This is a genomic window from Salinibacterium sp. TMP30 (genome assembly GCF_038397785.1).
Lineage (GTDB): Bacteria > Actinomycetota > Actinomycetes > Actinomycetales > Microbacteriaceae > Rhodoglobus.
Window position 1 is genome coordinate 1146122 of sequence record NZ_CP151642.1, and the last position, 57671, is coordinate 1203792.

Genomic DNA, 57671 nt, shown 5'->3' on the forward strand with positions numbered 1-57671 from the left:
GGGGCCGGCATTGCTTCAAGCGGTGAAACAGCCGATCGGAGACAGGTTCCCGCCGCGCCGGAAAAAGATCTCGTGGTGTGGTTCGACGAGTGTCGAAACACGCTGCTGGTGGCGCTCAACGAAGCTGACCCGGAACGTCCCTGCTGGACCTTGGTGAACTCCGCGGGGACCACGGCGTTCTGGACGCGCAGGATGTTGTTTGAAACCACAAAGCATCTGATTGACATCCGGGCCTCGGGGCAAGCAACGCTTGCGCCAGCGAGTGAGCTCGACGCAGCTACATACGCGGACGGTATCGATGAGCTCTTGGAAGTGTTCCTGTCTCGATCCCGCAAGCACCTCGCCCCGCTACCCCGGCCTCTCGTGCTTTCAGCAATCGACGTGGACCGGCAGTGGACTCTCAGCGAGGACTGGCAGCTGTTGGACAGCGCACCAGCCCAGTCAACTCGAGTCAGCGCACATTGCGAAGACCTTGCTCTCTTTGTGTGGGAACGCGCTGATCCTGCCCGCGCCCCTGAACGATTCTTGATTGAGGGGCCAATAGATGCGGTGAACGCATTCGCCGCATCACCGGTGCACCCCTCAACCTAAGACGCTGCGCGTTTTCATTCTCAGACCGCCACATTTTGCAGAGTTAGCCGCATTCGATTTGCCGGTGCGCGCCAGCCGCGGCAGCGACCCAACAACTGTTCGCCACATCCGGAGTGCTATTCGGCTCGGTGAGGCGTATGGTCAAGCCACGCTCGACATCCACAAAAGAAAGTTGGTTCGTCATGGCAGGGAAATCACCGCGCGGCGGAAGCGACAAAAAAGAAGCCAAGTTGTCGATCAAAGACAAACGGACCCAGAAGCGCGCAAAGACCGAAGAGGCCGGATTTTTGAAGCCCCGCAAGGGCAGCGCAAAGTAGCGGCAGCGTCAGCAGGGTGCGCGATAACTTAGTTGCGCACCTTGCCGCGACCGAAGATCAGCCACAAAATCGATCCAATGATCGACAAGAAAAATGCCACCAAGATCCACACGAACTTGCCGAGTACGCCGTGGTTGGAGCTTTTGGCGATCGATACGACCGTGATGATGAAGATGATCAGGCCAACAATGCCAAAACTGAAGCTAATAGGTTCCATGGTCTAAATCCTAACGGCGTGGCACTATCAAGTTATGAGTTTGCTGGATGCCGCGTGGCAATCCCTCGGCGAAGATGCCGCAGCCCTCGCACTTGTGCGCGACCATGGCACCACGGTGCCGTTGACCGGCGTGCTTTCGTCGGGCCGTTTCGTTCACGACGCCATCGCCGCAGCTTCGTTTTCCGCCGCGCTACTTGCGGCACGCCGGGTCGGATGCGCGGTGCCTTCCGTTGAACTCGATCCCGCTAAGGTCGCCACCGCAGTGACGAGCGATAAGCACTTTCGCCTCGACGGCGAACCCGTCTCAGCGTGGGCAGAGCTCTCCGGGTTTTGGCCGTGCAGCGACGGCTGGGTGCGCACCCACGCCAACTACCCACACCACCGTCAGGCGCTGCTGAGCGCCCTCGGCTTGGCCGATGACACCAACGCTGACGAGTTCATGCGCGCCCTGCACCCCAGGATCGCCGCTGACGTCGAGAGCCAGATCCTCGCCGCTGGGGGAGTTGCGACCGTAGTTCGCACGCCCGAGCAGTGGGCTGAGCATCCACAAGCCCAGCTCTTGGCAGAATTGCCGGTAGTCGAGTTAACAGCACTCAGTGACACCCAACCCGCTCAGCTCCCTGAAACAACGGTCGATGCTCCCCTCGCCGGTGTGCGCGTGCTCGACCTCACACGCGTCATTGCTGGCCCGGTCGCAGGGCGAACGCTTGCACTCTGGGGTGCTGACGTACTGCGCATTGACAGCCCGCGGCATCCCGAAATCGGCTGGCAGCACCTCGATACCGGCGCTGGAAAACGCTCGGCGCTTCTCGACCTGGGTGACAACACCGATCGTGCCACCTTCGAAAACCTGCTTGAGACCGCGGATGTCGTACTCACCGCCTACCGCCCGGGCTCGTTAGATAAGTTCAGTCTTTCACCCGCGGCTCTCGCCGAGCGACGCCCGGGAGTTATCGTGGGCCGCCTCAGCGCATGGGGAACAGTCGGACCGTTGGCTGAACGTCGTGGCTTCGACAGTATCGTGCAGGCTGCTACCGGTATTGCGGTGGCAGAGGGCGATGGTTCGGGTCGGCCCGGCGCTTTGCCCGCTCAAGCACTCGACCATGCGGCAGGGTATTTGTTGGCTGCCGGCGTCACGACGGCGGTGCGGAGACGAGTCGATGCTGGCCATTCGTGGCTTGTGGAGGTGTCGCTTGCGCGCTTGGCGGCAGAGCTTTTGCAGCAGCGTCGACCGCGCCACCTACCGGCAGCGTCCGCAGGGTTTACGCCCACGGTTGCGACGCGCGACGGCGTGACGAGCGCGGTCTCGGCAGCTCACTACGATGGTGGACCTACTGCTTTTCTCGCCCCCGCCATTGCGTGGGGTTCGAGCGAAGCGAAATGGCTTTCCTGAAATAATCCCGTGTCGGCGGTGGTTGGCATCACCGACTTCAACAAGGATGGACTTATGACTGACACTGCCGCCCCTACGCTCACTCCCGAAGCTAAGCTCGCGCGTTTTCGCGAACGACGCGATCAGGCCGCTGTTCAACAAAACGGAAACCTTGCGCTGACTAACACCCAGTGGGTTGATGCAGAGCAGACCATTTGGGGTGTTCCCGGCACGTGGGCACCGCACGAGGATGGCCTGACCGTAACGGCCACCGCCGATGACTCAATCGTGGTTGATGGGGTGCTCGTTGAGGGCTCGGCCGTGGTGCGCAGTAAGAGCCATGAGGACCCTAGCGCAATCGTCTTCGGCGAGACCGTGACCGGGTTCGTGATTCAGGCGCCTGAAGGTAACCACGCTCTGCGGGTGTGGGACTCCAATTCTCCGGCCATCCAGGAATTTGGCACGATCGACGCCTACCCCTACAACGCTGATTGGGTCATCACCGCAACGTTTACCCCCAACCCGGAGGGCACCACCCTCGGCTTCGAACACATCAAAGACAACGGTCAAGAACGCGAACAGCCGATCCCGGGCGACATCTCCTTTGAGAAGGATGGCGTTGACTACAGTCTCGCCGCGTTCAAGTCTGGCCGCGCTCTGCAGCTCGTATTTGCGGATGCTACCAGTGGAGAAAACACCTACAGCGTTGGTCGGTTTCTCTTCGTCGCGCCCAACCCCGACGGCACCATCATTCTCGACTTCAACCTCGCGATCCTGCCGCCCTGCGCGTTCAGCTACAACTTCAACTGCCCCATGCCACCCAAGCAGAATCGTTTCTCGGTGGCGATCGAAGCCGGCGAGAAGAACGTGCTCAAGAAAGACGGCTCACTGCTTCACGACTAGCAGCGGTGCCGACGCGCCGCCGACGGATTGCGGGTCAGCGCAGAGAGTGCCCTAAGCGTTAGGCGAGTGCGCCTCCAAGAACTGGAACACCTCGGTGGAATCCACCCCCGGGTACATTCCCGTGGGCATGGCCGCGAGTAGAGAACTGTTGAGACGCGCGCTCGGGATCGAATGTTTCGCCCAGCGATCAGTGAGCTCCGTGGGGGCGCTGCGGCAGCATCCGTCGTCGGGGCACGTCGAGACCGCCCTGTTGGTGGTGTCGCGTCCGCGGAACCACTTCGCCGAGGCAAATGGTGTGCCGAGACTCACCGAGAAATCACCACGGTGATTCGACTGGATGCGCGACGTGCACCAATAGGTGCCTCCCGGCTTATCCGTGTACTGGTGGTACGGGCTGAAGCGGTCTTCGACGTCGAACACCTGGCGCGCACTCCACTTGCGGCAGACCGTCTGGCCCTCGATGGCTCCGAGAGCATCCGTCGGGAACGCGGCGCTGTCATTCTCGTACGCCTTAGAGATTGTGCCGCCCTCGTGCACCTTGAGGAAGTGCACGGGAATGCCCAGATGTTCGGTGGCGAGATTCGTGAAGCGGTGCGCTGCGGTCTCGTACGGCACAGCAAACGCATCCCGTAGGTCTTCGACAGAGAGTTCGTGCTGTGCTTTGGCTGCCGTCAAAAACTCGACCGCAGTCTTCTCAGGGACCATCAACGCGGCAGCCAGATAGTTCGTCTCCACGCGCTGCTGCAAGAACTCGGCATAGTCCGCCGGCTCACCGATGCCTAACACATGGCCCGCGAGAGCCTGCAGCAGCGTCGACCGCGGGTCGGTGCTCTCAGCCTGCGCCACCGGTAGATAAATGCGGCCATTGCGCAGATCCGTCACGCTGCGAGTGGATCCGGGCAGGTCGGGCACGTAGTGCAACGAAAACCCGAGATGCGAGGCGAGGTCGGAGGCCACCCGTTGGGAGAGTGGACCGCCAGCGTGGCCCACAGCATCCAATAGTTCTCGGGCAGTGGTTTCCAGTTCGGCAAAGTAGTTGTTGCGTTTGCGCATCATGCGGCGCAGTTCAGTATTCGCGCGTCGAGCTTCTTCAGGGGTGGCGGCGCGTTCTTTGTGCAGGCGTTGTAGCTCATCGTGCAGCCCGAGCACGGTTTCGATGGCTTCATCGCTCAGCGTCTTGCGTACGGGCAAATCGGGTAGTGCCAGTGCTGAATAGAGCGGGCCACGCTGCGCGCGCTCAAGGGCAATCTCTAAGGCGGCACGACGCGACGGCGGTTCGCGATTGAGTAAGTCGTCGACGCTCACATCAAAGATGCGCGCCAATTTTTGAAGTTCGCTGAGCTTCAGCTCACGCTTCCCGTTCTCTATCACCGATACCTGCGAGGCGGCGCGATTGAGCGCGGCACCGAGGTCATCGAGGGTAAGTCCGCGATCGTTGCGTAGTTGACGGATGCGGCGGCCAACAGTGAGGGAATCGAGCATGTCCTCATCGTCTGCCTGCGCGAGCGAGCGTGGGGTCATCGTTACGTCCTCCGTGACGGCCTTCTGCTGAAAAACAGAAGAATAACAATAATTCTGCCCGAAAAACAGGTTAAGAACCAGTCTAAAGCCCCCAGAGTCGAAGAAACGCAGCACTGATGCACTGATGCACTGATGCACTGATGCACTGATGCACTGACGAACCGACCGAGGAGAACACCATGACGAACAGCCGCCCAGGCGACCAGCTTCAGACCGCAGCCGAACTCGAAACCGAGTGGAAGACGGATGCCCGCTGGAACGGTATCGACCGCGACTTCAGCGCCGAAGACGTCATCGCCCTCCGCGGAAGCGTCCGAGAAGACCACACCCTCGCACGTCGCGGAGCCGAGAACCTCTGGAACCTCATCCAACGTGACGACACAGAATGGGTTGCCGCGCTCGGCGCACTCACGGGCAATCAGGCGGTGCAGCAGGTTCGGGCAGGACTCGAAGCGATCTACCTGAGTGGATGGCAGGTTGCCGCCGACGCCAACCTCTCCGGTCAGACCTACCCCGACCAAAGCCTTTACCCGGTAAACAGTGTTCCTGCGGTGGTTCGCCGCATCAACAACGCACTCCTGCGGGCCGACCAGATCGAAACCGCGGAGTTCGGTGCACCCGCCACTGATTGGATGGCACCGATCGTCGCGGATGCTGAGGCCGGTTTTGGTGGGCCGCTCAACGCTTACGAACTTATGTCATCGATGATCGAGGCCGGAGCTGCCGGAGTTCACTGGGAAGACCAGCTCGCCTCAGAAAAGAAGTGTGGCCACATGGGCGGCAAAGTGCTGATCCCTACCGCTCAGCACGTTCGCACTCTCAATGCGGCACGACTTGCTGCCGACGTTGCTGGGGTTTCAAGCATCATCATCGCTCGCACCGACTCGCTCGCTGCCGACCTCATCACCAACGATGTGGATGACCGAGACAAGCCATTCCTCACCGGCGAGCGAACAAGTGATGGTTTCTATCGCACGACCCCGGGCATTGAGACCGTTCTCAGTCGCGGCCACGCCTACGCGCCCTACGCAGATCTGCTGTGGGTGGAGAGCGCAAAGCCAGACCTAGAGTTGGCACGGACCTTTGCGGAGAGCATCCACCAGGAGTTCCCGGGCAAGAAACTTGCCTACAACTGCTCGCCATCGTTCAACTGGAAGCGTCACCTCGACGATGCCCAGATCGCGACGTTCCAGCGCGAGCTTGCCGCAATGGGTTATGCCTTCCAGTTCATCACCCTCGCCGGATTCCACGCCCTTAACCACTCGATGTACACCCTTGCCAAGGGCTACAGCGAGCGTCACATGAGTGCCTATGTGGAACTGCAAGAGGCAGAGTTCGCGTCAGAAAAAGACGGCTACACGGCAACGCGCCACCAGCGCGAGGTCGGAACGGGGTACTTCGATCGCATCGCGACCGCTCTCAACCCCACGAGCGAAACGCTCGCACTGGTCGGAAGCACCGAAACCGCTCAGTTTCACTAAACCAGCCGAACCCATCCTCACGTCGCTTAACACACCAACAATTTTCTAAGGACATCTAATGACTACTCGCAGAATGGAACCGATCGCTGAATCGCAGGACCGATTTAGTGAGATCCTCACACCGGAAGCGCTGCACTTTCTTACTCGACTGCACGACCAGTTCGCCGGGCGTCGGCACGACCGCCTTGCAGCACGCATGGAGTCGCGCAAGCACATAACCAATGGCCGCAACCTGCGCTTTTTGCCCGAGACGGCAGCCATTCGTGAAGACCCCAGCTGGCGTGTTGCCGGTGCGGGCCCCGGCTTGCATGATCGTCGCGTTGAGATCACGGGTCCAACGGACCGCAAGATGACGATTAACGCCATGAACTCGGGTGCCAAGGTGTGGCTCGCCGATCAAGAGGACGCCACGAGCCCGACGTGGCAGAACGTAATCGGTGGGCAGGTCAACCTCCACGATGCGATCCGCCGACAGATCGACTTCACGACTCCCGAGGGCAAAAGCTACGCGCTGGGGGAGGAAACTCCGACGATCGTGATGCGCCCACGAGGATGGCACCTGGTAGAAAAGCACCTGCGGTACACCGACCGTGCTGGGCTGCGCACACCGGCTTCCGGTTCGCTCGTTGATTTCGGGCTCTACATATTCCATAACGCGCACGAACTGATCGAGCGCGGCAGTGGTCCGTACTTCTACATCGCCAAAATTGAGAATCATCTTGAAGCGCGACTGTGGGATGACGTGTTCACGTTCGCAGAGAACGCCCTCAACATTCAGCACGGTACCATCCGCGCGACAGTGCTGATCGAGACTATTCCTGCTGCGTTCGAGATGGATGAGATCTTGTACGAGCTGCGGGAACACTGCGCTGGGCTCAATGCCGGCCGCTGGGATTACATCTTCTCGATCATTAAGAACTTCCGCGGGCGTGGAGCGAATTTCGTTCTTCCTGATCGTGCTGCCATTACCATGACAGTGCCGTTCATGCGGGCGTACACCGAGCTGCTGGTGGCAACCTGCCACAAGCGGGGAGCGCATGCCATTGGAGGCATGAGTGCGTTCATTCCGAACCGTCGGGACCCCGAGGTGACCGCTCGAGCGTTGGATGCGGTAACCCGGGACAAGCGCCGAGAAGCCACCGACGGCTTCGATGGCACCTGGGTTGCGCATCCCGATCTCATCGACACAGCTCGTGCAGAGTTCGACGCAGTGTTAGGGGAGCGACCCAATCAGGTTGACCGTTTACGTGATGACGTGCACGTGACTGCGGAAGATCTGCTCAACTTGCGCATTGACGGTTCAGTGACGGATGCTGGAGTGCGGTCGAACGTCTCCATTGCCGTGCGCTACATCGAAAGCTGGTTGCGCGGTGTCGGAGCCGCAGCAATCGACAACCTCATGGAAGATGCGGCAACTGCCGAGATCAGCCGAAGCCAGCTGTGGCAGTGGATGCACCAGTGCGTTGTCACTGCTGAGGGTACGGCCATCACGCACCGTCGTATCGAGGCCGAGCTCGACGAGGTACTCGCCGGGGTTGTGCGCACTGACGGCGATCGTTTCGACGATGCTGCCGCAGTGTTCCGCGAAGTGACGCTCGAGGAGGAATTCCCCACATTCCTCACCCTGAGTGCTTACAGCAGCTATCTCGTTGAGCAACAGCAAGAAAACGCCGCCTGACGACACTGCGGGCTAACCGGTCATAATGTTGGCGCTTGATCAGCGTCGATCAGGTGCCAGCGGTTAGCTCGCAGCGTTATGCCACGGACCAGGACGCTGCGAACTACGACGCCACGAACCAATCCAGTGCGGCAGCGTCGGCGGTGCAGGGCAGACTAGTGACGTGTTCATAGTCCTCTCTCGCGTTGGCGCCCAAGTGATGGCAACGCGTGTGACCTCTGAGGGCGTCCATGTCTCGGAACACGCCGTGAACGGTCTGCCGCGGTTTGTCGCCGAACACGAGCCAGAGCATCCACGCTGGGTGTGGCACGATACCGCTGAGTGGTATCCCGAACTGCTGAGATCGCGGGTTCGAATTCAGCGCTGTTTTGACCTACGACTGTGCCACACGATTTTGCGCAACTCCGCGCTGAGTCAGTCTTCTGAGTTAGCCCAGTCCGAAGCTGGGGCGTGGGATGCGCTCGGATCGGGATTACTTTCGCCACTCGAGGGGCGGCCCACCCCTGCCCACTCCACACTGTTCGATTTTGAGCAACCACACGTTCGCCCTGCGGTCGACCCTTTAGAGGTACTGGCCGAGTTTGAGCGTCAGCGGGTTGCACTGGCACAGTCTGCCGATTCCTCTCGCCTTGCGCGACTGCTCGCAGCGGAATCGGTTGGTGCCCTCATCGCTGCAGAGATGCGTTTCGCCGGTTTGCCGTGGAGCGTCACCGCACACGACGTGATCCTCACGGAGATGCTCGGTTCGCGACCGACGGTCGAGGGCGATCGACCGAGCAAACTCCAGTACCTGGCTGAGCAAATCCGCTCTCTCCTTGACGCCCCACAGCTCAACCCCGATTCGCCGAACGACCTACTCCGGGCCCTTAATGTGGCCGGAATTCAGACCAGCTCAACGCGTGCCTGGGAGCTAAAGCAACTGAAACATCCGGCAATCGAGCCACTGTTGGAATTCAAGAAACTGTCCCGCTTGCTTGCCGCTAACGGCTGGAACTGGCTCGACGCATGGGTGCATGATGGCCGGTTTCGCCCCGATTACGTTCCGGGTGGAGTGGTCACCGGGCGGTGGGCAACCAGCGGGGGAGGCGCACTTCAGCTACCTCATCTGATTCGTGGTGCTGTGATTCCCGATTCAGGCTGGAAGTTAGTTGTAGCTGATGCGTCACAACTTGAGCCGCGCATTCTCGCCGCCATGTCTGCAGACCGAGGCATGGTTGAGGCTGGAGCATCTGGAGACCTCTACGAAGGAATCGTTGCCAGTGGCGCCGTTGAAACGCGTGCTCAAGCCAAGCTCGCAATGCTGGGTGCGATGTATGGGGCAACAACCGGCGAGAGTGGCAGGCTCATGCCGAAGCTTGCTCGCGCCTACCCGCGGGCGATCCGGATGGTGGAGGATGCTGCGAGAGCGGGGGAGCGCGGAGAAGTTGTCTCCACCCAGCTTGGTCGAAGCTCACCACGAGGCGCCGACATAGGCACGTACGACGAGTCACTGACTCCGGCGCAGCGGTCCGCGGCGCGGGAGCGGGGCCGCTCGTGGGGCCGGTTCACCCGCAACTTCATTGTGCAGGGCACGGCGGCAGAGTGGGCATTGTGTTGGATGGCAAGCATCCGGATTCGATTGGATGCATTCGCCGATGGCACGTGGTTCACCGACTCGGCACACCTCGTTTTCTTCCTGCACGATGAAGTGGTTATTCATGCCCCGGTGGAATCCGCCGACGCCGTGGCTGCGCTCGTGGCTGAGGCTGCTCAAGAAGCTGGGCGCCTGTTGTTTGGTGCGCTGCCGGTAACGTTCCCGCTTACCCTCGCGGTGGTCGATCGCTACGACGCAGCCAAATAGTGCCTTCTCGTGATGCCCAGTGTGCGATATTGCATCTTTGCTGGGTTCGCTTCGCATTTTAGGCTCCCATTTTCAATGCACAGAGTCGGCATGTCAGTCCCGAGACAGGAGGGCAGAGATCACTTCAGCTCCAGCGACATCCACTATTCGACGTGACGCCAGTTCGCTACGCAGCACATCCTGATCTACAATCGCGTCAACGATCGACTGATGTGACGCGACGACTCCGGCGGTGAGTTCGTGAGGGATGAGATTGAGTGCGTGCCTCACGCGCAATGCTGACTCGATTGGGCCTGCTAGCTGGCCAACAATCTGGTTGCCTCCGGCTTCGAGAAGTCCGCGATGGAATTCGACGTCAGCGTCCGTGAATGCATTCCAATCTGATCGCGCTACGGCAACTGCCATAGCGTCCACCGCAGTTTGGAGCTTGTGGAGATGAGCTGGCGTCGTCGCCCGTGCCGCGTGGCGGGCAGCAAGCGGCTCAATAGCGCCACGCAAATCAAGGAGTTCTCGGAGCTGTTTTGCGGATTCGATTCCTCCAGCCCGCCACCGGATGACATCGGGGTCGAGCAAATCCCATTCACTGACCGGACGCACGCGGGTACCCGTGCGGGGCCTCGCAATTACAAGACCTTTCGACTGGAGTACTCGGAGGGCCTCCCGCACCAATGCTCTTGATGTTTTCGATTCAATAGCTATTGATTCCGGAACGAGCTGCGCACCTATCGGAATTCGTCCAGCACCAATCGCTTCGCCGACTCCTTCAATCACTTGCCCGTGAAGGCCCCGAAACGACCGCAATACTGAACTGTTCGAATCGAGTTTCCGGTGGATGGTTCCATGCTCACCAACTTGCTGGCTTTCAATGAAAGGGATCAATGGTGCTCCGATATCTTCGCTGTTCAGTTGAGCCTAACAAGGCGGATACTACCTCGGGCTTGACCCCGCCACGTGATCACCCTTTGATCGCACCCGCGCTCAGCCCGGAAACGAAGGACTTCTGAGCGAATACGTAAAGGAGCACGATGGGAATCATCGAGAGTACTGATGCCGCAATCAGCAGGTGAGTCACGGGAATTGCTGGGAACGTGCGCAGAGAGTTAATGAACAGCGGGTATGTCTTTTCGTCTAGAAGATACGTCAACGGGAGCAGTAGTTGTGTCCAGCTTGAGAGGAAGAGCCAGATCATGAGTCCTGCGATACCTGGTCGCAGAATTGGCAATACGATCGAGCGAAAGGCTCGAATCTCTGAGGCGCCGTCAATTCTTGCGGCTTCGATGAGTTCGTCTGCGACAGCGGTTTGAATGAATTGCCGCATCCAGAAGATTCCGAACGCTGGGGCTAGCTGCGGCAGGATCACCGCGAGGAGGGTATTGAGGAGGCCGAGATTGCTGATAATTACATAGTTTGTCGTCAAAGACACCATGAATGGAATCATCATGGAGGCCAAGACCAACTTGAACAAGACGTCCCTTCCTCGGAAGTGAAGCTTGGCGAAGGCGTAGCCCGCAAGAGTCGCTACATATGCGCCGACAACGGTCACCACGAGGGAGACGATCATGCTGTTCCGGAATGACGGCCAGAACTCAGAATTAGCGAGTACTAGAGCGTAGTTCTCCCAGGTGAAGATGTCGGGGAATAGCTTCTGTTCGGCGTTAAGGATGTCTTCCTTCGGCACGAACGACGTACTGATCAGCCAGTAGATCGGGAACACCGTTAGGATTGCCCCCACCCAAAGCCACCCATTGTTCACAAGTGAAAGAATTCGACGTCGAAGTTTGTGCCGTGACCAACCAGGGGGAGTTGCGGTGGCGCGACGGGGCGTTTTGTCTTGTGCGATATGGCGGGTCTCAGTCATTTCGAGTCACTCTCAGCTGGATGATCGTGATGATCAGAACGATGATCGCCACGGTGTAAGCAATTGCAGAGGCGTATCCCAAATTAAAGAACACAAACCCCTGCCTAAACATGTAGGTTCCGAGCATCAACCCCGCTTGGTTGGGCCCTGCCTCTGGCCCAAAAAGGACGTAAGGCTCGTCGAAGAGGTTGAACGTTCCGATACTTGACATCACGGCGGTAAAAATCAGAGTGGGCTTAGACATGGGAACGACGATGTGCCAGAAGAGTTGCCACGCATTAACGCCATCCACTTTGGCGGATTCGAGAACTTCTGTCGGAAGCGTTTGCAACGCAGCTAAGTGAATGGTCATGTTGTATCCCAGCCATCTCCAAATAATTACCACCGATAGCACCGGCAGAGCAACGTTCGGATCGTTCCTTAGGTCGATTGCGGGAAGTCCGATTGCCTGGAGAAAGATGTTCGGTAGTCCGAAGACAGGGTCAAGAAGTAGAAGAAAGAGGACACCAACGACGACGAGCGGGGGGAGCACTGGCAGGAAGAACAGTGTCCGAAGCAAGCTCTTTGCGCGTGTTGCCCTGAGGTTCAGTAGGTGCGCGAGGAGGAGCGCTCCAAAGCTGAGTATGGGTACGGTAACGATCCAGACGACCAATGTATGCCCGAGAGCAGAGAGAAAGTCTGCGTCGGCGAAAAGGGCGGCGTAGTTCGAGAGACCGACGAATTGACCGCCTGATGCTCCCTTCCAGTTTGTTAACGATATGCCAAACGAGCCGATCGTCGCGCCCAACTGGAAGACGAGGAAAACGAGCAAGAAGGGTGCGATGAAAAGATACCCAATTTTATGGGTTCGTGATCGGGCCCGCTTCGGGCGTATTGCAGTCGTCATCATTGTCTTTCTTCTCTTCGGTTTCGAGAATCGTATAGTGGATACCCAGCCGCGGTGCGGGTTCTGGCTCGCACCGCGGCTGGGCGCTCCGACTACTGCTTACTGAGCTTGCTTGGTCTCGTTCGCAACTGTCTCGAGGAGCGACGAAGAATCACCTTCGCCGGCCAGGAAGTCTCGAACATTCTGTTTGAACGAGCTTTCCAGCTGGTTTGTCTTGATGTTTTCGTTGAACTGCGGAGCTTCTCGTGCAGAATCAATCACGATTTGCAGGAACGGCTGACCACCGAAGTAGTCGTCTCCTGCAGTGAAGCGGGGGTCTTCCGCCGCGGGGAGGAATAGGTTCTCTACGAGGCCTCCTGTTTCGTAGTTTGTCCAGCGTGAATCGACGCGGAGTAGCCAGAACTCGAGGAATTTCCACGCGGCTTCCGGGTTCGTCGATTGGGCCGGGATTGCTAAACTGGTGCCGCCTCGAATCGCACCGCGCGTGCCGCCTTCATCGAATGCCGGGAGTGGCATTACGCCCCATTTTCCTGACATGTCTGCGAGCGAGCCCTTGAGCCCAAACGAGACCGAAGCCTGCTGGAGGATCGTTGCGACCTCGTCATTCTCGAACGCAACCTTCTCGGCTTGCCCGGAAGCTACGTCATTGAGCGTGATGCCGGCTTCGCGGAACTCGCGAATCAAATCCAGCGCGCGTTCACCTTCGGGTGAAGCAAGCGCAGGTTCCCCGTCCTCGTTGAAGTACTGTCCTCCCTGCTCGTTCAGCATCATGTTGAAGTCACTCATTACGTGTCCAGCGATACCGTTGTCATTTGCGATAGGAAGAGACATGAGCATCTTGGTTTTACCACCGGACGCTTCATCGATCTTCTCGCCGGCGGCGATGTAGTCGTCCCAGGTTTCGATGGAGCTTGGGTCGATGCCGTATTCGTCGAACAAGTCTGTGCGATATACAAGCACTCCAGCATCAGCTTCCCACGGAACTGCCTGCTGGTTCCCCGCTGGTGTCGTAATTTTGTCCCATTTGAATTCGGGGAACGTATCCTTGTATGGAGCAAGGCACTCAGAGAGGTCGAGGAGTGGGAGGTCGTAGAAGCGGGGAGCGTCACGATCTTGAACCATTGACATATCGGGAGCGCCTGAGCCGCCCGCAAGCGAAGTGGCAAGTTTCGTGTGCGTATCACTGGTGTTAAAGTCAGTGAACTCCACGTTGATGTTTGGGTAGATCTCGTGGAAGTCATCGAGTACTGCCTGTGGCACGATGTTGTACCAGCCCCAGAATTTCAGATCGGCGGTGATGCTTTCATCCTTGACAAGGTCGGCGACGCCTGTGGGGTCGGCGTTTTGGCTAGCGCAGAATTCCGCAGGAACTTGCGCGCTGCCATCGCCTCCCGATGCGGTGTTCGGACCGCCTTGGCCGACGCAGCCCGCTAGCCCGAGAGCCAGCACACTCGCGACGGCGACTGCCGTGGTTGTGCGTTGTGTTGCATTCTTCATCGATTCATCTCCTTGGTGTGTATATCTGTGTGCGGTTGGTTTTTGAACTCATGGGTAATGGCTGAATAAGTCGTCATTGCCCAGCGTGGTTGGCGTTGCTGGTTGAAGTAGTGAGCGGGTGCGATTCAACCCCCACCGGTCGAGGTCTCTCAAGCGATCGCTAGATATTCGAACGCCGCTGAACTTTTCGACAATATTCGCCCAATCATCGCGACGTTCGATTCCCGGTCGAACCATAAAACAGTCAGGATCGTTTACCCAAAAGCGGCCATGGGTAAAGGCGCGACCTGCCGTCGACACGGCCGCGGATCGCAACCCGGGCCGCGAAAGATCATTGCCCGCGGCCGCCCACGTTAGATCGACGTCCGGCGCAACTCGCATCGTGTCGAATAAGCCGATGGATGGAAACATCGGTGCTCCGCAGCCTTGTAGATATGAACTTCCGATGTTTGAGCGGATCCGCTGAACAGCTTCACGGTATGCGGTGATCGGATTGATTTCTTGGTCATATCTGATCCCAGGAAGCGCACCCGCGAACATAAAGTCGACCATGAAGTACTGTGCGCCGTAACTGTGCCATGCGGTGAATACCCTCGCGAGGTAATCTTGCGCCCCTGGATGGGTTGTATCGAGTGCATAACAGTCCTGACCCCAATTGTGTAGAGCGACTACAGGGGAGCCGTCAGGGTTGCGAACGGTCCATTCTGGATGCTGCTCAAAAATACGGCTGTGCGCCCCTACGATCAGTGGTGCTATCCAGAGACCGGCAATGCGGTTGCGGTCGAGCACTGAACCGACTAGTGATTCTAACGACCCGAATTCGCTTGAAGTCTCCAACCAATCACCGATGCCCGCTTGGAAGGCATCGTCGAGACGAACAACTCCAACGTCGAGGTCGAGATCATCCATCGCATCCAGATTCTCGTGGACATCGGCTTGAGTGAGGCGAGTGAAGTATTGATACCAGCTTGCCCAAATTGATGGAATTTCACGAAGTTTTGGCCGTTCCGTTCGCTCGAGATAGCTCTCAGCGAAGGACGGGAGCGAATTGCCGAATCCACCCGAAAAGTTCTGAATCTCGACAGCCCCGTCTGATTCGACGACTATGTTGTTGTCTTGCACCGTCGCCCGAATTGTCGGAACCTCGGTTCGTCCATCGATCGCACCGAAGACTGTCACAGGGCCCGAATCATCAGTTTCGATCGCGAGTAGTCCGTCGCCTTGGAACCCCGCAAGTGGTTTAGGGCGGTTTGCACGGTAGCCGCTTACTGCTCTCGCCGGGGTAGAGGCTCGAAAGCTGAGATCGTTGATCGAGTACGCCGTTGACGGCGTCCATGATTGCCAACCGAACTCGTATACGCGAGCGGTCCTGACATCGATCGGGATTTCAGCAATGGTCGCGAACTTCGCGCATCGTTCTGTGCTCATCGAATGCTTTCCTCCGAGCTGATTAGCGGCGCGCCGGTCGAAGTCACAAGCAGTTCACGGGTGACACGCATTCCCCAGTCATCGAGTGCGGCGATTCGATCACTGGATGCGCGAACACCGGAGAATTCTGCGATGTGGGATGCCCACTGCTCGCGGTGTTCAACCCCTGGTCGAACGATCAGGCAATCGGGATCGTTGTGCCAGAATCTGCCGTGCATGAACGCCCGAGAGCGTCCTGACAAGATTGCTCCGCTCTGAGATGGCTGGCTGATATCGCCGCTTGAGTGTGTAAAGCGTGTATCGATATCACAGCTCACGCGCATTCCGTCGAACAACCCGACACTGGGTAGTAGTGGTGCTCCGCAGCCTAGAAGTGTGGCGTCGCTACCGACTGCCTCTCGAATTGTTGAAACGGCGAGTTGGTAATGCTCGTACTCGTTGATCTGCTGGTGGCGTTGGCCCGGGAGCAGTCCAGCGAAGAGGAAGTCGAGTTTGAAATAGTCAAAACCGTGTCCTCGCCAAGTCTGGAAAACATCTACGAGATAGCTCTTGGCTCCCGGGTGGCTCACGTCGAGCGAAAATAGATCCTGATCCCAGTTGTTGCCTGCCCAAACCAATTCGCCCTCACCGTCGTGGAGCAACCATTCAGGATGCTTCTCGAAAAGTTCAGAGCGTGCTCCAACCCAGAATGGGGCGATCCAGACTCCTGCGCGTCGGTTGGACGCGTGGATCCGTTTGACAAGATCGGGGAGCGAAGAGAAGCGACTCGAAAGCGTCGTCCAATCGCCAATCTCTTTCTGAAACGCGTCGTCGACGCCTATGACTTCGATCGGCAGATTGTGGGCATCGATAGCATCAATGTTTTCGTACATGTCAGACTCGGTGAGCTCTGTGAAGTATTGGTACCACGGGCACCAAACGGTGGGGTATTCTGCCGCGAAAGAAACAGCGAGCTTGGCTGCGAGTTGATCCGCCCAGCGTGCCAGAGCCGACTCTAGGCTTCCGCCTTTTTGGTCCACATTATGTTCAACTTCGCCGTCTGCTGTTACGACGAGTGCGCCAGCTTCCACTTCAAGACGAATGCTTGGGCAGTTCACACGTGGATCCGGTGCGGAAAAAATGTGGTGCTCTCCATGCACGGTCAACGCCAACAAGCCTTCTCCCTGAAATCCCGACGCCGGCCCGGGACGGTCAGGGCGGAAGGTCGTCATCTGCCAGAGACTTTGTGTCGGCCGAGGCGAGGTTTGGTCGGCAGTATAGAAACCCGACGGGCTGAAAGACGACCATCCGTTCTCGAACACCACGGCGTCTCGAGGGTCGGCAGCGAAGACCGCAACGTTGTTGAAATGGGGCGAGAAAGCCACTGACTGCTCCAAACATTTGTATCGACACTGATCCAGCAATAGTTTTACAGTATTACTATTGAGCCGGCAAGTGCCAGACCGCATTGTTATAAAAGCAAATTTTTTGTATCGAGCCAAGGTAATAGTAAGTTTATTGAACTACGCATTGAATACTCATTGATGCAACGAAAGGGCCTCCATGAAATCGGCGCCAACCTACTGGGATGGACGTGCTGTACTCATAACCGGCGCGTCAAGAGGAATCGGCAGAGCGACTGCGCTCTGGTTTGCTGAGCGCGGCGCGCACGTTATCGTGCACGGTCGCGACCACAACGCAGTCACCGAAGTATGCTCCGAGATTTCTGCAGCTGGGGGTCGTTCCAGCTCTGTGCTTGGTGACCTTCGTAGTAGCAGCACTTGCGAACAAGTGATTGAATCCGCGGCGCAACTTGCCGGTCAACTGGATGTGCTGGTCAACAACGCAGGGGCAAACGTATTCCGTGGCGTGCTAGACGCGACTATTGAAGATTGGGACGACTGCCTCAACCTTGACCTGAGAGCGGTGTGGTTGTGCTCTAAAACTGCTGCGCGGGTTATGCGTCCAGGTTCGTCGATCATCAATATCACTTCGAACCACGCAACTTCGACGCTGGCCGGTGTGTTCCCTTACAACGTCGCGAAGGCGGGTGCGAACGCTCTCACCCAGTCACTCGCAATTGAATTGGCAGATCAGGGCATTCGTGTCGTTGCGATCGCTCCTGGGTATGTAGACACCCCTATAAATGACACCTACTTTGCTTCGTTTCCTAACCCAAGTGCAGCTCGCCGAGCGGCGGAGAAGCTACACATCGTGAACCGACTGGCAAACCCGACCGAGATAGCAGCCGCAATCGAGTTCTTCGCAGATACCAGCCGCAGCGGTTTTACGACAGGAAATGTCGTCACAATCGATGGCGGTAGATCGGCGCTGCTGCAAGATCCCGGTCTTGCTTTTGCTGAAAACGGTGATGAAAAATGATCTCGTCTGCACCTAGCAAGGGCGCTACGAACCTTGGATCCACAGGAAGCCGCAGCGGCGAATGGTTCGGCGATGGTGGTAAGTCGGGTTTTATCGCCCGTCATCATATGAGGCAAATGGGCCTTTCAGGGCGAGCATTCGATGGGCGCCCTGTCATCGGTATCGCGAACACATGGTCGGAACTGACGCCGTGCAATGCCCATTTACGGACATTGGCTGACTCAGTGAGGCGGGGTATCCAACAAGCTGGCGGACTTGCCCTTGAGTTCCCGGTGCTGTCACTCGGCGAACCTTTCATGCGACCCTCCACCATGATGTTCCGCAACCTCATGGCGATGGAACTCGAAGAGCTCGTGCGTGCAAATCCACTTGACGGCGTTGTTGCACTAACCGGGTGCGATAAAACGACTCCCGCAGCCTTGATGGGTCTTGCAAGCGTCAATCTTCCGGCAATAATGATGACCGGTGGCCCCATGCTCAACGGTCGCTTTCGAGGTCGAACGGTTGGCTCCGGAACGGACATCTGGCGCATGACCGAGGGATTGCGAACCGGCGAGGTCACTGAGGCAGAATTCACAGAGTTTGAGAGCTGCCTAAACCGCTCAGCAGGGCATTGCATGACGATGGGTACGGCTTCGACGATGGCGAGCATCACGGAGGCTCTTGGAATGCAACTACCTGGTGCCGCCGCACTGCCTGCTGTTGACTCTCGCCGCATGGTGCTTGCAGAAGAGACTGGTGCGAGAGCCGTTCACTTGGCGCGGGAGGGTGTGCGTCCGTCTGACATCATGTCGCGCGCGGCAGTAGAGAATGCCATCGTGGTGAACACTGCGATTGGTGGCTCAACTAACGCGATTGTGCATCTGCTGGCAATCGCGGGTCGACTCAACGTGGACCTCACGCTCGATGAGATCGATCGAATTGGGCGCACAGTGCCGCTTCTTGCTGATGTTATGCCGAGTGGCCAGTTTCTCATGGAGGAATTCGCGTATGCAGGCGGCGTTCCCGCACTGATGAAACAACTTGGCGACAGGCTCCATCGGGAAGTCTTGACTGTTACGGGGCAGTCGTTGGGAGAAAACATTGCGACTGCGCGAGTAGACGACTCGAGAGTGATCAGAAGCGTAGATGATCCGGTGCAGCCAGCAGGCTCTGGAACGGCAGTTGTTCGAGGAAACTTGGCACCGCACGGGGCTGTAATCAAGGTGAGCGCAGCCGAACCTCGACTCCTTACACACTCCGGACCTGCGGTGGTGTTTGACACGCTTGAGGAATACCAAGCAGTCGTTGACGATGAAGACCTCGACATCACCGCAGACTCGGTGCTAATCGTGCGCGGCTGCGGACCACGCGGGTATCCGGGAATGCCAGAAGTCGGAAATTTCCCGTTGCCGAAAAAGCTCTTAAATCAGGGCGTGCGTGACATGGTTCGGATATCTGACGCGCGAATGAGCGGTACCGCATTCGGCGCGTGCGTTCTGCATGTAGCACCGGAATCAGCTGTAGGCGGGCCGCTCGCCCTAGTGCGAACCGGCGACATCGTTTCCCTTGATGTCGCGAACCGACGGCTAGAGATGCTGGTGTCCGACACCGAGCTCGCTGCTAGGCGTATTGCGCTCCCGCCTCAGCCCCAAAGTGCAGTTCGCGGGTGGTCCGCTCTTTACCAGCGTCATGTAATGCAGGCCGACACCGGAGCTGACCTCGATTTCTTGGTCGGATCGAGCGGCGATACACCAGGAAGGTCACCATTCTGATGCCCGTTGTGAGCGAACAGATCCGGGGCATCTGTCCTGTTATTGAGACACCGTTCTCTGAAGATGGCAGTGTTGATTTTGAGAGCTTTGAACGTCTGATTGACCATCTCATCTCTGCCGGAGTCCGGCAGGTTATGTTCCCTGGGTTCGCATCCGAATTTCACAAGCTCAATGATGAGGAACGAAATGCCCTAACGCGAACCATTCTTCGAAAGTTTCATGACGTTCCAGACTGTAGAGTCGTAATTTCTGTGCCCGACCATGCCACGATGCTCGCGGTGCGCAATGCTCGTGCGGCAGTAGATGCCGGGGCAGATCTGATTAACATTCTCCCGCCGTACTTTCTTGGGCCGAGCGCATCCTCCGTTCGGCAGCACATTGACGCGATACTCGACGCGATCTCGCCAACTCCTGCAATCGTTCAATACGCACCGGAGCAGACAGGTACTTCACTCGACGCGCAAGTTTTCGCGACGATAGCGACCAAACGCCCCAATCTTGTGCAAGTGAAGGTGGAGTCAACCCCACCCGGACAGCTGATCTCATCGCTTTCGGCGCTAAACCCACCTCTCGGATCTGTTGTGGGGTATGCGGGCGTACAAATGATCGATGCGTTGCGGCGAGGAGCTGAAGGGGTGCAACCCGGATGCTCCTTCGTCGAGATTTATCTCCGCATATGGAGCCTTTGGGAAAGTGGGGCCGAAGAGTCGGCGATTGCTCTCCACGGCCGTCTTTTACCCTACATCTCCTACTGGATGCAGAGCGTCGAACTTATCATTCGGGCAGAGAAGCGGATATCGATGCTTCGCGGTCTCATCGCTACCGACCATTGCCGAGCACCGGCCCGCGAGCTTGATCAGCAGGAGGAAATGATGATCGACCGCTTCATTTCAGAGTTCAACGATGTGTTCGAGAGCAACCATGACTGAGGTTGTTTGTATCGGTGAAACCATGGGCCAGTTTGTCCCCGCCGAATCAGGCTTTCGGTCCGCTACAAGTTTTCTTCTCAATCACGCGGGTGCTGAGTCGAACACTGCCATTGCTCTCACACGCCTAGGCTTTGACGTTGAGTGGGTGAGTCGACTCGGGATCGATGTTATTGGTGATCGAATTCTTGATTCCTTGAGGAGCGAGGGAGTCGGTGTGAGCGGAGTAAGTCGCGACGCTGGACTTCACACTGGCATTTTTCTGAAGGATCCATCCCAGTCCGACCGGCAGGTGACCTACTATAGAACCAACTCGGCTGCCTCTCAGATTTCGTTGCTTGACATTGACCGAGCGCTCGATATGCGACCGAGACTCATACATCTGACCGGCATCACCCCTGCACTGTCGATCAGTTGTGATCAAGCTGTAACGTACGCAATCGAGCAGTGCCAACGCCGCGGCATACTCAGTAGTTTCGACGTGAACTATCGACCCCAACTCTGGTCTAACCAACCGCTTGCAGCTCGGCGCCTCGCCGAGCTCGCGTCGGCGAGTGACATTGTTTTCATCGGTCAGGACGAAGCCAACGAATTGTGGGGTGCTCGCGTCCCTGCAGACATCACTGCAGTAATCGGTGATACCGCCACCTTAATTGTCAAGGACGGCGCCCGACAGGCTGTTTCGATCTCAGCTAATCAAATGGTTGCAGTGCCAGCGCTCCGTGTCCGCGTTATTGAATCGGTCGGCGCTGGTGATTCGTTCGCTGCAGGGTGGTTAGCAGGTCTCCTGCGGGGGTACCCTCCCGCAATGTGCCTTCGTCTTGGCCATCTTGCTGCGCGGCAAGCGTTGGAATCGATCACCGATCAAGGCGAAGCCGCGAGCTTTGAGTTCATCCTCGACGAAGCCCAAAAAGAGCCCAATTGGGCGAACCACAACACTGCCGATGAGGAGCACCACTAATCATGCTGACCGCAGCTCAGAGTAATGATTTCTTTAGTTCGGCCTTCACGGTATCACGAGCGATGGCCATCCTCCGAGGGTTCACCCCTGAGCGTACGTCTGAGCTTGCGAGCGCTGCATGGACCGCAGGATTCCACCTCGTGGAGGTCCCGCTGCAGGGACCTTTGTCAGCGAGAGCTTTGCAAGGAGTGTCAAACAGTGGAACCGGCGTGATTGGTGCAGGCAGCATTCTTTCGACCGACCTCGTCGATCAGGCCGCGCGTCTGGGAGCAGTGTTCACCGTTTCCCCGGGGTTCGACGAAAAAGTCGCTGCATACAGCCTCAGTGTCGGGCTTCCCCATCTTCCTGGTGTCGCGACGCCGACTGAAGTGCAGCGGGCGATGTCGGCGGGATTTACTTGGTTGAAGGCCTTTCCGGCAGCGGTCCTTGGTCACGAGTGGTTTTCCGCGATGCTTGGCCCATTTCCTGACGTCCGATTGGTCGCGACGGGCGGCGTAACTTCGGAAAACTTTGAGCAACTCCTAGATGCTGGGGCTTCAGCGGTCTCATTCGGAACCTCGTTCACGTCAATGGAAACTAGTGCTCTGGAGAGGCTTCAGTGAGTCGAGATGAGCGACTTCGAACTTACCGAGCGGAGTTTTGCGAAGACGAACGCTATTTCAACTTTGCAAGCTATGGCCCCTCCTCGGCTAAAGCTCTCGACGCTTCACGGCAAATTTCACTGCTCGCAGCCACCGGCGCTGCCGGCTCGCTCAGCACCATCGTCGACCAGTATGAGGGCGCGCGTGCCGCATTTGCCAAGATCTGCAACTTTTCATTGGAGAATGTTGCACTCGTGCCCAGCACTTCGCACGCACTCCAGCAGATGGCACTTGGTCTCCATGGTGAACAGGTTGTCGTTGGAGCTGGAGAGTTCCCAGCTAACCTTTATCCTTGGTGGCACGCGGACGAAATCGGCGTGCTACGAGCTCGCACGCTCTCGAAGTCTGTCAGGATGACGCCGGATACGGTGGCTTCCGCGTTGCACGCAGATGACACAGTTCTCGCTGTGAGCGCGGTCGACTACGGCACCGGCTATCGAGCTGATCTCGCTGGACTCAGAGAGGCAATTGGTCCCGACAGGCTCCTCGTAGTAGACGCTATACAGGCATTTGGCGTTGCCGCGATGGACTGGAAATGCGCAGATATCGTTATTTCGGGCGGACAGAAGTGGGTGCGTTCAGGGTGGGGTATCGGAGCGATCGCGCTTTCCGAGCGTGCCCTCAGCAGGGTCCACGACACCACTTCGAGCTGGGCGGGTTATGCCCCTTCCCCTGAGCCAGGCGGTCGCGGAGCTTCCTTGCCGGGAGCGTCGCGGCTTGCTGTCACGAATCTCTCACCGACGGCCGCAGCAGCGTTCCGCGCGGCGCTTGACCTTATCGCGGAGGTCGGAGTGACAACGCTCGAGGAGTCGATCGCTGACGCTGTAGACCAACTCATCGCGCGCATTACCGAACTGAACATCCGGATCCTTTCGCCGACAACGAGAAGTGAACGAGCAGGAATCGTGGTCATTGAGGTCCCTCAACCACTGACGTCAGCGGTGCGCGCTGCGCTTGACACCGATGGATACTCCTACAGTTGGCACGAGCCCAATAGGCTGCGCATCTCAGTTCACGCGACTACTCTTCCAAAGGCGATTGACGATATCGGCGAGTGCCTCGAGAATGTCTTGGCTTGACTCCAAGTTTCCGCCGTCATGTGACTTTTATGATCAGTTTGACTGCAGCGACGGATAGCCTTATTCATGGAGCCGACGGCTAACCAGCAATGCGGCCTCAGCGCAGTATGCGAAGCGTATTTTACCGTGAAACGTCTCAAGATGAGGCTCAATCGCGAATAGGTTGGCATCGGTACACGGTGTAAGAAATTCGGTTGACTGAGCGCAACATTGCTCCGCCTAGCACTTGTCTTTGCCAAATTTCAGGTCGCCGTTGGAGCATCTTCTCTGACACAGGCGGCTGATGATGCCACTCGTATTGTCTCGTCGAATGGATTTCGCTCAAGCGCGATTGTTACAGGCAAGCCCATGAATCTCGATGTGCAGGTATCTCAGAAATTAGCCTCATCTTGTTTTCACGTCTGAACAACCAAGAGGCTGTGCAAGAAGCAGGACGACTGCTGTTTGGTGCGCTGCCGGTGACGTTCGCGCTTACCGTCGCGGTGGTCGATCGCTACGACGCAGCCAGATAGTTGTGGGCAGCGCTGGCGAAATATTACGAATCAGGTAATGCGTGTCACTTGGGGCGTGAGCGTGAGTTGCACCAATTCAGCGGCGCTAGTCAGCCGATACTCACCGTCATCTTTTTTGGTCATATTCCCGGGTAGGGCATCCCAAGGAACACTTCGGTGTTCGACAAAACCATCGATGCGCATTCCGTGGTTGAGGAGCGCAGTTATTGTCTCGCCGATTCCGTGATCCCATCCATGGCTAAAGGTCGAGGCGAAGTCGTGATCAGTCTCAACGTAGGTGCCCGGCTCGTCCCACACCAGAGCATCCTTTGCTCAAAGCAGGGGTACCTCACCACGATCTTGTCGCGGTTTGCGTCATCGGGACCACGGAGCATCGGATGCCCCTCACTGATGAAAACTCTTCCGCCGACACGAAGGAATCTGGCTACGGTTTCGGCCCACTGGTCGATGCCCGGCAAGGGATCGCGCTTCTGCGAGTGTCATCGATGCGAAATCGAGACCCGTCATTGGTACACCAAGGCGCTCCAGCGAAATCGTGTCGGTACCGATGTGGCATTGCGAATGGATGCGGCGCATCCCAGAGATGTCTCCCCGCAGTGGAACATCAAATCGCACAACATCGCTGAGAAAGCGTGGATCGGCGACAAATCTCTCGATCGCATAGTCCGGGAATTTCGCATGCACACCAGCGCGCACATCCGAATTGGCAAGGTTCGCGGTGACGTACTCAGAAACACCGGTCATGGCAGTTGCGCTTCTTCCGGGTGAGAATCGGATGAGGGTCGCCCACGTTTGGGTTTCGTGGTGTTCAGGGGGAACGCGGATGCACGGCCCTCCGCCTGCGCTCGGTGCAGTGACGCGTCAACGTGGTCGAGCCAGCGCAGCTCAGCTTCTGCGTGGGCCTGCATTGAATCAGTGACCAGTTCTTGTGCAAAGTCCGCCGAATCTGCGGCCTCCGCCCGCGATGCTGCGCTCAGTGTGAGGGCATCGAGCGCGCCGAGCGTTGCTTGCCGTTGTCGCTCGATCACGTGGTGCGCGTCTACCCCGGGAAGGGTCACCGCCAAGGCAATTTTTAGCGCCAATTCGTCGCGGCCAACCGAATAACGTTCCAGCGGTGAAAAGAGCCACTGATCGGACTCGTGTTGGCCCGCATCCGTCACTGCGTAGTACGTGTGCGGGGTTGAGGTCGCATCGACGTCAGCTCCGCCGTCCCCGTTGCCTACGGACTTTTTGACGAGCTTGTCGCGCACCAATCGATCGAGCGTGTTGTAGACCTGGCCGACATTGAGTGGCCACGTTGATCCTGTCCGTCGATCGAATTCTGCACGAAGTTGATACCCATAGCAGGGTCCTTGCGCCAGAATCGCAAGCAAACTATGGCGGATCGACATGTCAGACCTTCCGGGTAGAGGTGCCTTCCGACCGAGTATATGCATATTGGGTATGCTCGGCGCGGAGTAGTCGCTGCTCGCGCACCCACAGCCGTAGGCCATCACTGGAGGAGAGTCTCGTGGACGTTGAAAAGATTTTGGAAGACACCTATCAGGCTGTGCGCCCGCTCATCGGTTCGGGTGCCGTTGCGGAGTACATCCCACGACTTGCCGCCGTAAATCCAGATCAGTTCGGAATGGCTGTTGTGATGAATGACGGCAGGGAGTTTCAGGTCGGCGACAGTTCAGTGCCGTTCTCGGTTCAGAGTATGTCCAAGGTTCTGTCACTCGTGATGGTTCTCGCCGACCACGGCGAGGACATTTGGCAGCGAGTGGGGCGCGAACCATCGGGTGCTGCGTTCAATTCACTCACTCAACTGGAGTATTCACGAGGGATCCCGCGTAATCCTTTTGTGAATGCGGGAGCCCTCGTTGTGACTGATCAACTGCTCACTACTAAACGCCAGACTTCAGAGGTTCCGTTCGCACAGAACCCGATTCTCGATTTCGTCAGGAAGGAATCGGGCAACCCAGCGATCGACCTCGATCCTCTCGTCGCGCGTTCTGAGGCTGAGCATTCCGATCGAAATGCGGCAATTGCGCACCTTCTCTCGAGCTTTGGAAACCTTCAGAATCCGGTCGATGAAGTGCTTGAGCAGTATTTCGAGCAGTGCGCGATCTCAATGAACTGTCGGGATGTTGCTGCAGCGGTTTCGTTTCTGGCCCGCGGGGGTATTCGCCAGGACGGAACACAATTGCTCAGCCTCAGTCAGGTAAAACGTGTGAACTCTGTGATGCTCACCTCAGGTTTCTATGATGCGGCGGGGGAGTTTGCCTACCGTGTTGGACTCCCGGGGAAGAGCGGTGTTGGTGGTGGAATCCTTGCGATTGTTCCTGGGCACTGCTCGATTTGTGTGTGGGCTCCCGGCCTCAACGCGTCGGGAAACTCGCTTGTGGGGGTAGCCGCTCTTGATGAATTCACCACCAGAACCGGCTGGTCGATCTTCTAGCGATTTGCCAGACATGATCCAGCTGGCGCACAATATGTCTCCTCTATGGCTCGTTGCGCGAGACGATCTGGACTGTTCGCCTCCGATTTCACTCTCTTCGCCCCGTGACCGCATACTCGGGTTCGTGAATGACGTTCTAATACCGCAGCCAGCAGCACAGCCAGCACCCGACTCGATCAACGATCGCGAGTTTCTTCTGACGTCGTCGTCAGGGAGCGCAGTCTCCGCGGCGTCGCCGACTCGATTTCGTTATCACCAGGATGGTCAGCAGATCTGGGGTGAGTACTTCGGGGACACGGTGATGCTCGGGCGTTTCGTGGGGAAACGTGATGGAGAGGCTATTTCGATCCGTTTCGCGCATCGACCGCTCTCGGGCGCAGATGTGGTGCTCGGTGAAGCTCACAGCACTATTCAGTGGAACGCGAGTGGCGAACTCGAGCTATATGAGACTTTTGAGAAAGATGGCCAATCACAAGTTAGCGTCTGCACCGAAGTGGAGCGGCTCGGAGTGTGGCCCGAACTCGATCCGACAGCTCGAAGCACGCCTCGACTAGATGGCACGACCTTTGTGTTGGAAGAGTCCACGGCGAGCACAGTGAGCGCGGAGCCAACACAGTTTGAGTTCGATGAGAATTTGGGCGTTGTGTGGGGCTTCTACTACGGCGATACCGTCACTGCGGGGCACTGCGTTGGACGGTACCGCGACGGTGTTCTCGACGAGTACTTCGTTCATCACGTCATCGCGAGCGACGCGACTTTGCTTGGTGACAGCAGCACAACGTTGGCTCGTCGTGAAGACGGGCGTCTGGAACTGATCGAAGAATTCGTTCTCGACGGCATTCCCGGTAAAAGCGTGTGTGTGCAGGTGGTCTAGGGTGCGGTCGGGGCCGCGGCTACGGCATCCGCAGCGCTCAGACGTGTAATCGACGTCACCGCTAACCGTTAAGTCCAGCACGATTCGGGTCGGCACGGGTAAACCTGGTGAGCCCCAGCTGAGCGGGTTCCTGTTCTCGTTCGGGCAAATCGAGGGGGAGCAGGTACGGCCGCTGGAACACTTCATCCAACACCAGCACGGTTTCTAGAGATTTCACTTCGGGAAGCACTGAGAGCACGCCGACGATGAAGTCGTGGATAGCGCCGACTTCGTGGCTGCGAATCAAAAGCATCGCATCGTGCTCACCCGTTGTGATGCGGCACGACTCGATTTCGGTCATTTTGGTAATACGATCGCGGAAACTTGCCCAGGTCTGCGGATGTACTGACAAAAAGACGAGAGCGCAAATGCCGAGTCCAGCTTTGGCGGGATCGATTTGGGCGCTAAAGCCGGTGATCACGCCATCCGACATGAGTTGTTCTACTCGCGTATAGACGTTTGCGCGTGAGACGTTCACCCGATCAGCGAGCGCTGACATTGATATTCGTCCGTTATAGCGGAGCTCGCTCAATATCTTCAGGTTGATCTCATCCAATACGGGCTGAGATTGTCCAGACGCAGACGATGCGCCGGTTGCTTTGCTAGACATATTGTACGAAGTCTCCCTCAACTTTGACCCAAGGTCTGAACTATGATGCCTTTGATTGGACAGACTAGCGGCATTTATGCCAATCTCAAGAAAAGCCGTCCAGCGGCTGTTCCATAACCACAAGGAGTTCGTTTTGCGTACACAGTTCCGCTATGTAGCGGCAGCATTCGGATTGACTGCGTCACTGGCACTCGCCGGTTGTGCCGCAGCAGCACCCGAAGCAACCGACAGCATCGTTATCGATACTGCCTTCACGCTCGAGACCAGCGACCCCGGTCGCAACTACGTTCCCACCGGATACATGGTGTCAAAGGCTCTCTACGAGACTCTGCTGGACTTCGCAGGGTCAGATGAGTCCACTCCGGTGCCCGGACTCGCAACCTTCACGCAGAACGATGACGCGACGGTCTTCACCTTCACGCTCGAAGATGGCCGCGTCTTCTCCGACGGATCTGCGATCACCGCTGACGACGTTGTGTTCTCCCTCAACCGCGTTGCCGGTATGACCGAGAGCAAAGCGAACTTCTTGATGGGTGGCATCACCGTCACGAAAATCGACGACATGACGGTCGAATTGAGCACCGAGACGCCTTCGCTCAAGCTTCCCGCCCTCATGACTAACCCGTCGCTGGCAATCCTCAACTCGAAGCTCGTCATCGAGAATGGCGGCACCACCGACGATTCTGACGCTGCAGAAGAGTTCTTGAACTCCACTTCTGCAGGATCGGGACCGTACATCCTCGACCGGATCAACTTCGAGTCGCAGGTAGTGCTCACCGAAAACGAGAACTACAACGGCGATGAAGACATCGACTTCACTCGCGTTGTCATCCGCAACGTCTCTGAAGCAGCAACTCAGAAGATCAACCTTGAGGGCAACGACTCTCAGATCGCCGTCGACCTCAGCGGCGACCAGGTTGCAGGACTCAGCGAGGGAATCAACGTCTTCTCGACTCCATCCGCACAGACGATCTTCCTGCTGATCAACCAAAACTCTGAAGTGAGCAGCGTCACGTCTAACCCCGACTTTGCTAATGCAGTTCGTTACGCACTTGATTACCCGGGGTTGCTTGAACTTGCCGGTGCAGGCTCCGCGCAGGCTACTGGAGTCATCCCGCCGTCATTCCTCGGCGCGCTCGCTGACGGCGTTGAGCAGGATCTCGATGCTGCAGCTGCATCGCTCGAGGCATCGGGCTACAACGGTGAGAGCATCACCCTTGAGTACCCGAATGACTACCCGGTTGGTGGCGTGAGCTTCACACCCCTTGCCGAGCGCATCCAGTCGCAGCTTGCCGATGCAGGCATCACCATCGAGCTCGCTCCGGCGCCGTTCACTACCCAGATCGATCGCTACGTTACTGGTGCGGAAGCATTCAGCATCTGGTTCTGGGGCCCCGACTACGCCGACTCCGCCAACTTCCTTCCCTTCGCGGCAGGACAGAAGGTAGGACTTCGCGCAGGCTGGACCGCTGAGCAGGACTCGGATGTTGTAAACCTTGCCGCGGCAGCAGAAAACGCAACGAACGTCGACGAACGCGAAACAGCCTTCAGCAACTTCGCTGAGGCTCTGCAGAAGCGCGGACCCTTTGTTCCGCTGATCGTTCCAGGATCTAACATTGCTACGGCTGACTACATCTCCGGAGTTGCCTACAACTCCACCTGGACGATGGACATCGCCGAACTGCAAGCTAAGTAGAAAGAAACCTTTAGCGTGGGAAACACACCCCGCGCGACCCGCAAGTACCCGGCCAGCTCACCTCTGGTCGGGTACGTGCTTCGTCGCCTCGGAACCTCAGTCCTGCTCCTCTTCGGAGTCACCATCGTCACGTTCGCCCTCGCGAACCTCGTGCCAGGTGACCCCATCGCGGCAGCGCTTGGTGAAGGGGCGGCGAGCAACCCCGCGACCGTCGCGGCCTACATCCAGGAACGTGGCCTCGATCAGCCGCTTCCGGTTCAGTACGCCAACTACATCGGTGGGCTGTTCCAAGGCGACATGGGCGTATCTCTGCGCACAGCTCAGCCCGTGGCATCCGACCTCGCAAAAGCAGTGCCAGCGACGGTCGAAATTGCTTTACTTGCGATCGTGGTCAGCCTCGGCGTCGGCGTTGCGCTTGGCTCGCTCGCGGCCTACCGGCGCGGCAAGATCAGTGATCAGCTCGTACGTGTTCTTTCCCTTATCGGACTCAGTATTCCGACTTTTTGGATGGCGCTGGTCAGCTTCAATTTCTTTTTCCTCCAATTGCGCATCGCGCCGGGTGCGGGGAGGCTCTCGCCGGTTCTCCCTCCGCCACCTACCGTGACCGGTTTCTACACGGTCGACTCTCTGTTGGCAGGCCAGTGGGTGACCTTCACCGATGCGCTGGCTCATCTCATGCTTCCCGTGTTCGTTCTCTCGCTGTTCACCATTGGCCTATTGACCCGATTCGTGCGCACCTCGGTTCTTGAAGTGTTGGATGCCGACTACGTTCGTTCAGGACGCGCCAAGGGACTTAGTTCCCGGCGATTGCTTTTCGGGTATGTGCTGCGCGGTGCATCGTTGCCCATCCTCACGATCGTCGGCTTAGCTTTCGGAACGCTCCTGTCGGGAACTGTGCTCGTCGAAGCAGTCTTCGCCTGGCCCGGCCTCGGAAGTTACGCCTACAACTCTGCAACGAGTCTTGACCTCCCGGGTGTCATGGGCGTGGGACTCGTCGTCGGCGTCGTCTACTTGACCATCAACTTCGCCGTCGACCTGCTTTACGGTGTACTCGACCCGAGGGTGAGGCTCGCATGAGAAAGCGTTGGCTGAAGATTCCGGCTGCTTGGATAACACCGCTTGGCGTTATTGGCGCCGTTATTGCGGTGACGTGGGTCGGCATTGCCTTCACTGCACGTTTATGGGTGCCATTCGATCCGCTTGCTCAGGACTTGCCCCGGCTGCAGGCTCCCGGCATCGACACCCTGATGGGCACGGATGCTCTCGGCCGCGACATTTTCTCGCGCCTCATGGCCGGAGCAGGGGTCACGATCCCGCTAGCTCTGATGCTCGTGCTCATGTCGCTCGTAGTCGGAACGCTGATCGGTGCGATCGCTGGTTACTTCGGCAAGTGGGTCGACGAACTTCTTATGCGGCTAACTGACCTGGTCATGGCATTTCCGACAGTGATCCTCGCGATGGTCGTTGCAGCAGCTCTTGGTCCGTCCTTGTTCAATGCGGTAATTGCGGCATTCGTTGTGTCGTGGCCGCAGTATGCGCGAATGACCCGGAGTATCGTTCTTGGTCTTCGCACCCAGAACTACGTGATGGCCGGCCGACTGATGGGCTTCTCACCGGTTAAGACGCTGCGTGTCGATATCGCGCCGAACGTTGTCGGCCCGATCTTGGTGCTCGCAAGCCTCGATGTGGGTACGGCGATCCTCTTGCTCTCGGGACTCTCGTTCCTTGGGCTTGGTGCGCAACCGCCGACGCCAGAGTGGGGGTCCATGATTTCCGCGGCTATCCAAAACTTCGATAGCTGGTGGATCGGTCTATTCCCAGGTTTGGCCATCCTCACGGTCGTGATGGCCTTCAACTTCGTCGGGGACTCACTGCGCGACATCTTCGACCCCACCTCACAGGTATCACGAGCGGCGGCACGGTCATGAGCGACGTAACGACACCACAATCTGCGGATGCCGCACTCACTGCCGGCGCTCCGATGCTGACCATCGACGATCTCACCATCGGTATCGGCTCCCGCAACAACGTCAAAGCCATCGTCAAGGGCGTCAGCCTTGCGCTCACCCCTGGACGCGTCCAAGGCCTCGCAGGGGAGTCTGGGTCGGGCAAGACGGTGACTTCGTTGGCGATCCTGGGTCTACTTCCGCACAATGCGATCGTTGGCGGCTCGATTCGACTCGGAGAGACGGAACTTGTCGGTCTGCCAAGGCGCCAACTGAATGACATCCGTGGTCGTCGAATTGCCATGATCTTTCAGGATCCCTCGTCGAGTTTGCATCCGCAGTTGACGGTGGGCACGCAGTTGACCGATCATGTCAAGCGCCATATGAAGCTGTCAACGAAGCAGGCGCGAGTTCATGCAGTTGCGCTTCTCGATCGGGTTCGCGTTCCGAATCCTGAGGAAGCGTTGGCGAGATACCCGCATCAGTTTTCTGGTGGTCAGCGTCAACGAATCTCTATCGCCATTGCGCTCGCGTGCGATCCAGTCGTGTTGCTTGCGGACGAACCAACGACAGCGCTGGATGTGACGGTTCAGGCGGGCATTTTGCACTTGTTGCGCGACCTCGTGGATGAGCGTCAGCTTGCCGTGCTCCTCGTTACGCACGATCTGGGGGTCATGAGCGCAATTGCTGATGACATCGCGGTGATGCGTCACGGTGAAGTGGTCGAATCGAACTCTCGTGACGAAGTTTTCACCAACCCGCAGCACCCTTATACGCGGGAATTGCTCTCGTCGCTTCCGGGCGCAGCGGGCTTTGAGGAGGCAACGGAATGAGCGAGCTGCTTGAGGTCTCTGACCTCGTAATTGAGTATCACGGTGCGAGCGTTGTGCGCGCCGTCGATGAGGTCTCGCTGACGATTGCGCCGGGCGAGGTGCTGGCGTTGGTCGGTGAAAGCGGCTGTGGCAAGTCGAGTCTTGCCCGTGCCGTTGTTGGTATGGAGAAGCCGCGAGCTGGTTCAGTCAGCTACCGCGGTGCGAACGTTCCACTTCTGGGCGTGCGGCGCCGCAAGCCGAACTTCACGTCGATCCAGATGGTGTTTCAAGACCCGAACTCGTCGCTCAACCCTCGCATTCGTGTCGGGCAACAAATTTCTGAAGGCATTCGCACCGCAGTGGAGCGTGGTGATGAAGGCTCCGTTCCGGAGGAGTGGCTTGAGCGGGTGGGACTACCCACAGAAATGGTCTCTCGCTACGCCCACGAGTTGTCTGGTGGGCAACGGCAGCGTGTCGCGATAGCCCGTGCACTTGCTGCCCGCCCTGATCTGTTGGTTGCTGATGAACCGATCTCTGCTCTGGATGCTTCGAGTCAGGCATCGGTCGCCAATATGATGCGCAGGCTCGCCTTCGATGCCGGGGCCGGCTTGCTCTTCATCTCACACGATCTGGCGATTGTGCGCCTCATCGCCGACCGCACCGTCGTGATGTATCGCGGAAGAATCGTGGAATCTGGGGTATCGGACCGTATCTGGAATGATCCCATTCACCCGTATACTCGCGCCCTGATCTCGGCTATTCCGGAGCCTGATGGAAAGGGCAACCTTCCTGCGGCGCCCGCGGCCGACGCTCCAGAGGAGTGGCGCAGCAGCATCCCAGAGGCATTGGATCGTGTTTAGCGCGCCCTCAGTTGCACAAATATAGCTGCATGCCGCCGCGCTCGGGTCGAAGGTCGTGACGCACTCTCCGCACGACGCACAGCGATGTCAGGCGCCGATCGCGAGATTCGGGATGTCTCTTATGCCGAACTCATGGATCAGCGCTGAGCGTGCAGCATAAAAGCCGCACAGGCCATGCACTGCTGGACCAGGCGGAGTCGACGACGATGCAAGGTAGATTCCCTTCGTGGGAGTGCGCCAGGGATCGGTCGAGATCACAGGTCGCTTGATGAGTTGCGCGATAGTCACAGCGCCCGCAGAGAAGTCTCCCCCAACGTAATTCGGGTTGTATCGCTCAAGATCCATCGCGGTCATGTGACGTGAATCGAGGATCAGGTCGCGGAAGCCCGGCGCGAAGCGCTCGATCTGCGCAACGATCGCCTCGGTCATGTCGACGGTTGAGCCGTGGGGAACGTGAGCGTAGGCCCACAGCACGTGCTGACCTTGGGGAGCCCGGCTCGGGTCGAAGACTGTCGGTTGCGACACGAGCACATATGGAGATTCGGGGTGGATTCCGTTCGCAACCTGCGCTTCGGAATGGGCGATTTCTTCGCGTGACCCACCGAGATGGATGGTACTCGCACTGCGTACCTCGGGATTGGTCCACGGAACGGGTCCTGAGAGCGCGAAGTCGATCTTCGCGGCTGCGTTTCCGTATCGAAAACGACGTAACGCTCTGCGGTAGCGCATCGGGAGGTGATCGCCGGCGATGCGATCGAGGGCACGGGCCGAGACATCGAGCAACACGGCTTTCGATGAGGGCAACTGGTCGAGCGAGCGCACCTCGGTGCCGGTGGTGATCTCGCCACCATGGGCGCGCAGGTCGTCGGCCATCGCCTCGATGATGCCTTGGCTGCCTCCGACCGGAATCGCCCACCCGCGCGCGTGCGCCTGTGCGCCCAGCATGAGCCCTGCGCCGACTGTCGAGAGGCTCGGCATCGGTCCGATCGAATGCGCGTTGACGCCCGCGAGCATTGCGCGGGCACTACGTTCCCGAAAACGCATGTTCCAGGCTGGGGAACCCTGTTCGAGAACACGCACTCCGAACGCGGCTGCGGCGATCGGATCGCGCGGAATTCGAAGTAGTTGGTTGCTGGTGAAGTCGGTAACAGCGTCAATGCGGTCGACGAGAGGTTTCATGAGGCGACGCCAGGCCGCACCATCGCGTCCAAGCCCTTCGGCCGTGCGGGTTAGGTCTCGGTAAGCGATTCCCGCCTCGCCGTTGTCTAGTGGGTGCGCGTAGGAGATTTCGGGGACGATGAAGTCGAGTCTGCTAGTGAGCTGGAACTTGTGGAAGAAAGGCGACGCAAGTGCCATCGGATGAACGGCCGAACAGATATCATGCCGGAATCCAGGAAGGGTGAGCTCCGCGGTGCGCGCGCCACCCCCGACCGTGTCATTGCGTTCGATGACCTGCACGGACAACCCGGCCCGTGCCATCGTGACTCCGGCCGCAAGCGCGTTTGGTCCCGACCCGACGATGACAACATCCGTATCCGACACATAAAACCTTCCCGTTTGACCGCAGTGCGCGCTGTTCGACACGAGTACACAAATATAATTGCGTGCTTGTATTTTCGCAGACTCTTCGGCGATAATGTCCACAAGCGCTTTGGCGCACAATTTAATAGCTCAGTGTTGTCACACACACCGTTCATGGGTCGATGGGGAAGTCGCACCCAAACGGAACGGAGATATCGTGACTGCACAAAACTCTCGCGGAGTGCTCTATGTGCACTCTGCTCCTCGCGCGCTCTGCCCACATATTGAATGGGCAGCAGGTCGCGCTCTTGAACGTGCCGTGAACTTCACCTGGGACGATCAGCCGGTACTCAAGGGTTCTCAGCGCGCTGAGTTCTATTGGGAGGGACCTCGGGGTTCGGGCGCCAAGCTCGCTTCGTCGCTTCGCGGCTGGGAGCACCTCCGGTTTGAGGTCACCGAAGATCCTTGTGCTGGCAGCGATGGGGGGCGTTGGATGCACACGCCAGACCTCGGTATCTTCTTTGCCCAAACGGACACAGTGGGCAACATGGTCGTTCCCGAAGACCGCGTTCGGTATGCGATGGAAGTAGCGGGTTCTGACGCATTCGAACTCCACCGTGAACTTCGTTTGGCCCTCGGCCAGGCGTGGGATGACGAACTGGAATCGTTCCGTCACGCAGGCCAAGACTCCGCCGTGGTGTGGCTACATAAGGTGGGATGACAGTGATCTCAGCGCACACTCGTATTCGGGAATCGGTGGTCGACACGCGTATTCCGCTCGTGGAGTGGGAAGACTGTCGTGATGTGGTTCTTGATCCCCTGGGGATGGTTTTCGATGGCGAGTGCACCGAGCACGATGGATGCCGCTCTATTGTGTAGCGCTAAACCGTCCTTCGGCATCCCCTGCTGACAATTCTCTTCGAGCGTTCCTTTCAGGTCGCATCCAGCTGACTCCCGGCGTAGCGTTGAGGCGTGGCCGGAAGCGTTCGAGCGCAGTTGTCACACTGGACCTGTCTTAGGTCTTCGGACTATCCTTTCCGGCTGAACCTCATTCAAGATTGGAAGGAACACAATGTCGAGATTTGACGGAAAAGTAGTTCTCATCAGCGGCGGAGCGCGCGGTATGGGTGAGACTCACTCGCGCGGCATCGTCGCGGAAGGTGGCAAAGTCGTCATCTCTGACGTGCTTGATGCCGAAGGCCAGACGCTCGCAGACGAGCTTGGCGAAAGCGCGGTTTATACGCACCTCGATGTCACGAAGGAAGACGACTGGAACAGTGCAGTGAAGCTTGCTGTCGACACCTTCGGCGGCCTCAACGTACTCATCAACAACGCAGGCATCGTCAATTTCGGCACGCTCGACGCGTACACCGAGAAGGACTGGTCGCTCATCATTGGCATTAACCTCACCGGCGCATTCTTGGGAATTAAAGCTGCAACACCGGAGCTGGTTAAGAATGAGACATCGTCGATCGTCAACATCTCGTCGACGGCTGGCATGCAAGGCTATGCGGCCCTTCATGGTTACACCGCATCGAAGTTTGGGCTGCGCGGACTCACCAAGTCCGTTGCGATGGAACTGGGAAGCCAAGGCGTGCGAGTGAACTCGGTTCACCCCGGCGGCATCCGAACCCCGATGACGGAAGGGCTCGGCGTCGAGAACCCCGGAACTCCCATCAACCGTCTCGGTGAACCCGAAGAAGTAACAAAGCTCGTACTCTTTTTGGCGAGCGACGACGCAAGCTTCTCGACGGGTTCAGAGTTCATCATCGACGGCGGTACTCTCGCCGGTGAAGGCGCCGTTGGCTAGCGCTGCCGAGGCATCGAACGTGGCTGGATGCTGCAGTTAGACCGAACGGAACGCCGCTACAGCGTTGTGTCCACCGAAGCCGAACGAGTTGCTGATTGCCAACTGCGCGCCCGAGCCAAGATCGCGAGGCGACGTGACGACATCTAGCGGAATCGCGGGATCCTGCTCCGTGAGGTTGATCGTCGGGGGAGCTGTGCGGTGGTGAAGTGCCAGGACCGTAAAGATCGCCTCGAGTGCACCGGTTCCGCCCAAAAGATGGCCTGTGGCCGCCTTTGTGGCAGAAACGGGAATGTTAGGCAGGTGCTCACCGAAGATGCGCAGGAGAGCCTTGTACTCGGCAATGTCGCCAACGGGGGTGCTCGTTGCGTGGGCGTTGATGTGCGTCACCTGGTCGGGCGTTGCTCCCGCAACTTCCAGAGCATCACGAACGGCACGAGCTGCAGCCGTTCCCTCAGGGTCGGGCGCGGTGATATGGAACGAGTCACTCGTGACTGCTCCACCGGCGAGCTCAGCATAAATCTTTGCACCGCGAGCAAGAGCGTGCTCTTCCGTCTCAAGAACGAGAGTTGCGGCACCCTCACCGAGCACGAAACCATCACGCGAAATGTCATAGGGGCGCGAAGCGGTTGCCGGGTCGTCATTGCGCTTCGATAGAGCTTGCATTGACGCGAACGCTGCGATCGGAAGCGGGTGAACAACAGCCTCAGTACCACCGGCGATGACGACATCAGCCAGTCCAGCTTGAAGGTGTGCGTAAGCGTTGGCGAGAGCCTCGGTGCTGGAGGCGCACGCGGAAACATCGGTGCGAGCGTATGCGCGCGATGGGATTGCCATGCTAATCGCGGCGGCAGCGGCGTTCGGCATCAACATCGGGATCGTCATTGGCAAGACGCGACGCGGACCCTTTTCGCGCAGGGTGTCCCACGCATCGAGCAGAGTCCAAAGGCCACCGATCCCGGTGGAGTAGTCGACACCGATGCGAACAGGGTCGATGTCGGGCGAACCCGCATCGGCCCAGGCTTCACGGGCGGAAATCAAAGCGAATTGGCTAGAAGGGTCGAGTCGTTTGTATTCAACACGCTCCAAAACCTCTTCGGGGCGTACTTTTGCCTGTGCGGCGAACGTTACGGGGAGAGAATGCTCTGCGACCCAATCATGCTCGAGGGTCCGAGCGCCAGATTCGCCAGCGAGAAGGGCGTTCCACGACTCGGTTGCGGTTCCGCCGAGTGGCGTGGTGGCACCAATGCCAGTTACAACGATCTTTTTGGTCATTTCACGTTCCTTCGAATGTACGGCTCAGGCATTCCACAAGGGGTGCGCGTCGACGTGGCCTGCGCGGAGGCCAACCGCTGCAGTAAGCGGCTGGCCGTCCACGTTTAGCTAGTGTTAGCCCTGGGCGTTGGTGATGAAGCTCACAGCGTCGCCGACGGTCTTGAGGTTCTTTACCTCTTCGTCGGGGATCTTTACGTCGAACTTCTCTTCTGCATTGACGACAATCGTCATCATCGAAATCGAGTCGATATCGAGGTCATCGGTGAACGACTTGTCCATCTCGACAGTGTCGGTCGCAATGCCGGTCTCGTCGTTGATGAGCTCAGCCAGTCCGGCCATGACTTCTTCGGTGGACAGTGCCATTTTTTTCTCCTTGGGATGTAAATTGACCGTTAGCCAGTGTAGGCCAGCAGTCACGTTTCGCGGGGTTACTAAGGCAGAACGATTACTTGTGCGCCAAAAACAAGTCCGGCGCCGAAGCCAATCTGCAGGGCGAGTCCGCCACTGAGTTCAGGATGATCGTTAAGCAAACGGTGAGTCGCCAACGGAATCGACGCCGCCGATGTGTTGCCAGTGTCCGCGATATCGCGTGCGATAACTACTGACTCGGGAAGCTTCAGCTGCTTCGCAAACTCATCGATGATGCGCATGTTGGCCTGGTGGGGGATGAACGCGGCAAGATCCTCTGCGGTGATGCCTGCGACATCCAAAGCCTCCTTAGCGACCTTTGCCATGTCCCACACAGCCCAACGGAATACCGCTTGGCCCTCTTGGCGGAGCGTCGGCCATGCGGCATCACCTGAACGGTACTCGAGGAGCGTGGCATTCATACCCACTGCGTCTGCGCGCGAGCCGTCGGAGCCCCATACCGGAGCTGAAATGCCGGGAGTGTCGCTAGGTCCGATAACCACCGCACCAGCACCGTCGCCCAGCAGGAACGAGATCGAACGATCAGCGGGGTCAACCACATCGGAAAGCTTCTCGGCCCCAATGACAAGCGCGTACTTGGCTGCACCTGCGCGAACTAGCGCATCCGCTTGCGTAACGGCATAGCTGAAGCCGGCGCATGCTGCGTTCATGTCGTATGCAGCTGCTGGGTTTGCGCCGACTCTGTCCGCCACTACAGCAGCGATTGACGGAGATTGCTGAACGTTGCTGATCGTCGCAACGATAACGACGCCAATCTCCGCTGGATCTATTCCAGACTTCTCGATGGCTTCACGTGCGGCCTCGGTAGCCAAATCCACCGCGAGGATGCCGGGGGAAGCCCGATGACGAGTAATCATGCCCGTACGCTTCTGAATCCACTCGTCACTTGAGTCGATCGCTTCGACGAGCTGATCGTTGTCAACGATGAGGTCGCCGCGTGCAGCGCCATAACTGTAGATCTTTGTGAACTGCGATCCGACAGACTGGGTGAGGGTGGGTGCGGTCATGCGTTGGCCTCCATCAGGTCAAATGCTGCTGCTAAGTCGTCTGGTGTTTTGACTGCGACTGCGGGGATACCGCGGAGTGCGCGCTTTGCGAGACCAACGAGAGCACCCGCTGGCGCGAGCTCGATAATTCCGGTGACCCCGGCATCTGCCAGTGAGGTCATGGTGAGATCCCAGCGAACCGGGGATGACACTTGGCCCACCAACAGGTCAACAAAGTGTTCGCCGACTTCAATCAGCGAACCATCGCGGTTCGTGTAGATCGCCAGCGTTGGGTCGTTCTTAGTGAGACTTGATGCGACTGTTTCGAGGTGAGCAACAGCCGGCTGCATGAAGCGCGTGTGGAATGCCCCGGCGACTTGGAGTGGCACGACTCGCGTTCCCTTCAGCGGGTACTCGGCAAGCTTGGCGAGGGCATCGAGTGCTCCGGCCACGACAATCTGGCCGCCACCGTTGAAATTTGCGGGCTGCAATCCGAGCTCGGCGAGCCGTTCGAGCAACGCAGCTTCATCGCCGCCGATTACGGCCGACATTCCCGTCGCTTCGAGTGCTGCTGCAGAAGCCATAGCAGAACCACGTTCAACGACAAATCGAATCGCGTCATCCTCTGACAGGATTCCCGCGGCAGCAGCGGCCGTGATCTCGCCAACAGAGTGGCCGGCGACGGCGCCAATGTACTCGTCACGTCCACCAGCGGTGAGTGCGTTTAGTGTGAGCAGTCCGGCCGCAACAATGAGCGGCTGAGCCACCGCGGTATCGCGGATGGTGTCGGCATCTGAAACCGTTCCGTGCGTGACGAGATCGATGCCCGCAACGTCTGAGATAGCCCCGAGCTGGTCTCGCAACCTCTCGTCTTCGAGCCACGGTGCAAGGAATCCAGGAGTTTGGGAGCCCTGACCGGGCGCTACTACAACAATCACTTAGCTAGTCTGCCAATCTTTTGTCGAAACCGCTTGGATGACCCCACCAAACCTTTGAGGGATCGTTGTGTGAATTCACCAAAAGAGCGGGGCGATGCTAGTTCGAACGCCCCGAATCAGGATCAGAAATAGAGCCAACGATAAGAGCTGCCTGCAAGATTAACGCTTCACGAGCGCCCGTTGCATCCCAGCCGATTACTTCGCTGACACGTTTCAGGCGGTACCGGACAGTGTTAGGGTGCACGAAGAGTTCGCGAGCAGTCGCCTCAAGCGAGCGCCCATTGTCGAGATAACACCACAGGGTGGTCAACAAATCTGTTGAGTGCGCCTGTAGAGGCTTGTAAATCTTGTTGATGAGGGTCGAGCGGGCAAGCGGATCGCCCGCGAATGCTCGCTCGGGCAGCAAATCGTTCGCCAAGGTCGGCCGAGGGGCGTTTCGCCAGGACCGCGCCACAGCGAATCCTGCGAGAGCGGCCTTCGCACTTTTCGAGGCATCAACCAAGCTGGCAACCTCAGGGCCCAAAACGAGGTGTCCCGTGCCGAACCCCGGCTCCAATTGCTCGGCGATCGTAATGAAGGGGAGCGGCTCTGTTCCCTCAGGCTTCTCAGAACGGGGAGCAGCGCGACCGATCACCAAAACGAGTCGGCTTCCCTGCACTCCGATCAGTACATCGGCATCCAGGTGACGGGCGGTGCGCCGCAACTGGTCGACATCGAGCATCCGAGGGGCAGTACCAACCAAGACGCAGACCTCGCCGTGACCGTTCCAGCCCAGAGCAGCAATGCGACTGGGGAGCTCGTTGTCGTACTCGCCACTGAGAATCGAGTCGACCACGAGAGCCTCGAGGCGTGCATCCCACAGTCCGCGTGCTTCAGCAGCGCGCGCGTACACATCTGCCGAAGCAAAAGCGATTTCGCGCGAATACAACAAGATCGCCTCACGTAAGACATCGTCATCAGCTTTGACGCGCGCTTCCACCACTTCAACAGTGATGCGAATCAGTTGGAGTGTCTGCTGAAGTGAGACCGACCGCAACAACTCGCGCGGAGCCGCGCCGAACACATCCGCCGCAATCCATGGCGTAGTAGTGGGGTCTTCGAACCAACTAATGAAGCTCGTGATGCCAGCCTGAGCTACCAGCCCCACTGCGGAACGCCGCCCTGGTGGCATCTCGCCATACCAGGGCAGCGTGTCCTCAAGCTGTTTCAGTGTAGCTGTCGCAAGTTCGCCCGAAATAACACGCAACCAGGCAAGTGTCTGTGCCTTGGTCTTCTGTATCGGGGGGATGGTCGCTACCTAGCTTTCGCCGCCGGCAGAACCGGTGGTGCCCTCGTTGACATCATGGATGCTGTACTTCTCAATTGCTTGAGCAGGCACAGCAGGATCCATTTCGCCGCGCTTCACGAGCAGCTCCAAGGTGCGAACTACCAGTGAGTGACTGTCGATCTTGAAGTAGCGACGTGCAGCGGCTCGTGTGTCAGAGAAGCCGAAGTCATCGGCGCCGAGCGTGGCGAAGTCGCCAGGAACAAACGCGCGAATCTGGTCGGGGACCGCATGCATGAAGTCGGTAACCGCAACAAACGGCCCCTTTGCGTCTGCAAGCTTCTCGGTGACGTACGGCACGCGAGCTTCTTCGTTGGGGTGGAGGAAGTTGTGCTCCTCAGCCGCGAGTCCATCGCGACGGAGCTCAGTCCACGACGTGACCGACCACACATCAGCAGCGACGCCCCAATCAGCTGCCAGCAACTGCTGCGCTTCGAGAGCCCACGGAACCGCGACACCAGAAGCCATCAGCTGCGCCTTCGGGCCGGTGATGGTGGGAGCAGCCAAGTGGTAAATACCCTTGAGTGCACCCTCAACATCAAAGTTCTCGGGCTCGACGGGCTGAACGAGAGGCTCGTTGTACAACGTCAGGTAGTACATGACGTTAGGGTCTTCGTGCTTGCCTCCGTACATGCGCTCAATGCCAGCGCGCACGATGTGGCCAAGCTCATAGCCATACGCGGCGTCGTAGCTGACAACCGCAGGGTTGGTAGACGCCAACAGGATGGAGTGGCCGTCAGCGTGCTGCAGACCTTCACCCGTCAATGTCGTGCGGCCCGCAGTTGCTCCCATGATGAAGCCGCGCGCCATCTGGTCACCGGCAGCCCACATGGCATCGCCGGTGCGCTGGAACCCAAACATCGAGTAAAAGACGTAGACCGGAATCAGCGGCTCGGCGTTTGTTGCATACGAGGTTCCCACAGCCGTAAACGCCGCAAACGCTCCTGCTTCGTTGATGCCGACGTGCAGGATCTGACCCTGAGCGCTTTCCTTGTAGGCCAGCAATTGCTCGCGGTCTACCGAGGTGTAGTGCTGCCCTGCGGGGTTGTAGATCTTTGCGGTCGGGAAGTAGGCATCCATTCCGAAAGTGCGGGCCTCATCCGGGATGATCGGCACAATGCGGTTACCGATCGACTTGTCACGCAGCAGATCTTTGAGCAGTCTGGCGAACGCCATCGTCGTGGCAATCTCTTGCTTGCCGGAACCCTTCTTCACAACGTCATAGGTTTTGGCTTCGGGAAGCTCAAGCTGCGTGTATTTGGTTCGACGCTCTGGCAAGTATCCACCGAGCTCACGACGACGCTCCTGCAGGTACTGAATTGCCTCGTCATCTTCACCGGGGTGGTAGAACGGGGGCTGGTATGGATCTGCTTCGAGCGCGGCATCCGTAATCGGGATGTGCATTTCGTCGCGGAACTGCTTGAGGTTGTCGAGCGTGAGCTTCTTCATCTGGTGAGTCGCATTGCGTCCCTCGAAGCTCGGGCCGAGACCGTAACCCTTGACGGTCTTTGCGAGAATGACAGTCGGTTGTCCCTTATGCTCGCTGGCGGCCTTGAACGCCGCGTAGACCTTGCGGTAGTCGTGTCCACCGCGCTTGAGGTTCCACACTTGCTCGTCAGAGAGGTGTTCGACCATCTTGAGAGTGCGCGGGTCGCGGCCGAAGAAGTTCTCGCGAACGTAGGCACCTGACTCAGCTTTGTAAGTCTGGTAGTCGCCATCGGGGGTGCGGTTCATCAGGTCGCGCAGCGCACCCTCGTGATCGTTGGCGAGGAGGTCGTCCCACTCGCGGCCCCAGATGACCTTGATAACGTTCCAGCCCGCGCCACGGAAGAAGCTTTCAAGCTCCTGAATGATCTTGCCGTTACCGCGGACCGGACCGTCGAGGCGCTGAAGGTTGCAGTTGATGACGAAGTTGAGGTTGTCGAGCTTTTCGTTTGCGGCCCACTGCAGGGCTCCACGGCTTTCGACCTCATCCATCTCACCGTCACCGAGGAATGCCCAAACCTGCTTCTCAGAGACATCGCGAATGCCGCGGTTGGTGATGTATTTGTTGTTCTGTGCCTGATAGATGGCGTTGATGGGGCCGAGACCCATCGAGACGGTGGGGAACTGCCAGAACTCTGGCATGAGGCGCGGGTGCGGGTAGCTGGGAAGACCGTTGGGTGCTTGCGACTTCTCTTGGCGGAAGCCTTTGAGTTGGTCTTCGCTCAGGCGACCTTCGAGGAAGGCACGAGCGTACATGCCGGGGGAGGCGTGACCCTGGTAGAAGATTTGGTCTCCACCGGATTCGTGGTCAGCTCCACGGAAGAAGTGGTTGTGTCCTACTTCGTAGAGAGCAGCGGACGACGCGTACGTCGAAATATGGCCGCCGACACCGATGCCGGGGCGCTGTGCGCGGTGCACGGTGATCGCAGCATTCCAGCGGATCCATGCACGATAGCGGCGCTCAAGCTTCTCGTCGCCCGGGAAATCGGGTTCGTCTTCTATAGCGATGGTGTTGATGTAGTCGGTGGTGGGAACCATCGGCACACCAAGATGCAAATCTTTAGAACGTTTGAGCAGACTGAGCATGATCTCCCGACCGCGCTCGTGGCCTTGTGCTGCGACGAGGGAGTCGAGTGATTCGTTCCACTCGGCGGTTTCCTCCGGGTCCTTGTCGGTGTTGGTTACCGAGTATGGGTCCTGGTCGTTTACCGTCACCGTTGACCTCTTTCGTGTAGAGAACAGAGTCGTGCGAGTCGCATCACTACTGGGTTGCAGATGTGATGGGATCGACTACGCCTATCGATTCTAGTTGTCGGATGCGGCAAGATTCGAACCGGGCCCCGTTGCCCCCGGAACTCCGGGGTGTTCACCCGCGACTGAAAGGTCTGTAGACATGACGATTGCCGTTGGGGATCACGCACCTCACTTCGAGTTAAAGAATCAGCATGGGCAGATGGTCAAATTGAGCGAGCTACTTGAGCATGAACCAGTGATGGTTGTATTCCTGCCTCTGGCATTCTCTGCGAACTGCACCAACGAGGTGGAGACCTTGCAGCGCGAACGGCAGCGGTTCGAGGATGCGGGGCTCACGGTCGTGATGATTTCTGTCGACTCCACGGCGACCCTGCGAGCATGGGCGGATGCGGGTGGTTACGAATTCTCTTTTCTTTCGGATTTTTGGCCCCACGGTGCTGTGGCGCACAGCTTCGGTGCTCTGCGCGAAGACACGGGATTCGCCTTACGGGCCAGTTTTCTGATCGACCGATCGAGCATTATCCGGTGCGTCATTGAGACTCCGCTTGACGGTATCCGCGAATTTTCGGAGTACGAAGATGCGATCTCGCTGATGGAAATTGCTGAGTGGCGCTGAGTAGGGCGCTGAGGTCCAATGGCGCGCAAAAACACCTGTAACATTGGTGAGCGCTGCTTCGCACTACAACGTATTGCACGCTGCGGGCCTTTAGCTCAGCTGGTAGAGCGCCACGTTTACACCGTGGATGTCATCGGTTCGATCCCGGTAGGGCCCACCTTCGTTTCTGCGGAATTTAAGGCTCACTCATTTAGCGAATCTGTGACGGAACTCCCAGCGCACCGAGGGTCACCAAAAGTTAGGCTTGGCCAATGACCGCGATGCCGATGTTCCCGTTGGGTTCTGTGCTGTTTCCTCATATGCCGCTGAGCCTTCGTATCTTCGAGGAGCGCTACATAGTGATGCTGTCGAAGGTGTTGCAAGATGAGCCTTCCGAGTTCGGTGTGGTGCTGATTGAGCGCGGCCAGGAAGTGGGCGGAGGCGAAAAGCGCTTCTCCGTGGGAACTGTCGCGACGATCACGCAGCTCGAGGCAGCCGAGGGCTTTGTCGGGGTGGTGGCCGTGGGTCACGGTCGAATAGCTATTACTGAGTGGCTCGATGAAGATCCTCATCCCCAGGCGGCGGTGAGCGAGCTACCTGACCTTGAGTGGGATGATGCGTTGCTACCTCTGCGGGAGAGGGCTGAGCAGCTTGTACGGCGCACTCTCGCACGGGCGAGCGAATTCTCCGAACTGAACTGGTCACCGGATGTCGAACTTTCGGAAGAGCCCGTCGTTCGCGCCTGGCAGCTCGCCGCCATCGCTCCGCTCGGGCCTCTTGACCAGATGTCGTTGCTGCGCTCGGCGACGATGAGCGAACTGCTCGAAGGGGTCATGGAGCACACGCTAGGTGTCGAGCTTTCTCTCTCCTCGCCATGGGCGGCTGATGGCATGGATGACGCAAGCGGCGAGCCCGAATTGCCCTAGTAGTACTTCGTTTTGTCTGCGTTTCGGTCTGGCGCCGGTCGAGGGACGGTGCGTGCCACGAACAACCGTGGTTATCTGCCAACGAAACTTACCGCTATCATTTTGTTGTTGCGAATTATCGCTGCGGGCCTTTAGCTCAGCTGGTAGAGCGCCACGTTTACACCGTGGATGTCATCGGTTCGATCCCGGTAGGGCTCACCACACAAGAAAACCCTCGCTATTTGCGGGGGTTTTCTTTGTTTCTCGCCCGTCGTTGGCGGTACAATCCCTGCGAGATCGACGGCGATTCGCTCGGGTCGTCCTTAGCTACGCGAGGTGGAGCAATCATGTCGGATGATTTGTTAGATCCTGTTCTTGAGACGGCCCGCAATCATGCCAAAGACTATCTCGACGGACTTTCCACCCGCCATGTGGGTGTAATGCATGGCCGCGATGAACTCTTGGCGAAGCTGCGCACTCCGCTCACTGATGAGGGAGAGGACCAGACGGCGGTCATCGATCTGCTCGCGGGTCAAGCTGACATAGGAATGACGTCCTGCAGCTCGCCACGCTATTTCGGGTTCGTGATTGGTGGTACCTATCCGGTTGCACTCGCCGCAGACTGGCTCGTGTCGACTTGGGATCAAAATGCGGGCATCCACGCGATCTCGCCTTTTGCCGCCGCGGTCGAGGAAGTCGCCGCCGAGTGGATTGTGGATCTCTTTGACCTGCCTCGTGAATCCTCTGTTGGATTCGTCACCGGAGGTCAGATGGCGAACTTCACGTGTTTAGCCGCGGCAAGGCACAGTGTTTTGCGGCGTGTTGGTTGGGATGTCGAGCTTGATGGCCTTGCTGGCGCACCCCACATAAACATCGTGGTGAGCGCAGCGGCGCACGTGACGATTGAGGTGGCTCTGCGCTATCTCGGTTTTGGAAGCCGCTCGCTTCTGCGAGTCGACTCCGACGATCAGGGAAGGATGCGCGCAGAGAGCTTGCGCGAAATGTTGGCGACGCTAGTTGGCCCCACCATCATTTGTGCCCAAGCGGGCAATGTAAACAGTGGATCCTTTGACCCGCTTCGAGAGATTGCGGAGATTGCGAGTGAGTTCGGTGCCTGGCTGCACGTTGATGGAGCGTTTGGGTTGTGGGCGCGTGCGAGCACAGAGCTTTCAGCGTTAGCAGACGGAATTGATCGTGCGGATTCCTGGTCTGCCGATGCGCACAAGTGGTTAAACGTCCCCTATGACAGCGGTTTGGCTATCGTGCGGCACGCAGCGGATCACCGGGCCGCGATGAGCTCATCGGCGTCGTACCTCATCCAAACGTCGGGAGCCGAGCGCGACTCGATCGACTGGGTCCCCGAACTCTCACGACGAGCCAGGGCCATTCCTATCTATGCGACGCTGCGTGCTCTTGGCCGCGATGGTGTAGAAAGCCTGATCAACCGTGGATGTGCGCGAGCACGACAGATGGCAGACACGTTGGCGGCAGAGCAAGGTGTGCAAATCCTCAATGACGTCGTCGTGAACCAGGCACTCGTTCGCTTCGGCGATGACGATGACATTACGCGGGCGGTGGTGTCTGGTGTCCAGAAGGAAGGTACGTGCTGGGCGAGTGGCACAACGTGGAATGGTCAAGCGGCGATGCGCATTTCGGTCACAAACTGGGCGACCTCGCACGAGGATATCGCTCGAAGTGCTGCGGCAATCCTGACGGTCTATCGAGATGTTCATCAGCGATGAGTCGCGCAGGGCAATAGGCTGGCGAGGTGTCGACAACCGCGTCCAGCAGGCTCGGATCTCTTTCTATCGTGGGAGCCGCGACGTTGTGGGGAACCACGGGAACGGCGGCAAGCTTCTTTCCGGAGAACATCAGCCCGCTGGCCATAGGAGCCGCGACGATGGTGGGCGGCGGCATCCTGCTTTTCATGCTCAGTTTTCGTGCGGCACGAGCAGCCTTCATGGACACAAGTGCAACACGATGGCTGGTGCTTGGAGCCCTCGGCGTATTTGTGTATCCGCTTGCTTTCTATAGTTCGATGGATCTCGCGGGCATCGCGGTGGGAAACGTCGTTTCCTTGGGCACCGGGCCCGTATTTGCTGCAATTCTTGAACGCGCCATTGACCACAAACGCCTGAGTGCGCTCTGGAAGATCACAACCCCCGTGGCACTCGGGGGCGTTGTAGTTCTCACCCTGAGCGGGGGCCATCTCGGCCCCACAGCCCCGGGATCGACCTCTACTGGCGTCGGGCTTGGCGTGCTCGCGGGCTTGTCTTACGCGCTCTACACCTATTGCTCTACGCGGGTAATTCGTGCAGGACACAGTTCGGGGGCGACCATGGGCGCGATGTTCGGCGTCGGCGCACTGCCTCTGTTGCCGATCCTGCTGATCTTCGGGGCACCGCTAGTGCAGTCCGGCGCTACCGTCAGCATCGCCGTCTACTTGATCGTCGGACCAATGTTTGTCGCGTACATACTCTTCGGCATTGGTCTCCGCACGACGGCGAGCTCAACCGCAACGACCATTACGCTGCTTGAACCGGTGGTTGCGACGCTGCTGGCCGTAATCGTCGTGGGGGAGTCGCTGGCTCCCACAGCGTGGGTTGGACTCGTGCTCATATTTGTTGCGGTAACTGTGCTCAGCACGGCTAGTCATCCCCGCAAAACACTGGTCTCGCCTTAGTATCTGTGCATGGCATTCCACGACGACGTCGACGACGCAAACGATGCGAACGACAAAACGTCTTCAGAGCACGAGTTTGAACTACCGTTCCCGCGACGCGCAACGTCAAGTTCCGCCGCTGCCAATCCCGACGACGACGACGAAAGTACGGCGCCGATCGACCTGAGCGAAGCATCCACCGAGGGCGCCTTCAATGTGGATGCTGCACTCGGTGTCCCCATAACTCCTGACCCAGCAACGCGCACCGACCTGCCGCCACCACCTAGCGCTTCTGACTTCGCACCTATCGATTTAAACGACCAATTTCAGCGCTCGGAAATGTCAGACGGACTCGACCAGGGCATGCCCCCCTGGGCAATGGCACCGGCCCCCGACCCCGACCAAGCAGTTCAGCAACTCGATGCTCCAGACGGGCTCTCAGACGAACGACGTTCAGAAGTTTCTGAACCCGAGGATGCCGATGACCCGGTCGCACCTGCCAGCGCGAACGGCTCCGACAATGTGGCACCGTCGGTCGAAGATTTTGCGCCCAAGTCCGCCGCTGCCGGCAGTGACGATCCTTACCAAATTCCGGTCGATTACACGACGCCAGATTTCTTTGCGTCACGGATTTCACGTCGCCAAATCTCTGACGATTCAGAAGTCGAAGAATCAAGAGAGCAGCTCGACGAAGTTGCAGATTCTCCAGAACCAGAAGCAGAAGCAGAATCAGAACCAGAAGCCGCTGACGACGTCACCTTTGATTCGTTGTTCGCTCCGGAGAACCCTGAAGCATCACCTGCGGCATCCACGCCTTCAGGAGACACATCGTGGACCGCAATCTCGCCACCAGATGACCGTGAAGGTGCAACGGTCGCGGAAAGCAGTGTGCCAACCAACAACGTGTGGACGCTCGAACCGCTCGAACCGCTCGAACCAAACGAGTCGACTTCACATGTATCATCCGCTGAGCTTCCGCTTGCCGCCGAAGAAGTCATCGCGGGCGCACCGATGTGGAACCTCGACGGTGTAGACGCCCCTGAGGCTGAAGCTGAAGGTGAGGCTGAGGCTGTGGCTGACGCCGGGCCGGCCGATGCACCAGGCGCTCACGGCGATCGTTCTTCACCCGGTGAATTTCCTGCGGATGCCTTCTCGGCCGCTGCTGCAGAATTTGCGCCCAAGGACGAGGGTCAGCAGACATCTGACAGCGACGCACACAACATCGAGACCGAGGTGGAGCGTGAAGCGCCTGCCGAGGTCTCTGAAGCTGCAACTTCTGCTGCAACGTCTGCTGGAGCATCAGAACCTGCTGACGAGCCTGAGACACCGGCGCCTCCTGTGCGTCGCTCGATGGCTGACGACGAGCTACTCACCTGGGCAGACAACCCCGAAAACCAATCGACAGGCACTCTCAGCGTTATTGAGGTACTCGAGGCTCAACTTCGCCTGCGCGACGAAGAGGCTCGCGAATACCGCGAATGGGAGACGACGCTTCGTTCCAAGCCCGCACCTGTCGCGGAAGAGCTCGGTGAACAGGCGCACCCTGAGTTTTCTGAAACTGCGGCACGCGACGACGATGACACAGCTCCTACGGCTACACAGCAGGCAGCGCCAGAGAGTGCGCCCGCCGCACCTCCAACGTCTCCTGCCCAGTTGCCGGCGTGGGAGGTGGCACCGCCCAGTGAAACCTGGGCCCCCGCCGAAGATTTCGATGATGAAATCCCGTTCGCGGCTCACGCGGACCCGACTGGCTCCATAACGCTCCCGGTCCTTGAAAACGAAGCTGCCGTAAACGAAACCACTGGCGACGTTCCGTTACCTCAAGAATCCGATGCCTTATTCGCAGGCGATCCCGAGCCAGCAGAGTTTCCTGCTGCGGCCGCAATCCCCACGCAAGGCCTCCAGACTGCACCGGAGCTGGAGCTAGAGCAAGAGAACGATCTAGAGCTAGAGCACGAGAACGATCCAGAGCGCGAGATACAGCAAGAGCTCAACTCCGACTCCGAGCTCGCGTCGCTTCCTGAGCCTGAGCCTGAGCCTGAGCCTGAGCCTGAGCCTGAGTCCGTCCCCGAGAATGCGTCCGTTGCTGAGCCCGAGCCCGAGCTTGAGCCTGAGCAGATCGTGCCGCACTTCGATTCAGAGTCTGGACTCCTCAGCCTGGCCGGTATTCCACCGACGTCTTCCTTGCCCAGCCCTACCGTGGATGACTACTCCAGCGCTCCTTCCGACACTCAGTTCGAACCGTCTCCCGAGTTCCCCGCCGATGAAGATGGTGACTACGAGGAGATTCCCTTCACACCGCCGCCCCTCGTTGAGCCCACCACTGCACCGTCGACGCCCCGATCAAACCTTGATGAGCACGTGTCGTTTGGGGACTTTGGGTTCACGCCACCAATTTCCGGAGAGCCAGAGGCAGGAGCAGATACCCCTTCGGGTTCGGCCACTTCAGCAATGGCGAGCGATTCCGGCTCCGAATCGCCCTTTGCTTTCGATCTCGACTCGCCCTCATCATCCGCCGAACCGACCGGCACTGACCCTCAATCAGAAGATGCAGGCACACGTGGCGCTTACGACGACACGCGACAAGTAGCTACCGCAGACGCCGACGCTGCAGAAGCAGTTGCTACAGTCGCCGACGCCGAGGATGCAGCTCCAGCGATCGACAGTGACCCAGTGCCCTCTACGTTCAGCTTCGCCTCACCAGAGACCCCGCGCTACGTTCCGACTGAGCCGCTGAACTTCGACGACCTACTCAAGACCGACGACGTCACCGATCCTGACGAAACAGTCGATGAAAACGAGGTCAACCCTCTTGACGCTTTCCTCTCGGGGCCCGCTACGGACCTTCCCCAGCACGACGACCCCCTGTCTGCGATGCACACTGGTTCGATTCCGATTAACGAAACACTGCTTGAAGCAGAATCGGATGACGCCGTTGACGCTAGCGATCGACTGACGTACTCAGCAGATCTGGCCCCCCACACGTCGGTAGACAGCAATCCCATCCCTTTCGCGGCAGGCGCAGCGGCCGCAGGTACGGCTAGCGCTGCGGCAGCTTCAGCCCCGGTCGCAGCAGTAGCCCCGCCGCTCGCCGCCGCAGCGACAGCCGTGCCTCCTCCTGTTCCGCTTTCCACAGCGCGTGTCAGCCAGCAGCCCCTGGGAATGGACGACGTCGCACCTACCGCTCAACGCGTGTTCAGTCTCGAAGAGAGCGGGCTGGAACCCACTCCTGTTGATCGCCGTGTCGGTCATGCTGCCCGATTATTTTGGCTCTGGTTTGCCGCGAACTCATCGATTGTGAGCATCGGACTTGGTGCTGCTGTCTTCGCTGTCGGAATGAGCCTGCGACAGTCGGTCGTAGCGATCTTGGCTGGCGTTGCTCTCTCATTCATCCCACTGGGATTGACGACGCTTGCGGGTAAGCGCAGTGGTCAGCCCACGATGGTTATTTCACGCTCGACGTTTGGTTTGCTTGGCAATATTGTTCCCTCGCTCGTCGCGCTCGTCGCGCGACTCTTCTGGGGTGCAGTGCTGTTGTGGGTTTTGGCATCATCGGTGGCAATCGTGCTGATCGGGTCTGATCTGAATGTTGGGCTGGGGGATCGTCAACTACTGCTCATTTCGCTCGCCGTGTCTTTCCTCGTGGCTCTCGTGATTGCGTTCGCCGGATACCCGCTCTTCGCGCGCATGCAACTGATTCTGAGCATCGTTTCGGGTCTGCTCGTTGTAGGACTCATTGCCTTCACTGCGCAATACGTCGACGTCTCTCAGGCTCTCACCACCCCAGATGGTTCGTGGCTTCTTACCATTACCGGTGCGGTACTCGTCTTCAGCTTCCTCGGGCTCGTGTGGGCTTATAGCGGCGCCGACATTGCTCGTTACCAGCGACCGTCGTCGAGTGGACCGGCTTCGGCGCTGTCCGCAGCCTTCGGCGCAACGGTGCCCGCCTTCGTGTTAATTGCCTACGGTGCGTTGTTGGCAGCCTCCGATCCGGCAATTGCGCGAGGCTTCCTTGCCTCGCCGCTAGACACGCTGCTGCTCCTGCTGCCGGGCTGGTACCCGATCCCACTGCTGTTGGCTGCCGCACTGAGCCTGCTGTCTGGCATCACGCTGAGCCTCTACTCGGGTGGATTCGCACTCCAAGCCATTGGGATTCGACTTCCGAGACAGTGGTCGATCGTGATCGTCAGCGTGCTGTTGGGCGCTTTGGCCGTCCTGTTCGCCTTCGGAGTCAATGGCGGGATCAACGAACTGTTCCGTGATGCCGCTACTACTCTCGCGGTTCCGACCGCGGCCTGGATAGGAATTTTTGCGGCGGAAACCATGATTCGTAACCGTCGACTCGACGGTGACGCGCTGACCACACGCGGCGGGATTTACTCGGATGTTCGCTGGGTCAATCTCAGTTCATTCATTGTCATCTCGGCAATCGGGTTCGCCTTGACGAGCGCAACAATCAGTTGGCTTTCTTGGCAGGGTTATGGATTCGTGGCGTTGGGTGTAGACCTCAGCTCGGAACTAGCAGCGACTGACCTTGGCGTTCTTGTCGCGCTGGTTCTCGGCATCCTCACCCCCATCGTTTCTGGTATTCCTGCCATTCGACGCCAAGAGGCTGGGCGCTCTGAGCGCGCAGTCCGCCACGCCTAGACTGAGAGAGTGTCTACTACTGTCGCCGACGTAATCGCTGCAACCGAAAAACTCTGGCCCTCCTCTGGTGCCGAATCGTGGGATGCGGTGGGTCTCGTTGCCGGCGATCTTGATGCACCCGTATCCCGCATTTCATTCGCGGTCGATGCAGTGCTCGACACCGTAGATGAAGCAATCGACGATGGTGCGGACATGCTCATCACTCACCACCCGTTGCTGCTTCGCGGTGTCACATCGATTGCCAGCGACCGCTACAAGGGCGCTGTCCTGACCAAGTTGGTGCGTGCGGAATGCGCTCTCTTAGCTGCACACACCAATGCGGATGTCGTAGAGACGGGAACGTCTGGCAGATTCGCTGCACAGCTGGGCCTCACCGACATCGCACCCATTGTTGTTGGCGAAACTCCCAATCGCGGCATAGGCCGCACCGGACTGCTGCGGGAGGCTCTGACGCTCGGCCGCCTCGCGACCCTCATTGCCGAGATTCTTCCCGCAACGGCGACCGGTGTTCGTGTCGCTGGCGATTTCGATCAGATAGTGCAGTCGGTGGCGTTGTGTGGGGGAGCCGGTGACGCATACTTGAGTGAACCTGCCGTGCTTGCCTCCGATGTTTACATCACGAGCGACTTGCGGCACCATCCGGCTTCTGAAGCGCGCGAGAACGCCCGACTTATGCGTGGTCCAGCACTGATCGATGTTTCTCACTGGGCGAGTGAGTGGTTGTGGCTGGAGGTCGCATCCGAAGAGTTACGAGCGCTGTTGCCAGAAGTAACGATAACGGTGAGCGAATTGCGCACCGATCCTTGGGATTTTGCGGTTGTGCAGTAAGCACACCGGTACACAGAAAGAAGCATCATCATGGCGTTAACTGCTAGCCCCGCCGATCAGGCATTGCTACTCGACCTGCAAGCGTTTGACACAAAAATTTCGCAACTTGAGCACCGCGCCAAGAAGCTTCCGCAGCACGTGGGCCTGACCGAGTTGCAGCAGCACCGAGACAAGCTTCAACTGACCCTTCTTGAGGAGCGGGGTATCAATGACGATATTGAACTCGAACTCAGTCGTATCGACTCTGATGTGAAGGTTGTAGACGCACGGATTGCTCGCGACAGTGTGCGCCTTGATGCTACATCCTCGGCTAAAGATGCCGCAGCTTTTGAGCACGAGCTGACCGCTTTGCGTACGCGCCTCAGCAATCTCGAAGACATTGAACTTGCGGTGATGGAGCGACTTGAGGGTCAGCAGAAAGTGGTTGACAACCTGATCGAGCAGGGCGGTAATCTCAGCCGCGAAGCCTCTGAGCTTGAGTCAAGCCGCGATGAAGCCCTTCGTGATATCGAGGCCGAGCTTGGCACTGTCCGCACCGGACGTACTGCACTCCAGAGCACAATCCCCGAAGACCTTCTTGCCCTCTACGAACGCCAGCGTTCACGTTACGGCACGGGTGCATCGCTCCTGCGAGGCGGAGTCTCCCAAGCATCCGGCGTCAAGCTCTTGGAGAATGAGATGCAGGAGATTCGGGCCGCAGCACCGGATGCCGTGATTATGTGTGCCAGCAGCGAAGCAATTCTGGTGCGCACCGATCAATCGGGTCTCTAACCGTTAGATCGCACTCTGGTGCGCGGCGGGTGGTGCAAACGATAGACTTGACAGCTGAATGGGTCGGCAAGACGGTCGCGTTATCCGTGAAGGGTACCGAGGAACGTCCGGGCTCCAGAGAGCAGGATGGTGGGTAACACCCACCCGGGGTAACCCGCGAGAACAGTGCAACAGAAAGCAGACCGCCGCGGATTTCGATTCGCGGTAAGGGTGAAACGGTGGTGTAAGAGACCACCAGCGGCTGGGGTGACTCAGTCGGCTAGGTAAACCTCGTCCGGAGCAAGATCAGACAGAAGACGTTAAGGCTGCTCGCCAAGTCTTCGGGTAGATCGCTAGAGGTGTGCGGCAACGTACATCGTAGATAGATGACCGTCCAGCACGCAGATTTCGGTCTCGTGTGAACAGAACCCGGCGTACTAGCCGGCCCATTCCTCTGCTCGGTGCTGCGTTCCGCTGTCGGTCCTAAACAACGCCGGTTGTGCCGAGCAGTGTTCCGATAAGGAATGTGGTGGCCAGCGCAAGCGCCCCACCGATGACGATCCGCAGGGTTGGGCGTATCCAGCTACTTCCGCCAATGCGAGCCGATAGGGTTCCGGTGATGACGAGGGCTATCAAGACAGCGACAAACGTCGCGAGCACTCGAACGGGTTCGGGTGTCATGAGGATCGCTGCCAGGGGCAAAATGCCACCGACGGTAAATGCTAGCGCCGACGCTCCCGCAGCGTGCCAGGCGCTCACGACGGCGTGCTCAGTGATTCCCAGTTCGGCCTCCAGATGTGCCGCCAATGCGTCGTGTTCGGTGAGTTCTACGGCTACCTGACGGGCAGTTCCTGCAGTGATGCCCTTTGACTCGTAGATTGCGGTTAGCTCAGCGAGTTCCTCTTCCGGCATTTCTGCAAGCTCGCGACGCTCTTTCTCAATAAGAGCTCGCTGGCTGTCACTTTGGCTACTGACGGAAACGTATTCGCCAAGGGCCATTGAGATCGCGCCACCGACAAGTCCGGCAACGCCGGCGGTGAGGATGGGTGCGATGGCGCTTGTCGCGCCAGCGACACCAACCACGATTGCCGCGACTGACACAATGCCGTCATTGGCGCCAAGAACTCCGGCGCGCAGCCAGTTGAGCCGACCGGCGACATCCCCAGCGTGTGGTTCATTCGAGTGAAAGCTCATGGACTATTCCTTTACGGCTAGGGCTGCAGCTCCGAGGATACCCGCATTGTTACGCAGCTCCGCGGGGAGGATGGGGGCATTGAGCTTCAACAGAGGCAAGAACTTCTCGTGGCTTTTAGAAACGCCACCTCCGACGAGGATGAGATCGGGAGAGAACAGTAGCTCGAGGTGCGAGTAGTAGCGCTGAAGACGCTTAGCCCATGCCGCCCAGCTCAACCGACGTCGTTCCTTTGCGGCGAACGACGCACCCATTTCGGCGTCACGACCACCAATCTGTAGGTGTCCGAGCTCCGAATTGGGCACGAGCGTTCCGTTGTAGATCAGCGCGCTGCCAATTCCGGTGCCGAGCGTAGTGAGCAGGACCAAACCCGGTACGTTTTTTGCTGCGCCGTAGCGAACTTCAGCTACGCCAGCAGCATCCGCATCATTAACAAAATGGATGTCACGGCCTAGAGCCTTCTCGAAGAGCTTTTCGGCCTCCAGTCCGATCCATTCGTCGGAGATGTTTGCCGCCGACATAGTTTTTCCGTTGCGGACGATCGCGGGAAAACACACACCGACCGGCATAGTGCGCGGGAGGCCACCCAGTTGAGCGATGAGTTCGACAACGACCTTCACAATCGCGTCGGGTTTGCCTGATTTGGGTGTGGCGATCTTCTTGCGTTCGCTCACCAATTCGCCGGTAACGGTGTCGACCACGGCACCCTTGATCCCGGTGCCGCCAATGTCGATTCCTAAAGCGTGGGTCATGCTGTGCCTCTTTTGTGTAGTTAGGGAAGCGTCAGAATTTCGGTGCCACGTTCGGTCACAACCATGGTGTGCTCGAACTGTGCGGTAAGGCGCTTGTCGCGGGTGGTGACAGTCCAATCATCCGCCCACAAATCCCACTCGTAGGTGCCCAAGGTAAGCATCGGTTCGATCGTGAACACCATGCCGACCTCAATAATGTCGTTGAACTGCGGCGCAGCATCGTAGTGGGGAATGATCAGGCCGGAGTGGAATGCTTCGCCGACTCCGTGGCCCGTGAAGTCCCGCACGACGCCATAGCCGAATCGTTTTGCGTACGACTCGATGGCTCGACCAATCACGTTGACTTGGCGGCCGGGAGCAACAGCCTTAATGCCCCGATTGAGCGCTTCCTGTGTACGTTCGACCAGGTTGCGCGCCTCGTCTGAGACAGTACCAACAAGGAACGTCTTATTGAGATCGCCGTGCATCCCGTTTTTATAGGCCGTGATATCGATATTGATGATGTCGCCGTCTTCGAGCACGGTGTCGTCGGGAATCCCGTGACAGATCACCTCATTGATGCTCGTGCAGCATGACTTGGGAAAGCCTCGATACCCCAAAGTTGAGGGGTAGGCGCCGCGAGAGACCATGTACTCGTGGGCGATCTCATCGAGTTGCGCGGTCGTGACACCCGGGGCAATCGCGGCGCCGACAGCTTCGACAGCCCCGGCAGCGATTTTCCCTGACTTACGGATTCGGTCTACTGCCTCGGCATCATAGATATCCGAACCCGTAAACGACCGGGGGGCCTTCTTGCCGACATATTCCGGCCGAGTGATCGATGGGGGAACGGCCAGAGCGGGTGGGATTACTCCCGGAACGAGGTGACCAGAATTATTCCGAGGCATCTGAACAGTCTACCGGCGTAGCCTTGTGCTCAACGAAGGGACAAAACTATGACGCAATGGTGGTACAACCACAAGACCGGTGAGGTCGAAGAAGGCCCACAGTCGCTCGGGGTAGACCGTGATGGTCCATTCGATACTCGAGAGCAGGCCGAACGTGCACCGCAGATCGTCGCTGAGCGCGCGCGCGCGTGGTCGAAAGAAGAGTCTGAGGACTGGAAGAGCAGCTAACGTGCCGGAGCGCCGCTCCTAGTAAGAGTGCTCTGCCGTGGGGTACGTGCCGGCTTCAACTTCGGCACGATACTCGGTGACGGCCCCGGCCAGCGTCGAACGAAGG

Annotated in this window: 55 protein-coding genes, 2 tRNA genes and 1 other RNA gene (2 of these 58 running past the window's edge); 35 read left to right on the forward strand and 23 right to left on the reverse strand. The window is 58.4% G+C overall.

Annotated features, from left to right (window positions below; genetic code table 11):
* Both AADH44_RS05605 and AADH44_RS05610 read left to right on the forward strand, forming a co-directional pair.
* A protein-coding gene (locus AADH44_RS05605) for a maleylpyruvate isomerase N-terminal domain-containing protein (protein ID WP_341954613.1) crosses the window boundary here: on the forward strand, nt 1-591 show its 3' portion. It extends 159 nt beyond the left edge of the window; the window shows 591 of its 750 coding nt (coding positions 160-750); its start codon lies beyond the left edge, outside the window; it ends in the stop codon at nt 589-591.
* Between the two features lie 182 nt (nt 592-773).
* Nucleotides 774-908 carry a hypothetical protein gene (locus AADH44_RS05610; protein WP_341954615.1) on the forward strand — a complete coding sequence of 45 codons (135 nt, stop codon included), beginning with the start codon at nt 774-776 and terminating at the stop codon, nt 906-908.
* A gap of 28 nt (nt 909-936) precedes the next feature.
* Here the strand turns inward: AADH44_RS05610 and AADH44_RS05615 are convergent, their stop codons facing one another.
* Nucleotides 937-1125: a PLDc N-terminal domain-containing protein gene (locus AADH44_RS05615; RefSeq protein ID WP_341954617.1), complete on the reverse strand. Its 189-nt coding sequence runs from the start codon at nt 1123-1125 to the stop codon at nt 937-939.
* 34 nt (nt 1126-1159) lie between these two features.
* Here AADH44_RS05615 and AADH44_RS05620 point away from each other — a divergent pair, with 34 nt between their 5' ends.
* On the forward strand, nt 1160-2518 hold the full coding sequence (locus AADH44_RS05620; RefSeq protein WP_341954619.1) for a CoA transferase: 1359 nt from the start codon (nt 1160-1162) through the stop codon (nt 2516-2518).
* Between the two features lie 54 nt (nt 2519-2572).
* On the forward strand, nt 2573-3400 hold the full coding sequence (locus tag AADH44_RS05625) for a DUF1684 domain-containing protein (RefSeq protein ID WP_341954621.1): 828 nt from the start codon (nt 2573-2575) through the stop codon (nt 3398-3400).
* 51 nt (nt 3401-3451) lie between these two features.
* Here AADH44_RS05625 and AADH44_RS05630 read toward each other — a convergent pair whose 3' ends face one another.
* On the reverse strand, nt 3452-4921 hold the full coding sequence (locus tag AADH44_RS05630) for a helix-turn-helix domain-containing protein (protein ID WP_341954623.1): 1470 nt from the start codon (nt 4919-4921) through the stop codon (nt 3452-3454).
* A gap of 179 nt (nt 4922-5100) precedes the next feature.
* Between AADH44_RS05630 and aceA the strand changes: the two genes are divergently transcribed.
* The 3 genes from aceA (at nt 5101) to AADH44_RS05645 (ending at nt 9920) form a co-directional block, all read left to right on the forward strand.
* A complete protein-coding gene (aceA, locus tag AADH44_RS05635) occupies nt 5101-6402 on the forward strand; it encodes an isocitrate lyase (protein ID WP_341954625.1) in 1302 nt (433 codons plus the stop codon).
* Nucleotides 6403-6460: 58 nt separating this feature from the next.
* Nucleotides 6461-8080, forward strand: coding sequence for a malate synthase A (aceB, locus tag AADH44_RS05640; protein ID WP_341954627.1), 1620 nt, complete (start codon nt 6461-6463; stop codon nt 8078-8080).
* A 163-nt stretch (nt 8081-8243) separates the two neighbouring features.
* Nucleotides 8244-9920, forward strand: coding sequence for a bifunctional 3'-5' exonuclease/DNA polymerase (locus AADH44_RS05645; protein WP_341954628.1), 1677 nt, complete (start codon nt 8244-8246; stop codon nt 9918-9920).
* Nucleotides 9921-10013: 93 nt separating this feature from the next.
* Here AADH44_RS05645 and AADH44_RS05650 read toward each other — a convergent pair whose 3' ends face one another.
* The 6 genes from AADH44_RS05650 to AADH44_RS05675 form a co-directional block, all read right to left on the reverse strand.
* Complete coding sequence (locus AADH44_RS05650) at nt 10014-10799, reverse strand: FCD domain-containing protein (RefSeq protein ID WP_341954630.1); 786 nt, start codon at nt 10797-10799, stop codon at nt 10014-10016.
* Nucleotides 10800-10875: 76 nt separating this feature from the next.
* A complete protein-coding gene (locus tag AADH44_RS05655) occupies nt 10876-11778 on the reverse strand; it encodes a carbohydrate ABC transporter permease (RefSeq protein WP_341954631.1) in 903 nt (300 codons plus the stop codon).
* Complete coding sequence (locus AADH44_RS05660) at nt 11771-12664, reverse strand: sugar ABC transporter permease (protein WP_341954632.1); 894 nt, start codon at nt 12662-12664, stop codon at nt 11771-11773. Before AADH44_RS05660 ends, AADH44_RS05655 begins: the two co-directional genes overlap by 8 nt.
* A 99-nt stretch (nt 12665-12763) precedes the next feature.
* Nucleotides 12764-14161, reverse strand: a complete 1398-nt coding sequence (locus tag AADH44_RS05665) for a sugar ABC transporter substrate-binding protein (protein ID WP_341954634.1) — start codon at nt 14159-14161, stop codon at nt 12764-12766.
* Between the two features lie 48 nt (nt 14162-14209).
* Nucleotides 14210-15589 carry a glycoside hydrolase family 36 protein gene (locus tag AADH44_RS05670; protein WP_341954636.1) on the reverse strand — a complete coding sequence of 460 codons (1380 nt, stop codon included), beginning with the start codon at nt 15587-15589 and terminating at the stop codon, nt 14210-14212.
* A complete protein-coding gene (locus tag AADH44_RS05675; RefSeq protein ID WP_341954638.1) occupies nt 15586-16800 on the reverse strand; it encodes a glycoside hydrolase family 36 protein in 1215 nt (404 codons plus the stop codon). Before AADH44_RS05675 ends, AADH44_RS05670 begins: the two co-directional genes overlap by 4 nt.
* 331 nt (nt 16801-17131) lie before the next feature.
* Here AADH44_RS05675 and AADH44_RS05680 point away from each other — a divergent pair, with 331 nt between their 5' ends.
* From AADH44_RS05680 to AADH44_RS05710, 7 genes are all read left to right on the forward strand, one after another.
* Nucleotides 17132-17950, forward strand: a complete 819-nt coding sequence (locus AADH44_RS05680) for an SDR family oxidoreductase (protein WP_341954640.1) — start codon at nt 17132-17134, stop codon at nt 17948-17950.
* Nucleotides 17947-19704: an IlvD/Edd family dehydratase gene (locus AADH44_RS05685; RefSeq protein WP_341954642.1), complete on the forward strand. Its 1758-nt coding sequence runs from the start codon at nt 17947-17949 to the stop codon at nt 19702-19704. Before AADH44_RS05680 ends, AADH44_RS05685 begins: the two co-directional genes overlap by 4 nt.
* Nucleotides 19704-20633 carry a dihydrodipicolinate synthase family protein gene (locus AADH44_RS05690; RefSeq protein WP_341954644.1) on the forward strand — a complete coding sequence of 310 codons (930 nt, stop codon included), beginning with the start codon at nt 19704-19706 and terminating at the stop codon, nt 20631-20633. The genes AADH44_RS05685 and AADH44_RS05690 overlap by 1 nt, the downstream gene beginning before the upstream one ends.
* On the forward strand, nt 20626-21591 hold the full coding sequence (locus tag AADH44_RS05695; RefSeq protein WP_341954646.1) for a sugar kinase: 966 nt from the start codon (nt 20626-20628) through the stop codon (nt 21589-21591). Before AADH44_RS05690 ends, AADH44_RS05695 begins: the two co-directional genes overlap by 8 nt.
* Before the next feature lie 62 nt (nt 21592-21653).
* Nucleotides 21654-22193: a bifunctional 4-hydroxy-2-oxoglutarate aldolase/2-dehydro-3-deoxy-phosphogluconate aldolase gene (locus AADH44_RS05700; RefSeq protein ID WP_341954923.1), complete on the forward strand. Its 540-nt coding sequence runs from the start codon at nt 21654-21656 to the stop codon at nt 22191-22193.
* Entirely contained in the window at nt 22190-23311 is a 1122-nt protein-coding gene (locus AADH44_RS05705) for an aminotransferase class V-fold PLP-dependent enzyme (RefSeq protein WP_341954648.1), read from the forward strand. The genes AADH44_RS05700 and AADH44_RS05705 overlap by 4 nt, the downstream gene beginning before the upstream one ends.
* 389 nt (nt 23312-23700) lie before the next feature.
* On the forward strand, nt 23701-23823 hold the full coding sequence (locus tag AADH44_RS05710; protein WP_341954650.1) for a hypothetical protein: 123 nt from the start codon (nt 23701-23703) through the stop codon (nt 23821-23823).
* A gap of 30 nt (nt 23824-23853) precedes the next feature.
* Here the strand turns inward: AADH44_RS05710 and AADH44_RS05715 are convergent, their stop codons facing one another.
* From AADH44_RS05715 to AADH44_RS05725, 3 genes are all read right to left on the reverse strand, one after another.
* Nucleotides 23854-24120, reverse strand: a complete 267-nt coding sequence (locus AADH44_RS05715) for a hypothetical protein (protein ID WP_341954651.1) — start codon at nt 24118-24120, stop codon at nt 23854-23856.
* A gap of 87 nt (nt 24121-24207) precedes the next feature.
* The gene (locus AADH44_RS05720) at nt 24208-24567 is read right to left on the reverse strand and encodes a hypothetical protein (RefSeq protein ID WP_341954652.1); all 360 of its coding nucleotides are present in this window, start codon (nt 24565-24567) and stop codon (nt 24208-24210) included.
* Nucleotides 24564-25214: a PadR family transcriptional regulator gene (locus AADH44_RS05725; RefSeq protein WP_341954653.1), complete on the reverse strand. Its 651-nt coding sequence runs from the start codon at nt 25212-25214 to the stop codon at nt 24564-24566. The genes AADH44_RS05720 and AADH44_RS05725 overlap by 4 nt, the downstream gene beginning before the upstream one ends.
* A gap of 119 nt (nt 25215-25333) precedes the next feature.
* Between AADH44_RS05725 and AADH44_RS05730 the strand changes: the two genes are divergently transcribed.
* Together AADH44_RS05730 and AADH44_RS05735 are read left to right on the forward strand one after the other, a co-directional pair.
* Nucleotides 25334-26263: a glutaminase gene (locus AADH44_RS05730; RefSeq protein WP_341954654.1), complete on the forward strand. Its 930-nt coding sequence runs from the start codon at nt 25334-25336 to the stop codon at nt 26261-26263.
* 124 nt (nt 26264-26387) lie between these two features.
* Nucleotides 26388-27137 carry a hypothetical protein gene (locus AADH44_RS05735; protein WP_341954655.1) on the forward strand — a complete coding sequence of 250 codons (750 nt, stop codon included), beginning with the start codon at nt 26388-26390 and terminating at the stop codon, nt 27135-27137.
* A gap of 61 nt (nt 27138-27198) precedes the next feature.
* Here AADH44_RS05735 and AADH44_RS05740 read toward each other — a convergent pair whose 3' ends face one another.
* Nucleotides 27199-27786, reverse strand: a complete 588-nt coding sequence (locus AADH44_RS05740; protein WP_341954657.1) for an Lrp/AsnC family transcriptional regulator — start codon at nt 27784-27786, stop codon at nt 27199-27201.
* A gap of 133 nt (nt 27787-27919) precedes the next feature.
* Between AADH44_RS05740 and AADH44_RS05745 the strand changes: the two genes are divergently transcribed.
* From AADH44_RS05745 to AADH44_RS05765, 5 genes are read left to right on the forward strand one after another with little or no spacing between them, the layout of a single operon-like run.
* A complete protein-coding gene (locus tag AADH44_RS05745; RefSeq protein ID WP_341954658.1) occupies nt 27920-29482 on the forward strand; it encodes an ABC transporter substrate-binding protein in 1563 nt (520 codons plus the stop codon).
* Between the two features lie 15 nt (nt 29483-29497).
* The gene (locus AADH44_RS05750) at nt 29498-30559 is read left to right on the forward strand and encodes an ABC transporter permease (RefSeq protein ID WP_341954660.1); all 1062 of its coding nucleotides are present in this window, start codon (nt 29498-29500) and stop codon (nt 30557-30559) included.
* On the forward strand, nt 30556-31410 hold the full coding sequence (locus AADH44_RS05755; protein WP_341954662.1) for an ABC transporter permease: 855 nt from the start codon (nt 30556-30558) through the stop codon (nt 31408-31410). The genes AADH44_RS05750 and AADH44_RS05755 overlap by 4 nt, the downstream gene beginning before the upstream one ends.
* Entirely contained in the window at nt 31407-32261 is an 855-nt protein-coding gene (locus AADH44_RS05760) for an ABC transporter ATP-binding protein (RefSeq protein ID WP_341954664.1), read from the forward strand. The genes AADH44_RS05755 and AADH44_RS05760 overlap by 4 nt, the downstream gene beginning before the upstream one ends.
* A complete protein-coding gene (locus tag AADH44_RS05765; protein WP_341954665.1) occupies nt 32258-33100 on the forward strand; it encodes an ABC transporter ATP-binding protein in 843 nt (280 codons plus the stop codon). The genes AADH44_RS05760 and AADH44_RS05765 overlap by 4 nt, the downstream gene beginning before the upstream one ends.
* A gap of 87 nt (nt 33101-33187) precedes the next feature.
* Here the strand turns inward: AADH44_RS05765 and AADH44_RS05770 are convergent, their stop codons facing one another.
* Nucleotides 33188-34642, reverse strand: coding sequence for an NAD(P)/FAD-dependent oxidoreductase (locus tag AADH44_RS05770; RefSeq protein WP_341954667.1), 1455 nt, complete (start codon nt 34640-34642; stop codon nt 33188-33190).
* 196 nt (nt 34643-34838) lie between these two features.
* Here AADH44_RS05770 and AADH44_RS05775 point away from each other — a divergent pair, with 196 nt between their 5' ends.
* The 3 genes from AADH44_RS05775 (at nt 34839) to AADH44_RS05785 (ending at nt 36431) form a co-directional block, all read left to right on the forward strand.
* Complete coding sequence (locus AADH44_RS05775; protein ID WP_341954668.1) at nt 34839-35342, forward strand: DUF3145 domain-containing protein; 504 nt, start codon at nt 34839-34841, stop codon at nt 35340-35342.
* A gap of 2 nt (nt 35343-35344) precedes the next feature.
* On the forward strand, nt 35345-35500 hold the full coding sequence (locus tag AADH44_RS05780) for a hypothetical protein (protein ID WP_341954669.1): 156 nt from the start codon (nt 35345-35347) through the stop codon (nt 35498-35500).
* A 193-nt stretch (nt 35501-35693) separates the two neighbouring features.
* The gene (locus AADH44_RS05785) at nt 35694-36431 is read left to right on the forward strand and encodes an SDR family oxidoreductase (RefSeq protein WP_341954670.1); all 738 of its coding nucleotides are present in this window, start codon (nt 35694-35696) and stop codon (nt 36429-36431) included.
* Between the two features lie 36 nt (nt 36432-36467).
* On the opposite strand, the gene AADH44_RS05790 is transcribed toward AADH44_RS05785, so the two are convergent.
* The 6 genes from AADH44_RS05790 to aceE all read right to left on the reverse strand — a co-directional run bounded on the left by AADH44_RS05790 (nt 36468) and on the right by aceE (nt 44080).
* The gene (locus AADH44_RS05790) at nt 36468-37703 is read right to left on the reverse strand and encodes a beta-ketoacyl-[acyl-carrier-protein] synthase family protein (protein ID WP_341954671.1); all 1236 of its coding nucleotides are present in this window, start codon (nt 37701-37703) and stop codon (nt 36468-36470) included.
* Nucleotides 37704-37817: 114 nt separating this feature from the next.
* Entirely contained in the window at nt 37818-38066 is a 249-nt protein-coding gene (locus AADH44_RS05795; protein WP_341954672.1) for an acyl carrier protein, read from the reverse strand.
* Nucleotides 38067-38134: 68 nt separating this feature from the next.
* Entirely contained in the window at nt 38135-39139 is a 1005-nt protein-coding gene (locus AADH44_RS05800) for a beta-ketoacyl-ACP synthase III (protein ID WP_341954674.1), read from the reverse strand.
* A complete protein-coding gene (locus AADH44_RS05805; protein ID WP_341954675.1) occupies nt 39136-40056 on the reverse strand; it encodes an ACP S-malonyltransferase in 921 nt (306 codons plus the stop codon). The genes AADH44_RS05800 and AADH44_RS05805 overlap by 4 nt, the downstream gene beginning before the upstream one ends.
* 97 nt (nt 40057-40153) lie before the next feature.
* Nucleotides 40154-41335, reverse strand: a complete 1182-nt coding sequence (locus AADH44_RS05810; protein ID WP_341954925.1) for a helix-turn-helix domain-containing protein — start codon at nt 41333-41335, stop codon at nt 40154-40156.
* Between the two features lie 18 nt (nt 41336-41353).
* Nucleotides 41354-44080, reverse strand: coding sequence for a pyruvate dehydrogenase (acetyl-transferring), homodimeric type (gene aceE, locus AADH44_RS05815; RefSeq protein ID WP_341954676.1), 2727 nt, complete (start codon nt 44078-44080; stop codon nt 41354-41356).
* 178 nt (nt 44081-44258) lie between these two features.
* On the opposite strand from aceE, the gene AADH44_RS05820 reads away from it, so the two are divergent.
* The 10 genes from AADH44_RS05820 (at nt 44259) to rnpB (ending at nt 54959) form a co-directional block, all read left to right on the forward strand.
* The gene (locus AADH44_RS05820) at nt 44259-44735 is read left to right on the forward strand and encodes a peroxiredoxin (RefSeq protein ID WP_341954677.1); all 477 of its coding nucleotides are present in this window, start codon (nt 44259-44261) and stop codon (nt 44733-44735) included.
* 84 nt (nt 44736-44819) lie between these two features.
* Nucleotides 44820-44892: transfer RNA gene (locus AADH44_RS05825), tRNA-Val, on the forward strand.
* A 94-nt stretch (nt 44893-44986) separates the two neighbouring features.
* Nucleotides 44987-45640, forward strand: coding sequence for an LON peptidase substrate-binding domain-containing protein (locus AADH44_RS05830; protein WP_341954679.1), 654 nt, complete (start codon nt 44987-44989; stop codon nt 45638-45640).
* Nucleotides 45641-45765: 125 nt separating this feature from the next.
* A tRNA-Val gene (locus tag AADH44_RS05835) sits at nt 45766-45841 on the forward strand.
* A 125-nt stretch (nt 45842-45966) separates the two neighbouring features.
* Nucleotides 45967-47361 (forward strand): pyridoxal-dependent decarboxylase, encoded by a 1395-nt coding sequence (locus tag AADH44_RS05840; protein ID WP_341954681.1) that lies wholly within the window; start codon nt 45967-45969, stop codon nt 47359-47361.
* Between the two features lie 26 nt (nt 47362-47387).
* The gene (locus AADH44_RS05845; protein ID WP_341954682.1) at nt 47388-48302 is read left to right on the forward strand and encodes an EamA family transporter; all 915 of its coding nucleotides are present in this window, start codon (nt 47388-47390) and stop codon (nt 48300-48302) included.
* 9 nt (nt 48303-48311) lie between these two features.
* A complete protein-coding gene (locus AADH44_RS05850) occupies nt 48312-52928 on the forward strand; it encodes a cytosine permease (RefSeq protein ID WP_341954684.1) in 4617 nt (1538 codons plus the stop codon).
* Nucleotides 52929-52937: 9 nt separating this feature from the next.
* Nucleotides 52938-53756 (forward strand): Nif3-like dinuclear metal center hexameric protein, encoded by an 819-nt coding sequence (locus AADH44_RS05855; RefSeq protein ID WP_341954686.1) that lies wholly within the window; start codon nt 52938-52940, stop codon nt 53754-53756.
* Between the two features lie 30 nt (nt 53757-53786).
* On the forward strand, nt 53787-54527 hold the full coding sequence (locus AADH44_RS05860) for a hypothetical protein (protein WP_341954688.1): 741 nt from the start codon (nt 53787-53789) through the stop codon (nt 54525-54527).
* Nucleotides 54528-54586: 59 nt separating this feature from the next.
* An RNA gene (gene rnpB, locus AADH44_RS05865) (RNase P RNA component class A) lies at nt 54587-54959 on the forward strand.
* Between the two features lie 30 nt (nt 54960-54989).
* Here rnpB and AADH44_RS05870 read toward each other — a convergent pair.
* Genes AADH44_RS05870 through map form a run of 3 tightly spaced genes read right to left on the reverse strand, consistent with a single transcriptional unit; the run spans nt 54990 to nt 57337 of the window.
* Entirely contained in the window at nt 54990-55700 is a 711-nt protein-coding gene (locus AADH44_RS05870) for a VIT family protein (RefSeq protein WP_341954689.1), read from the reverse strand.
* Nucleotides 55701-55703: 3 nt separating this feature from the next.
* Entirely contained in the window at nt 55704-56450 is a 747-nt protein-coding gene (locus AADH44_RS05875) for an ROK family protein (RefSeq protein ID WP_341954691.1), read from the reverse strand.
* Between the two features lie 20 nt (nt 56451-56470).
* Complete coding sequence (gene map / locus AADH44_RS05880; protein WP_341954692.1) at nt 56471-57337, reverse strand: type I methionyl aminopeptidase; 867 nt, start codon at nt 57335-57337, stop codon at nt 56471-56473.
* Nucleotides 57338-57385: 48 nt separating this feature from the next.
* Here map and AADH44_RS05885 point away from each other — a divergent pair, with 48 nt between their 5' ends.
* Nucleotides 57386-57565 (forward strand): methionine aminopeptidase, encoded by a 180-nt coding sequence (locus AADH44_RS05885; RefSeq protein ID WP_341954693.1) that lies wholly within the window; start codon nt 57386-57388, stop codon nt 57563-57565.
* Nucleotides 57566-57583: 18 nt separating this feature from the next.
* On the opposite strand, the gene panB is transcribed toward AADH44_RS05885, so the two are convergent.
* Nucleotides 57584-57671: the final stretch of a 3-methyl-2-oxobutanoate hydroxymethyltransferase gene (gene panB, locus AADH44_RS05890; protein ID WP_341954694.1), read on the reverse strand. It continues 743 nt past the right edge of the window; only the last 88 of its 831 coding nucleotides appear in the window; its start codon lies off the right edge, out of view; its stop codon occupies nt 57584-57586.

Excerpts from the sequence above, each read along its gene's own strand:
- AADH44_RS05760 (WP_341954664.1), top strand. The coding sequence starts at position 31,407 with ATGAGCGACGTAACGACACCACAATCTGCGGATGCCGCACTCACTGCC.
- AADH44_RS05610 (WP_341954615.1), top strand. The coding sequence starts at position 774 with ATGGCAGGGAAATCACCGCGCGGCGGAAGCGACAAAAAAGAAGCCAAG.
- AADH44_RS05670 (WP_341954636.1), bottom strand. The coding sequence starts at position 15,589 with ATGAGCACAGAACGATGCGCGAAGTTCGCGACCATTGCTGAAATCCCG.
- AADH44_RS05885 (WP_341954693.1), top strand. The coding sequence starts at position 57,386 with ATGACGCAATGGTGGTACAACCACAAGACCGGTGAGGTCGAAGAAGGC.
- AADH44_RS05630 (WP_341954623.1), bottom strand. The coding sequence starts at position 4,921 with ATGACCCCACGCTCGCTCGCGCAGGCAGACGATGAGGACATGCTCGAT.
- AADH44_RS05695 (WP_341954646.1), top strand. The coding sequence starts at position 20,626 with ATGACTGAGGTTGTTTGTATCGGTGAAACCATGGGCCAGTTTGTCCCC.
- AADH44_RS05860 (WP_341954688.1), top strand. The coding sequence starts at position 53,787 with ATGGCGTTAACTGCTAGCCCCGCCGATCAGGCATTGCTACTCGACCTG.
- AADH44_RS05685 (WP_341954642.1), top strand. The coding sequence starts at position 17,947 with ATGATCTCGTCTGCACCTAGCAAGGGCGCTACGAACCTTGGATCCACA.
- AADH44_RS05625 (WP_341954621.1), top strand. The coding sequence starts at position 2,573 with ATGACTGACACTGCCGCCCCTACGCTCACTCCCGAAGCTAAGCTCGCG.
- AADH44_RS05755 (WP_341954662.1), top strand. The coding sequence starts at position 30,556 with ATGAGAAAGCGTTGGCTGAAGATTCCGGCTGCTTGGATAACACCGCTT.
- AADH44_RS05875 (WP_341954691.1), bottom strand. The coding sequence starts at position 56,450 with ATGACCCACGCTTTAGGAATCGACATTGGCGGCACCGGGATCAAGGGT.
- AADH44_RS05795 (WP_341954672.1), bottom strand. The coding sequence starts at position 38,066 with ATGGCACTGTCCACCGAAGAAGTCATGGCCGGACTGGCTGAGCTCATC.
- map (WP_341954692.1), bottom strand. The coding sequence starts at position 57,337 with ATGCCTCGGAATAATTCTGGTCACCTCGTTCCGGGAGTAATCCCACCC.
- AADH44_RS05850 (WP_341954684.1), top strand. The coding sequence starts at position 48,312 with ATGGCATTCCACGACGACGTCGACGACGCAAACGATGCGAACGACAAA.
- AADH44_RS05675 (WP_341954638.1), bottom strand. The coding sequence starts at position 16,800 with ATGACGACCTTCCGCCCTGACCGTCCCGGGCCGGCGTCGGGATTTCAG.
- AADH44_RS05765 (WP_341954665.1), top strand. The coding sequence starts at position 32,258 with ATGAGCGAGCTGCTTGAGGTCTCTGACCTCGTAATTGAGTATCACGGT.
- AADH44_RS05725 (WP_341954653.1), bottom strand. The coding sequence starts at position 25,214 with ATGTCGATCCGCCATAGTTTGCTTGCGATTCTGGCGCAAGGACCCTGC.
- AADH44_RS05700 (WP_341954923.1), top strand. The coding sequence starts at position 21,654 with ATGGCCATCCTCCGAGGGTTCACCCCTGAGCGTACGTCTGAGCTTGCG.
- AADH44_RS05790 (WP_341954671.1), bottom strand. The coding sequence starts at position 37,703 with ATGACCAAAAAGATCGTTGTAACTGGCATTGGTGCCACCACGCCACTC.
- aceA (WP_341954625.1), top strand. The coding sequence starts at position 5,101 with ATGACGAACAGCCGCCCAGGCGACCAGCTTCAGACCGCAGCCGAACTC.
- AADH44_RS05785 (WP_341954670.1), top strand. The coding sequence starts at position 35,694 with ATGTCGAGATTTGACGGAAAAGTAGTTCTCATCAGCGGCGGAGCGCGC.
- AADH44_RS05870 (WP_341954689.1), bottom strand. The coding sequence starts at position 55,700 with ATGAGCTTTCACTCGAATGAACCACACGCTGGGGATGTCGCCGGTCGG.
- AADH44_RS05740 (WP_341954657.1), bottom strand. The coding sequence starts at position 27,786 with ATGTCTAGCAAAGCAACCGGCGCATCGTCTGCGTCTGGACAATCTCAG.
- AADH44_RS05655 (WP_341954631.1), bottom strand. The coding sequence starts at position 11,778 with ATGACTGAGACCCGCCATATCGCACAAGACAAAACGCCCCGTCGCGCC.
- AADH44_RS05660 (WP_341954632.1), bottom strand. The coding sequence starts at position 12,664 with ATGACGACTGCAATACGCCCGAAGCGGGCCCGATCACGAACCCATAAA.
- AADH44_RS05840 (WP_341954681.1), top strand. The coding sequence starts at position 45,967 with ATGTCGGATGATTTGTTAGATCCTGTTCTTGAGACGGCCCGCAATCAT.
- AADH44_RS05720 (WP_341954652.1), bottom strand. The coding sequence starts at position 24,567 with ATGACCGGTGTTTCTGAGTACGTCACCGCGAACCTTGCCAATTCGGAT.
- AADH44_RS05615 (WP_341954617.1), bottom strand. The coding sequence starts at position 1,125 with ATGGAACCTATTAGCTTCAGTTTTGGCATTGTTGGCCTGATCATCTTC.
- AADH44_RS05680 (WP_341954640.1), top strand. The coding sequence starts at position 17,132 with ATGAAATCGGCGCCAACCTACTGGGATGGACGTGCTGTACTCATAACC.
- AADH44_RS05620 (WP_341954619.1), top strand. The coding sequence starts at position 1,160 with ATGAGTTTGCTGGATGCCGCGTGGCAATCCCTCGGCGAAGATGCCGCA.
- AADH44_RS05690 (WP_341954644.1), top strand. The coding sequence starts at position 19,704 with ATGCCCGTTGTGAGCGAACAGATCCGGGGCATCTGTCCTGTTATTGAG.
- AADH44_RS05665 (WP_341954634.1), bottom strand. The coding sequence starts at position 14,161 with ATGAAGAATGCAACACAACGCACAACCACGGCAGTCGCCGTCGCGAGT.
- AADH44_RS05820 (WP_341954677.1), top strand. The coding sequence starts at position 44,259 with ATGACGATTGCCGTTGGGGATCACGCACCTCACTTCGAGTTAAAGAAT.
- AADH44_RS05830 (WP_341954679.1), top strand. The coding sequence starts at position 44,987 with ATGACCGCGATGCCGATGTTCCCGTTGGGTTCTGTGCTGTTTCCTCAT.
- AADH44_RS05800 (WP_341954674.1), bottom strand. The coding sequence starts at position 39,139 with ATGACCGCACCCACCCTCACCCAGTCTGTCGGATCGCAGTTCACAAAG.
- aceB (WP_341954627.1), top strand. The coding sequence starts at position 6,461 with ATGACTACTCGCAGAATGGAACCGATCGCTGAATCGCAGGACCGATTT.